This window comes from Paraburkholderia haematera (assembly GCF_905220975.1).
In the GTDB taxonomy this organism is placed as follows: domain Bacteria; phylum Pseudomonadota; class Gammaproteobacteria; order Burkholderiales; family Burkholderiaceae; genus Paraburkholderia; species Paraburkholderia haematera.
In genome coordinates this window covers 1-56,001 of the sequence record NZ_CAJNBK010000010.1, presented here as the reverse complement: position 1 = coordinate 56,001, position 56,001 = coordinate 1, and the positions used below count along the sequence as shown (strand labels likewise).

The window sequence follows — 56,001 nt, the reverse complement described above, 5'->3', positions numbered from 1 at the left end:
CGGCTTGCGAAGGCAAGGGCGTGCATCGGTTGATTCATATCAGTGCGCTCGGCGCCGATCTAAACGGGCCGAGCATGTACTCGCGGTCCAAGGGTGACGGCGAAAAGGCCGTGCACGCGGCGAATCTGGCGTGGACGATTTTCCGCCCGTCCGTGGTGTTCGGTCCCGAAGACCAGTTCCTCAACAAGTTCGCGTTCCTGCAGCGGATGTTCCCGGTGATTCCACTTGCCATGCCGGATGCAAAATTCCAGCCGGTGTACGTCGGCGACGTGGCGAAAGCGATCTGCAACGTGCTCGATCTCGACGCGGCTAGCGGCCATACTTACGAACTGGGCGGCCCGACTGTCTATGCGCTCGAAGACCTCGTCAAGTATTGCGGCGACGTGATTGGCCGGCATGCGCGGATCATTCGTCTGCCTGAAGCGTTGGCGCGTTTGCAGGCGTTGACGTTCGAAATGGCGCCGGGTGAACCGGTGATCTCGCGCGACAATCTCGATTCCATGAAAGTCGACAACGTGTTGAGCCGACCTCTTGCGCCCGAACTCGGGATTGAACCTGCCAGCATCGAAACGATCGCACCCGTGTATCTGACCGGCGCATCGACGCGTTCGCGCTTCGACACATTTCGCGCCAGCGCGGGGCGCTGAACCTTTTTATCCACTCCTTTAAACAAAGCATGAAACTGCTTATCGGCGACAAGAACTACTCGTCATGGTCGATGCGTCCGTGGCTGCTGTTCAAACATTTCGGCATCCCGGTCGAAGAGGTGTTGATCCATTTGAATGAACCCGGCACGAAGTCCGCGATTCTGGCTCATGCCCCGACAGGGCCGGGCAAGGTGCCGTGTTTGATCGGCGACGACGGATCGGCCACGTGGGATTCGCTGGCGATCGCCGAGACGCTGGCCGAGCGCTTCCCGCAGCATGCCCTATGGCCGCGCGACCCGGCGGCGCGCAGCCACGCGCGTAGCGTGAGCGCCGAGATGCATTCGGGCTTTGGCGACTTGCGCTCGAACATGTGGATGAACATTCGCGCGTCGTTTCCCGGGAAGAATGCTACGCCAGGTGTGCTCGCCGATATCGCGCGTATCGAGGCGATCTGGAGCCAGTGCCTCGCGACCCACGGCGGCCCGTTCCTGTTCGGCGAGTTCGGTATTGTCGACGCGATGTATGCGCCGGTCGTGATGCGCTTCAACACGTGGCAGCCCAGCTTGTCCGAAACCGCCGCGGCGTATGTTCGTCGCGTGACGGCGTTGCCGGCGGTGAAGGCCTGGATCGACAACGCGCTTCGCGAAACGCACACGGCGCCCTATCTAGACGAATGCCCATGAATATTTACGCGGTCGGCGGAGCGATTCGCGACGAGTTATTGGGCGTGCCGGTGCAGGATCGCGACTACGTGGTGGTTGGCGCGACGCCCGAGCAGATGGTGGCGCAAGGCTATCGTCCGGTGGGCAAGGATTTCCCGGTATTCCTGCACCCGCAGACGCACGAGGAATATGCGCTCGCGCGCACCGAGCGCAAGACGGCGGCGGGCTATCACGGTTTCCAGTTCTTCTATGCGCCCGACGTCACGCTCGAGGAGGATCTTGCGCGCCGCGACCTGACGATCAACGCAATGGCGCGTGAAGTGCGTCCGGACGGCGAACTGACCGGCCCGGTGATCGACCCGTTCAACGGCCATGGCGATTTGCAGGCGCGGCTGTTTCGTCATGTCAGCGATGCGTTTCTCGAAGACCCTGTGCGGATTTTGCGGATTGCGCGGTTTGCGGCGCGCTTCGTCGATTTCACGGTGGCGCCGGAGACGATGGCGCTGATGCGCAAGATGGTGGGCGACGGCGAGGTGGATGCGCTGGTGGCTGAGCGCGTGTGGCAGGAAGTGTCGCGCGGGCTGATGGAGAAGAAGCCGTCCCGGATGTTCGAGGTGCTGCGGGAATGTGGCGCGTTGGTGCGAATTCTGCCGGAGATCGACGCGTTGTTCGGCGTACCGCAGCGGGCCGACTATCACCCCGAGGTGGATACGGGCGTGCATGTGATGATGGTGCTCGACCATGCGGCCGCGCAGGGGTACGCACTGGCCGTGCGATTTGCTGCGTTGACGCACGATCTGGGCAAGGCGACTACGCCTGAGGATGTGCTGCCGCGGCATATCGGTCACGAGGGGCGCAGCGTCGATTTGCTGAAACCTTTATGCGAGCGGCTGCGGGTGCCGAATGAATGCCGCGATCTGGCGCTGCTCGTTGCGCGCGAGCACGGGAATATTCATCGCGTGATGGAGATGGGGGCTGCGGCGTTGGTGAGGCTGCTTGAGCGCAGCGATGCGATTCGGAAACCTGCGCGGTTTGCTGAAGCCTTGCAGGCTTGCGAGGCGGATGCGCGTGGGCGGCTTGGGTTTGAGATGCGGGAGTATCCGCAGGCTGAGCGTTTGCGGATTGCGCTTGTTGCTGCGCGGGGGGTGGATGCGGGTGCTGTGGCGGGGCGGCTTGCTGACTCGCCTGCAGGGATTAAGGATGCGGTGCATCAGGAGCGCGTTCGCGCTGTTGAAGTGGCGCTTTTGTGAGGGTTTTTTTTGCCTGTTCGGCGTTTGGTTGTCTGTGTTTTTATGGTTTTGGCCTTTCCTTGTTTTCTTAGTGGTTTATTAGCGTTGCCCCTGTGCGGGGCGGCACTCACTTCTCTTTGCCTGCCGCAAAGAGAAGTAAGCAAGAGAAAGCGGCTCACACCGCTAATTCTTAAGCGGGTCCCCCGCGCAGCCACGGTAGTGGTGCATCTGGAATCGGTGTTCTCGCGCATTCGGCGTGAGTGACAAGGGCGTCATACTTCCGGCGGCGCTGCGCGCGCCGACGCGTATTTCATAGAACCATCTGTTTGGTTTCGTGCGCGAGTTTCACCCGCCGCCGCGATTCACCGTTGCGTCACCAACGTTTCTTCCATGCACCAGCGTTTCATTCGAAGTGCGAATTTACACTTGCATGCGCTGCCGCGGCTTGTCGCCACTCGGAGCGGCGGGCGGCACGTTCGAAAACAGATGTATTTTTCGGCACCTCGCTGAGGCAAAGTCGGTGGCGCCATGGACCTCGATCGAAGTCTCGCGTTCGTCTTGCAGATCCGCCCGTGCCGAGGCGAAGCCGATGGCCCCGCTGCGCGTAACCGAAGCCCCAAGGTTTCCCATGAAGACCGGTCCGCGACGCACGCAGTGCGGAGTGGGAGCGAATGAGCCCTTAGTCACTAACGCCGAATGTGCGGGAACTCAGATTCCAGATGCACCACTACCGCAACTGCGCGGGGGACCCGCTTAAGAATTAGCGGTTTAAGCCGCTTTCTCTTGCTTACTTCTCTTTGCGGCAGGCAAAGAGAAGTGAGTGCCGCCCCGCACAGGGGCAACGCTAATAGACCAATAGCAAAGCAAGGAAAGGCCAACACCATAAAAACACAGACAACCAAAGCGCCGCTAAGCCAAAACCCTGGCAAGAATCGACAAAACCATAGAAAGCACCAACGTCGACATAAACGGAAACGGATACTCCCGCCCGAAGAGGCGCAATGTCACATCACCAGGCATCCGCCCAATCCCGATCTTCCTGAGCCACGGCCAGCAGGCCGACAACACCGCCACCGCCACAAACGTAGTCAACAGCCAGCGGATCATCACAAATCCCTAAGGCAAAAAATCAAAGCGTATGTGACCGGTCGCCGCCGGCAAACGCCTGCAACGTGTCATCCAGTCCGCGCGAAAACGCGATCACTTTGAACAGCTCGCCCATCTCGGCTTCAGACAACAATTTCTGCACCGCATTCGCCGCAGGCAAAAACCTCGCCGTGTCAGAAGGATCGAGCGCCGATAACGCCTCGGTAATCCCCGCATTCAACAAGAACCGCGCCTGCGAAGTGAACCCCAATAAGTCCGCCCCCGCCTCGACGCCAGCTTCGGCAATGCCGGTAAATTCCACGTGCGCCGTGATGTCCTGTAAGCCCGGATAAACAAACGGATCACCATGCGCCCGGTGCCGGTAATGGCACATCAACGTACCCTGCGCGCGCTGCTCATGGTAGTACTCGTGACACGGAAAACCATAATCGATAAAGAACGCCGCGCCACGCGTGAGCATGGTGCAAATCGTCCGCGTGAACGCACGGGCAGCGTCGTGCGTTTCAGTGACGTAGTCGTTGCCGGCAGTTTCGATTTCAGCCAGCAACGCAAAGTCCGCAGCTTCCGATGGCAGACGGTCGTCGAACGCAAAAACCTCATCGCGCCACACCACGCCGCGCTCGTGCCAGGCGCCGCCGGTAAGGGAAAAAAGCCGCACGGGCATTGCGTCCAACACCTCGTTGCCGATCACCACGCCTGCAAAACTTTCCGGCAATGCGTCCAGCCAGCGTACCTTCGCGGCCAGCGCAGGGGCCGCGGCCTCGATCGTCTCGCGTTGGCGCTCGCGCAACTCACCCGATAAATCCACGATCGCGTAGCTGTCGAACTCGACACCCAGCGCGTCGAGCGCGTTCAGCAAGCCGGCGGCGAGTTTGCCCGTACCGGCGCCGAATTCCATCACGTCGCGCGTGCCGCTTGCCTGCAATGCCTCGGCGAGCGGGCGCGCCAGCGTTTCGGCGAATAGCGGCGACATTTCCGGCGCCGTAACGAAGTCGCTGCCATCGTCGCCGCGCAGGCCGAATTTGCGGGCGCCGCCGCTGTAATAGCCGAGTCCCGGCGCGTAAAGCGCGCGCTCCATATAGCGGTCGAAGGGCAGCCAGCCGCCTGCTGCTTCGAGCTCCGCACGGATCTGCGCGACCAGCGCTTCGGACTGCGCAAGCGCGCTCGGGCCGGGAGCAGGTAAACTATCGGGTTGGTGAGCTTTCGGATTCATCCCCACATTGTAAATGACCGCCCCTCTGGACACCGCCGCCGCCCACGCGCCTGAAACGCCGCGCATCGTGCTGATTACCGGCGCCGCCCGCCGCATCGGGCGCTCGCTCGCGCTCGGTTTCGCCGCGCGCGGCTGGGACGTGGCGGTCCATTACGGCGCGTCGCGCAAGGAAGCCGACGAAGTGGTCGCGGAAATCGTCGCCTTGGGCCGCCGGGCGGTGGCGCTGCACGCGGAATTGGGCGACGAAGCCCAGGTCGAGCAGCTCATGCCAGCCTGTGTTGCCGCGCTGGGCCGCCCGCTCTGTATCGTCAACAATGCGTCGCGCTTCGAAGAAGACACGGCGAGCAACGTCGGTTACGACCTTTTGCTGAAGTTGACGGCGATGAATCTCGGCGCGCCGCTCGTGTTGGCGCGTATGCTGTTCGAGGCCACGCCGGAAGCCGCGCGCACCGATGAAAGCCAGCGCAGCGTGGTTATCAACGTGCTGGACCAGAAGCTCTACAACATGAATCCGGACTACCTGTCGTACACGCTGTCAAAAGCAGCGTTGCAGACGGCGACGGTTGCATTGGCGCAGGCGTTGGCGCCGAAAGTGCGTGTGGTTGGGCTAGCGCCCGGTCTGACGATGCAATCCGGCGATCAAACGCCGGCTGATTTTGAAGCTGCTCACCGAACTACGCCTTTGGGCCGCGCGTCGCGGCCGGAGGATATTGTCGCCGCCGCGCTGTATCTCGCCGATGCAGCGGGCGTCACCGGAACGACGCTGGTGGTCGACGGCGGGCAGCACCTTGTGCCGCTGCCGCGCGACGTTATGTTTTTGACGGGCGCCTGATTGGCGTGCGTGCTGGTTGCCGGCCAAAGCCGGCGGCCGTTCGCGCGTTGAAGCGTCCCTTTGCGTGCCCCGCACGCTTTTTTCGACTGGAACGAACATGTTTGCCGCTCTTTCGCATCCCCGGCTCGCCGATTGCCGCCGGCTCTTTCTGCGCAATTACGAAGTGCACATCAATATCGGCGTGCACGACTTCGAAAAGCGCGGCGAACAGCGCGTCGTGATCAACGTCGAACTGTTCGTGCCGCTCGCGATGTCCACGCCGGTTCAGGACAAATTGCATGAAGTCGTCGATTACGACTTCATGCGCTCGACCATCGCGCGCCGCGTCGAACAAGGTCATATTCACCTGCAGGAAACTCTCTGCGACGACCTCGTCACGGCCCTGCTCGATCATCCGCAGGTGCGCGCGGTGTGTGTGTCGACGGAAAAACCGGATGTCTATCCCGACTGCGACGCGGTGGGCGTCGAAGTCTTCCGAATCAAAGAGGATTGAGCCATGAATGCTCAGGAAATCCTGAACGGCACTGCGGCCCCTGAGGCAGGCGAGTCCGCGCACGCCCCCACCGGCAAGGCGCCGCTTACGCGCCGCGAGCAGAAAGAAGCCTACGAGAACAACAAGCTGTTCAAGCGGCTCGCGCGCCAGGTCGGTGAGGCGATCGGCGACTTCAATATGATCGAGGAAGGCGACAAGGTGATGGTGTGCCTGTCGGGCGGCAAGGACAGCTACGCGATGCTCGAGATCCTGATGCGGTTGCGCGAACGCGCGCCGATCAACTTCGACATTGTTGCGGTGAATCTCGACCAGAAGCAGCCGGGCTTTCCGGAGCACGTGCTGCCCGAGTACCTGAAGCAGCTCGACATCCCGTTTCACATCGAGAACCAGGATACGTACAGCATCGTCAAGCGGTTGGTGCCGGAAGGTAAGACCACCTGCTCGCTGTGCTCGCGGCTGCGGCGCGGCATTCTGTATCGCGTGGCGGGCGAGCTCGGCGCGACCAAGATCGCGCTCGGCCATCATCGCGACGACATTCTGCAAACGCTGCTGCTGAACATGTTCTACGGCGGCAAGCTGAAGGGCATGCCGCCCAAGCTGCAATCGGACGACGGCAAGAACATCGTGATCCGCCCGCTCGCCTACGTGAAGGAAACCGATCTGGAAAAGTACGCCGAGCTGCGCGAATTCCCGATCATTCCGTGCAACCTGTGCGGCAGCCAGCCGAACCTGAAACGCGCGGAAATGAAAGCGCTGATCCGCGATTGGGAGAAGCGCTTCCCGGGCCGCATCGAGAACATGTTCAATGCGTTGTCGAACATCGTGCCGTCGCACCTGATGGATCACAAGCTGTTCCCGTTCGCCGGCCTGCGCGCAAGCGGCGAGGCGGATCCGCAAGGCGATATCGCCTTCGACGAAGAGCCGTGTTCGACCGACACCGGTGACGGCGCGTTGCTCAACGGATCGAAACCGATCTCGATCGTCCAGTTCGACGATATGTGAGCGGCGCGGGGACAGGCAAAAAGCACGCGGGAAATGTGCGATTTCACGCATTTCCGCTCGTTGTAAGGCCGCGCCGGCGGCCTTTGCCGTCATAGGCTGCGTGATAGAATCGTCGGCTCCAAACTCGTCTGATTGCCGACGCCATGAACATCGTTATTTTGGCGGCAGGCACCGGTAAGCGCATGCGGTCCGCGCTTCCCAAGGTGCTCCATCCTCTGGCCGGCCGGCCGCTCCTCGCTCATGTCATCGACACTGCTCGTGCGCTCAAGCCCACGCGTCTGGTCGTGGTGGTCGGTCATGGCGCCGAAGCCGTGCGTCAAGCGGTAGCGGCGCCGGACGTCCAGTTCGCCGCGCAGGAGCAGCAACTCGGCACGGGCCACGCGGTGCAGCAGGCGCTGCCCTTGCTCGATCCGTCCGAACCCACGCTGGTGCTGTACGGCGATGTGCCGCTCACGCGCGCCAGCACGCTGCAGGCGCTGACCCATCGCGCGGGCCGCGACGGCTACGGCGTGCTCACCGTCACGCTCGACGACCCCAGCGGCTACGGCCGCATCGTGCGCGATCAGCACGGCAAGGTGTCGCGCATTGTCGAACAGAAAGACGCAACGCCCGAGCAGCTCAAGATCGCGGAGATCAACACCGGCATCATCGTCGCGCCGACCGGGCGCCTTGGCGGCTGGCTCGCGGCGTTGAAGAACGACAACGCGCAGGGCGAGTTTTACCTGACCGACGCGGTCGAAATGGCGATCGAGGCGGGACTCGAAGTCGTCACCACCCAGCCTGACGAAGAGTGGGAAACGCTCGGCGTGAATAGCAAGCAGCAGCTAGCCGAACTCGAACGGATTCATCAGCACAATGTCGCGGAAGCGCTGCTGGTCGCGGGCGTGACGCTTGCCGACCCGGCTCGCCTCGACGTGCGCGGCACGCTCGAATGCGGCCGCGACGTCTCGATTGACGTGAACTGCGTATTCGAAGGCCGCGTCACGCTGGCCGACAACGTGACGGTCGGGCCAAATTGCGTCATCCGCAATGCGAAGATCGGGGCCGGTACGCGCATCGACGCGTTCACGCACATCGAAGGCGCGGAAGTCGGGGCGAACGTCGTGCTCGGCCCCTATGCGCGGCTGCGTCCGGGCGCGTTGTTGCAGGACGAATCGCACGTCGGCAACTTCGTCGAAGTCAAGAACGCGGTGTTGGGCCATGGCTCGAAGGCAAACCACCTCACGTATATCGGCGATGCGGATATCGGGGCGCGCGTGAATATCGGCGCGGGTACCATCACCTGCAACTACGACGGCGCGAACAAATTTCGCACGATCATTGAGGACGATGTGTTTGTCGGCTCCGACACGCAACTCGTTGCGCCCGTGCGCGTGAAGCGCGGCGTGACGATCGCTGCGGGCACAACGGTCTGGAAGGACGTTGAAGAAGACATGCTGGTCCTGAACGACAAGACCCAAACAAGCAAGCCGGGCTATGTACGCCCGGCCAAGAAGAAAAGTTGATGGGCGTGACGCGCGCCCGAGGCGCGCTCCCTGAAACCCAGCACTGAAAAGGAATAAGCCATGTGTGGCATTGTCGGCGCGGTTGCGCAACGTAATATCGTTCCCGTCCTGATCGAAGGACTGCGTCGCCTCGAGTATCGCGGCTACGATTCCTGCGGCGTGGCCGTTCTCGGCGACAGCGGGCCGCGTCGTGCTCGCAGCGTAGCGCGCGTTGCCGATCTGGACGAGCAGGTGCATGAGAGCCACCTTGAAGGCATCACGGGTATCGCGCATACGCGCTGGGCGACGCACGGCGCGCCGGTGACCGATAACGCCCACCCGATCTTCTCGAAAGATGAGCTTGCGTTGGTACACAACGGCATCATCGAGAACTACGAATCGCTGCGGGAAATGTTGCGGGGCAAGGGTTACACGTTTGTCTCGCAGACCGACACAGAGGTTATTGCTCACCTGATTCACAGCCTGTATCGCGGCGACCTGTTCGCGGCGGTGCGTGAAGCCGTCACGCAGTTGCACGGCGCGTACGCGATCGCGGTGCTGCACAAAGTTCAGCCGCATACGGTGGTTGGCGCGCGGCAAGGTTCGCCGCTGGTGGTGGGACTCGGCAACGGCGAGAACTTCCTCGCTTCGGATGCGTTGGCGCTTGCCGGCAGCACCGAACGCTTCATCTTCCTGGAAGAAGGCGACGTCTGCGAACTGTCGCTCGAAGGCGTGCGTATCGCCGATCGCGACGGCAACGAAGCGCAGCGCGAAGTGCGTCAGGTCGCGGCGTATGGCGGCGCGGTCGAACTCGGCCCGTATCGTCACTTCATGCAGAAGGAAATTTTCGAGCAGCCGCGTGCGATTACCGACACGATCCCGCAAGCCGATTCGTTCGACGCGTCGCTATTCGGCGAGGGCGCCGACAAGGTGTTCGCGGACATCGACAACCTGCTGATTCTGGCGTGCGGCACGAGCTACTACTCGGGGCTGACCGCGAAGTACTGGCTCGAGTCGGTCGCGAAGATCCCGACCCAGGTGGAAATTGCCAGCGAGTATCGCTACCGCGAGTCGGTGCCGAATCCGAAGTCGCTGGTGGTGGTGATCTCGCAGTCGGGCGAAACGGCCGACACGCTGGCGGCGCTCAAGCACGCGCAGGCGCTCGGGCATAAACATACGCTCGCGGTGTGCAACGTCGGGACGAGCGCGATGGTGCGCCAGACGGAACTGTCGTTCCTGACCCACGCGGGTCGCGAGATCGGCGTGGCGTCGACGAAGGCGTTCACGACGCAACTGGTTGCGCTGTTCGTGCTGGCCGCGACGCTCGGTAAGCTACGCGGGCAGGTGACCCCGGAGCAGGAAGCCGGGTATCTGAAACTGCTGCGTCACTTGCCGGCTGCGTTGAATAGCGTGCTGGCGCTGGAGCCGCAGATCATCGCGTGGTCGGAAGAGTTCTCGCGCAAGGAACATGCGTTGTTCCTCGGGCGCGGCCTGCATTATCCGATCGCGCTCGAAGGCGCGTTGAAGCTCAAGGAGATTTCCTATATTCACGCGGAAGCGTATCCGGCTGGCGAGTTGAAGCACGGGCCGCTGGCGCTCGTGACTGAAGCGATGCCGGTCGTGACCGTGGCACCGAATGACGCGCTGCTGGAGAAGCTTAAGTCGAATATTCAGGAAGTGCGGGCGCGCGGCGGTGAGCTTTATGTGTTCGCGGACGCGGATACGAAGATCGTGAATGACGAAGGTCTGCACGTAATCCGGATGCCGGAACACTACGGCTTGCTGTCGCCGATTCTGCACGTGGTGCCGCTGCAGTTGCTGGCGTATCACACGGCGTGTGCGCGAGGCACGGATGTGGATAAGCCGCGCAACCTGGCGAAGTCGGTGACGGTGGAGTGAGGTTGATAGGCTCGCTATGGCGAGCTTCTGTCTGAAAAAACGGTCGCCTGTGGGCGGCCTTTTTTTTCATCGATGACAGACCTCACTGCCTCGCCGCCGCCATCGCGGCCGCCAAAACAAACGCTAATGCTCCGGCGCTTACAACTCCGGACGCGCCAGGTCGCTGGTCACAATGTGCTCGCCATAGACCTGCGCCGCCGCGACGGCTTCCAGCTTGGTCGCGTAAGGTCCAAGTTCCGGCGCGCCGTCGAAAGGGAACAGCACGCGGCCGTCGGTGGTTCGAACCACTTTCAACACGCCGAAAAAACGCCGGTAGCCGGTCAGTTTCGAGGTCGCCGACACTTCAAAGTCTTCCTCCGACGCCCCGGGGACGCTGGGAATGAATATGGTCTTGCTCATACCTGAAAACATCTCTTGTTCAATGGGCCGGCACCTGCTGGAAAGGCCAGTGCACGCCCGGTTGTCCCGGGAAGACATTCACGGGCGGCCCCCATTGTCTCAAATCCTGGCGCATTGAACCGGAGCACACCGGATCAGACCGGCCGCCGCCTACATTGCGCGGCCTAAATCGCCGCAGCAGTCCCAGAGCAGGCCCCGCAGTCAGTCCGCAGCATCAAGCGCCTTTGGCCGCCGCCTCATGCTCGGCCGCCAGCGCGACATCCCGCTCGCTCACCTTCACAAAGCTCGGCCGCGAACAGACGCGCTGAGCATATTCGAGCACAACTGGCGTTTCCGGCACCAGCTTGAACATCATCCCCCAATGCAGCGCGATACCCCACAAAATATCCGCAGCCGACATCTTGTCGCCGAGCAAATAGGGCGACGCCTCCAACTGGCTCGTCACTGTGCCGAGCATCGAATCGAAATCGCCGTACGGTGAGGTGGAGGGCGGCGCGGGTTCGCGCTTCATCGCCTTGTCGACCAACGCCGGTTCGTAACATGCGGCGTAGTACACCAGCCACCGCAGATACGGCCCGCGCGACGGATCGTCGAGCGCAGGCGCGAGGCCCGCTTCGGGAAACAGGTCGGCCAGATAGATGAAGATGGCGACCTGTTCGGTGATCAGCGCGTCACCGTGGAGGATCGCCGGCACCTTGCCGAGCGGATTGATCGCGAGATACGGCGCCTTGCGCTGCTCGCCGGCCTTCATGTTCAGCACCTTTAGCTGGTACGGGGCACCGAGCTCTTCGAGCAGCGTGAGTGCGCTGACAGAGCGGCATTGCGGCGAGTGAAAGAGCGTGATCGTGCGGTCGGTAGTCATGGCGTGGGCCTTCCAGGTGAGCGTCTCGTGGGGAAAAGCCAGCGTCCGTCAGGCGCCGGATGCCCTCATCCTAAGCGCCCATACCTGTCAGTTTGTGTCAGGTATGACTACACTTGTCCGTATGAGAGCCAGCCGCCTCCTTTCCATCCTGATGACCCTGCAAGCGCGCGGACGCGTGACCGCGCAGTCCCTTGCTCACGAATGCGCGGTCTCTCTGCGCACGATCTATCGCGACATCGACGCCTTGAGCGCCGCGGGCGTCCCTGTCCAGAGCGAACGTGGCGCGGAAGGCGGGTATCGCCTGCTCGATGGATACCGTACGCGTCTGAACGGCCTGTCGTCGCAGGAAGCGGAGTCGCTGTTCCTCGCGGGCCTGCCTGGACCGATGCAGGCACTCGGTCTCGGCGCCGTGATGGCCGGCGCGCAAACCAAGCTGCTTGCCGCGCTGCCAGTGGAAATGCGCTCGACCGCTGAGCGCATGCGTTCGCGTTTTCACCTCGACGCCCCGGCCTGGTTCGCCGATGCGGATCAACCCGCGAATCTGCCGTTGATTGCCAGCGCGGTGTGGGAGCAGCATCCGCTGCAGATTCGCTATCAGAGCTGGAAAGCCGAAAAATTTCGCCGGATCGAACCGCTCGGCATCGTGCTGAAAAGCGGGGCCTGGTATGTGGTTGGGCGCGTCGGCACGGATATCCGCATCTATCGCATTTCGCGCATTCTCGAATTGAGCACGCTGGACGAAATTTTCGAGCGGCCGCCCGCCTTCGATCTGGCGGCTTACTGGCAAGACAGCGCGCAACGGCTGTCCGAAGAAATGCATGCGAATGAAGCGACGCTGCGCCTGTCGCCGTGGGGCGTGCAGATGCTCGAAGTCTTTGTCACGCCGTTCGCACGCTCAGCCGCGAAAATCGGTGAGCCGGATCCGACCGACGGCTGGTGCACAGTCACACTGCCGGTTGGCTCGGTCAGGCAGGCGTGCGCGGAGTTGCTCCGCTTCGGAACCGAGGCTGACGTGCTGGCTCCCCCAGAATTGCGCGCCCGATTCGCGGAGGTGGCGGCAGCATTGCATCGCCGCTATGTGCAATGAAGGCGATGGTGCGCCGCCATCACCGTATCCGCACTCATATGTTGCGTTGAATGACCGATATATTGGAGTAATGTGGCGCGGTTCACGCTGACGTCATACATGCTGCATAGAGTTTGCCCGCGAATAAAACTCTAATCCCAAAGGGCAAAAAACATGTCTCAACGCAGCGGGTTGCGTGCTTTCATCATGGTCGTTTGCGCGGTCCTGGTCGGCGTTATCGTCGCCGCGTGCGGATCGTCGTCCTCGTCGCTCAATGTGACCGGGCAGCAGCAGATCCGGCACGTCTTCGTCATCACGCTCGAAAACGAAAACTACGCGACCACCTTCGGCGCGAACAGCAAGGCGCCGTATCTGTCGCAGACGCTGGCTTCCCAAGGTGCGATGGTGCAGCAGTATTACGGCACGGGCCACGTGAGCCTCGATAATTACATCTCGATGCTCAGCGGCCAGGCGCCGACGCCGGAAACGGACAACGACTGCATTACGTATCAGGACTACAAGCTCACCGGTACGACCTCGGACGGTCAGGCGATCGGCTCGGGCTGCGTGTATCCCGCCAGCATCAAGACGCTGCCGGACCAGTTGAAGGCCGCGGGCTACACCTGGAAGGGCTATGAAGGCGACATGGGCAACGACCCGACGCGCGAAGCGGCTACCTGCGGTCACCCGACGCTCAACACGACCGACCTGACCCAGTCGGCCGAAGCGCCGAGCGCGGCCGTGCCGTTGGGCGACCAGTACGCGACGCGTCACAACCCGTTCATGTACTTCCACTCGATCATCGATTCACCGGACTGCGGCCAGAACGTCGTGAACCTGAACAAGCTCACAACGGACCTGCAATCGATCTCGACCACTGCTAACTTCAACCTGATCACGCCGAGCCTGTGCGACGACGGCCACGACGCGCCGTGCGTGAACGGCCAGCCGGGTGGACTGACAAGCGCGAATACATTCCTGCAGAAGTGGGTGCCGATTATTACGGCCTCGCCGGCGTTCCAGAAGGATGGTCTGTTGATCATCAACTTCGACGAAAGCAGTTATGCCACGGTCACGCAATCGGCCTCCGGCGAGGATCTGATCTTCTCCGGCGCGACCTGTTGCAGTCAGCAGCCGGGCCCGAATCTGCCGGCGTTCCCGCAGACTTCGTCGCTGTCGTACAAGGGCTTGACGATCAACCTGACCAAGCAGAGCTTTGGCGGCGACCGGACCGGTGCGGTGATGATCTCGAAGTTCATCAAACCGGGGACGGTGTCGACGGTGCAGTACAACCACTACTCGATGCTCAAGAGCATTGAAGACATCTTCCAGTTAGACCATCTGGGCTACGCGGGGCAGGCCGGTCTCGTCGGGTTCGGCAACGACATCTTCACGAACCTGTAAGCGATCAGATGCCGTTTTTTGCAACGCGCTTCACCGAGCGAACCGCCGCGCGATGGGCAGCGCTCGCAGCGCTGGTCAGTGCCGCATGGTTGCCGTACGCGGCGTCGGCAGCGGCGGCAGCGCCGCCGGCCGATGCGAAGCCGGTCTACAGCGATGCGGCGGCGCTCGGCAAGCTGATGTTCTTCGATGCGTCGTTGTCAGCGTCGGGCAAGATGTCGTGCGCGAGCTGTCATAGCCCCTCGCACGCGTACGGGCCGCCCAACGGGTTGGCCGCGCAGTTGGGTGGGCCCGACATGCGCTCGCAAGGCACACGCGCCGTGCCGAGCCTACGCTACGTGCTGAACCGCACGCCGATGTGGAGTCATGCGCAGGCGGCCAGCATGTCCGAGCGCCTGAGCGAGACGGACAACGCGCCGGTGGGCGGCTTCGGTTGGGACGGCCGCTTCAACCGTCTTCGCGATCAGGCGAGTTTCCCGTTGCTGAATCCGAACGAGATGGCCAACAAGGACCCGGCGGCGGTGCTTGCGAAGCTGGAGCACGCGCCGTACGCGGCGCGTTTCAGAGAAGTGTTCGGCGAGAACATCTTCACCGATCCCAGCAAGGCGTTCACTCAGGCGATGTATGCCATCGAGCGTTTCGAGCTCGAAGACCCGAGTTTTCATCCCTACACCAGCAAGTTCGATGACTACCTCGATGGGAAATTGCAACTAACGGCACAGGAGTTGAGAGGCAAGAAACTGTTCGACAATCCGGCGGGCGGCAATTGCGCCTCCTGTCACATCGATCAGTCGGGTGTCGACGGCTCTCATCCGCTTTTCACCGACTTCAATTTCCAGGCGCTCGGCGTGCCGCGCAATCCGGAGTTGCGTGCGAACCTGGATCCGAAGTACTTCGATATGGGCCTGTGCGGGCCGTTGCGCACCGATCAGTCGAGCGACAGGAGCAACTGTGGACTCTTCAAGTCGGTATCGTTGCGTAACACTGCGACGCGGCAAGTGTTCTTCCACAACGGCCGCTTCCACACGCTGAAGGACGCACTGCGTTTCTACGCGCAGCGCGATACGAATCCGGCGAAGTGGTATCCCAAAGACGCGCATGGCAAGGTCGATAAATTCAACGATTTGCCGGTTGCGCTGCGTGTGAACGTCGACACGACCGACGAACCGCTTACGCGCAAAGCAGGCGAGCGACCCGTGTGGTCGGAGCGGGATATCGACGACGTGGCCACTTTTCTCGCCACGCTGAACGACGACTACGTCCTGAAACCAGAACAGCCGAAGTAGCAGACGCGCACGCACCAACCGGTTTCTTTTCCTCAGATGAATTTTGGCGGTTTGGTGCCTCTTTTGGGGGCAGAGCTATAATGCGCGAATTCCCTCTCTTTCCCGCCCTTCGTTATGAGCCGGTTACTTTGCCTGTTCGTGCTTTCGCTCGGCCTGATGCAAACCGCAACCGCCGACGAAAACAATGACCGTATGTCCGCGTATCTGACGCAGAAATTCGGTCTGGCAAAGGAAAAAGCTCAAAAGATTTCGGACGCGGTGCAGTCCGCCGCGTCGAAATACTCACTGCCGCCGGCTCTCCTGCTGGCGATCATCTCGATCGAATCCCGCTTCAAGGAAAAGGCCAAGGGCGCCAACGGCGCGACCGGGCTGATGCAGGTGGTGCCGGGCGCCCATCGCGGGCTGCTGCGGAACGTCAAGGACCTCACAGAGCCGACCACCAACATCGATGTCGGCTCGGCGATCCTCTATGGCTACATGCGCTCGGCAAACGGCGACATGAACGCGGCGCTCAAGAGCTACGGCGGCTCGCAGGCCTACGCGAAGAAGGTGAGCTTGCGCGTCGACGATTTCGCCGACGTCGCCGGACAGCAAGACGTCGCGTCGCATCCGGGCGCACAAGCCAATATGTGCGAGGCCGACCGTTGCGCAGCGCCGGGCAATTGGGCCGACGCTTTTACTATCCCGTCCGCCAATGCCACCAATGCCGCCGGCGTGAACGGCGCTGCGGTGCTGCAAAGCGCCTCACCTGCAACGCCGCACTGAGCGGCCGTTTCCCCTTATTTTTTTCTCCCTTGTTCTGCGTCCGCGCCAACGCCGCGGATTGCTTCGTCACGTCGTGTAAGGCGGCGCGGAGCACACGCTGCGCGCTTTTTACGCACACCTGGCAACCGCTCTACAATGCATTCCCATTCGAGCTCACGCCGCGCCTCTTCCGATCGACCATGTTCACCTCGTTTTCCAAAGCCACAGCCGCTTCACTTCTCGGCTTGCTGACACTTGCTGCTTGCACCAGCGCCCCGCAGCCGAAATTCCAGCAGGAATTGTTCGAAACGGGCGCGAGCCCTTACGCCCGAAACTTCAATTCGAGCACCACGGATACCTGCGAGGCCGCGCGCCGCGCGCTATTGAGTCAGGGCTATCTGACGACGATGACGCGCACCGATACGGTAGACGGAACGAAAAACTTCCAGCCAACCGGCGATACGCACGTCGTGGTCGAATTTCATGTGGTGTGTACGCCGGGGGAGGAGGCGAGCGATACGAGCATCGCTTACGTCAATGCAGTGCAAAACGGTTTTGCGCTGAAGAAAAGCGATACGTCGGCGAGCGTCGGCCTAAGCGTGCTGGGTTCGCTGTCGTTGCCGATCCGTTCGAACAGCGACGCGATGGTCAAGATTTCGAGCGAAACCATCCCCTCAGGCAAGTTCTACGATCGATTCTTCGGCCTCGTCGATCACTATTTGCAAACGGTGGTGCGCACCCAGCCGGTTGCGAACAGCCGTATCGAAACGCGCCTGTTGCCGGTGCCGGTGCCGGTTCAAGCGCCGATTCCAGCCTCTCATCCCGAGATACCTGACGCAATCGACAAGGCTGCTTCGGCGCAACCGGCAAGCGGAGCCAGCGTAGCGCCGTAAAGCATCTGCCGATGCCGGCGAGGCTCAGGCTGGTCAGGACCTGATCAGCCTTCGATCTCATCACGCAGCGGTACTTATCCTATGTCTTTTACTTCATGCGTATATATATGTAGTAATAGTTAACAAGGGTTAACCCCGGCTGTGGATAACTATCAAATTCCCCGTCACATCAAGGTCATGCGAAAACCATAACCCTGCGGAACACGTCTGTAGAAAAACTACAAAGCTGGGATAACTTTGACAGGGCTTGCCTCGCCTCGTGTCTTATCAAGATTTCGCACACAGGCTGTCCGGTGCGCTATCCCGAAGTTGTTCATAGGAAATTGTGGATAACTTGCGCCTCTCGAGCTATTCCGCCGGGTTGCAGAGCGAGTTTTTCGTCGATTCCATCCGCTCGCCACCGTACAGACCGAGTCCCCCTGGACGCGCACATTGAAGCTGGACGGTACAAAAATTGCGTCGAAGTTTTTGCAAGCGCAACTGTTGCTATTTAGTCAAAACCATTTCTGCAACGCCCGATCCAAGCATAGAGTTAAAGTGTTTTATGAAGTTATTGGTGCAGTGCGGGGGTGTGCAATGAAACGCAGAACAGCACGACAGCTAGTCCGTCTTCTCTCGGATATCAGACATGCCAGCCACTGCACGACGCTGCGGGCGGCGGCCACAAACCGGGCCATATCCCTTGCTTCCTCCGAGCATGATGACGATGGCCCCGATAGCGACGAAAGCACCGAAGCCGCACGCGATGCGGGTCACGACAAGCCGGCCCGGAGCGGATCATGAGAGCCGCCAGCGAACAATCCCTGCGTTTTCTGGTCGAGAAATGGCTGGCGCCGGGGCCTGCCGTTCCGGTTCACGTTACCGAATTCAGCCGCACCCGTCTGGGCGGCAGGCGTTATGTGCGGGTGGAGACTTCTCTCGAAGCCGGATCGCGCGGTCTCTTTTTCTTTCGTCACGACGATGGCTGCTGGTGTGTGTTTCCACCCACTGCAGATACACCCAAGTCGTTCGCGCAACCGCAGGCTGCTTAACGGCGGTGGGTGTGCGCGCGGCTGGCTAAGCCCTCACGCTTCGTGGGGCAAGCGATCACGTTCGCTCCTGCGTCGCGGGGCGGGCATCACCTGGCACACAATCAAACCGGCGAGCATGAGCGCGCATCCGAACAGCGCGCGCGCCGACAGTGTTTCGCCGAGCACGAGCCACCCGGCGAGCGCGGCGAAAACGCCTTCCATACTGAAGATCACCGCGGCATGCGAGGGCGCCGCGTACTTTTGCGCCACCACCTGGATCGTATAAGCGATGCCCACCGACAGCGCACCGCCGTAAAGAATCGTCGGTGCGGCACGCTCGATCACTGCAAGACTGATCGGTTCGATCGCGAGACCGACAGCCAGACATGCGAGCCCACAAGTCACGAACTGCACGAGCGCCAGCATGAGCGTGTCGTGCCGCAGCGCGAAGCGGCCGACCAGCATCATCTGCACGGAAATCACCAACGCGCCGGCGAGCTGATACCAGTCGCCATACAGGATCGAGAAGTGCTCGTTGACGCTCAGAAAGTACATGCCGAGCGCTGCGAGCGTCGCACCGAGCCACGTGCCGAATCCCGTTCGATGACGAAACAGCACGCCGAGCATCGGCACGAGTACCACATACAACGAACTGATGAAGCCGGCGTTGGCCACCTTCGTGTATTGCAGGCCGATCTGCTGCAACGAAATCGACGCGGCCAGCACCACGCCGAGCAACACACCGGCGCCGAGCAGTTCGCGTGCGCCGCCGGGCTCGCGTTTCGACAATTCCGCGAGTGCGGAGCGCCGCACACAGACGATCATGGTTAGCACGACCAGCGCGCCGAGCAGGAAACGCAATCCGGTAAACAGAAACGGTCCGATCGCATCGAGGCTCAAGCGTTGCGCGACGAACGCGGAGCCCCAGATCATGGCCGCGATGAGCATCAGCAGATTGGCGCGCAGGTGTTGGTGTGTGTCAGGTTTCAAAGGCAGTTCTTCGAATTTGGTTGTGCTCGATCAGCCGCATGCTGGTTTCGAGGGAGGCTCCTTCAGATCAGTCTCCACAATCAGGTGCAGATTCTATCCGCGCGCACGTGTGTCGGATATGTCGCGAACATTCGCGAACACTTGAACACAATTGCGCACATATTCCCCTAACTTCAGGACAGACGTGGCGAGGCGGCGTCCCTAGACTGCGGCTTCCGTCTCAAATAAAAAGTCCTGATCGTGCTCAAACGCCTCGCTTGTCTGTGTATTCCGTTGTTTGGCCTGACCTGCTCGTCGACGGCCTACGCCGAGAATTTCTATATGTTTTCGCTGGCCGGGGGCGTGGCGCCGCGGTATCAGGGCAGCCGCGATTACCGTCCGTTTGTCGCCCCGTTGATCGCCGCCGAGTTCAGCAACGGCATCTTTCTGAGTCCGACGAACGGTCTGGGTTACAAGCACACCTTCGCCAACGGCCTGTTCGCATCGGCGGCGCTCAGCTATGACTTCGGCCGCACCGATCGCAATCGTGCCGATTTGCCCGGTTCCGACTACCTCAAGGGCATGGGCCGGATTCCTGGTTCGGTGATGCTGTCCGTGCAGGTCGGTGCGCATCTGTTCGGTCCGTCGACCATCAGCATCACGCTGGACCAGCCGGTTACGAACACGAGCCGCGGCACGAGCGGGCATGTCGATCTGACCGTGCCGGTACTGCAATCCGTCGACAACGACATCAGCGTCACGGGCAGCGTGCATGCCGGCAGCGGCAGCTATACCCAGACCTTCTTCGGTGTCACCGATGCGCAAGCGGCCGCGAGCCGCTTCCAGCCGTATGCGGTGAAAGGCGGGTTCGACAGCGCGAAGGTGTCGGCCGCCTGGACGTACATGTTTTCGCCGCGCTGGTCCGTGCATACGGAAGGTGGTGTGACGCGATTGCTCGGCGCCTCGGCGAACAGCCCGATCGTGCAGTCGAAGAACAACTACTTCGCGATCACGGCGCTGACGTATCGCTATTGATGCGTGCGTCGATGTGCTTGTTGATCCGCCTGTCGACCGATTGTCCGATTGTCCGGTTGTCCGGATCAATGTTTCGACGATCTGACGTCCCTGCAAGGAGCTCGCGATGTTTGCATGGCAAACCCCTCTGTCCAACGCCTGGCAGGAGAGCCTGGTATCGTCGGCGCGTGCGCAGGCAATGGGCGTCGACAGTCTGCTGCTGACCGGCGCGACCGGATTTATCGGCGGCAATCTGCTGGTGACGCTGATCAACGTTGGCCTCGTGGAACGCATAGTGTGTCTCGTGCGCGGGGCCAGCGTGGCCGATGCGCTCGCGCGGCTGCGCGCGGCGGCGGTGCGCTGCGGGCTGCCGCATGCTCGCGCCCAGCGAATCACCGAGGCCAACGTGATGGTCGGCGAGCTCGGTAGCGCGTTCTCGGAAATCGATCTGGCGCGGCTCGCCAAGGCATCGCATGTGATCAATTGCGCGGCGCTTGCGTCGTTTTCCACGCATCCGCAAGTACTCGACACGAATGTGCACGACACCTTGCGTTTCGCGTCGCACTTTGACGGCAGCAAAGCGCTGCGGCGCTTTCTGCACGTGAGCACGGCCATGGCGTGCGGCACTCAATGCGGCGCGAATGTGCAGGAAGCGCCGTTCGGCTATGGCGAAACGCGTCACCTTGTGCAGTACACGCGCAGCAAACGCGAAGTCGAGCGATTGCTGCGCAGCACGTATCCGCGCTTGCCGCTGGCGGTGGTGCGGCCATCGATCGTGGTCGGCCATACGGTACTCGGCACGTTGCCATCGGCGAGCGTCTTCTGGGTGTTTCGCGTGGTGCATGGCGCGCGGCGCTTCACGGCACGGGCGATGAACCGCGTCGACGTTGTATCCGCCGACGACTGCGCGCGTGCGCTCGCACTCCTGGCGGTGAAGCCGTCGCTGGCTTTCGATACGTATCACGTGTCGGCGGGTTCAGACGCGCCGACTATCGGTCAGATCATCCGCGCAATGGATGAAGCCACCGGCACCTCGGGCCGCCGCTATTCGATGTGCCGCGCGCGCGACTTCGGCAGGATCGCACGCGAGGTGGTGGGCCGCGAACGTTGCGGCAGCGGCCGTCTGATCGAACATGCGCTGCGTTTGTACGCCGGTTTCGCGGAGCTGGACTACACGTTCGACAACCGCCGTCTGCGTGACGAAATCGGTTTCGAGCCGCTGCCTTTCACGGACTACGTGAGCGAATGCGTGCGGACCTCGCGAGGTGTGGGGATTGCCGAACAGATGCGCTGGGACTTCAAATAAGCCTTCAGCCGGTTGCACGGCGAGCGACTCGCGCGATAATCGCGCAACGGCCAGACGACTCGAGACGTCACCGATCCACCGGGCCGACTGACTTTCAGGCAGACGCAATGGACGAGAAAGACTGGATCGCGGGCGCCGCAAAGGCGCTCGCGATCATCGAAGCATTCGACGAAGAGCACGCGCGCATGACACCGACCATGGTGGCTGCCCGCGCCGGGCTCTCGCGCACGGCGGCGCGCCGCTATCTGCTGACGCTACGTGAACTCGGCTATGTGGATACCGACGGCAAGCTGTTCTGGCTCGCGCCGCGCGTATTGCGGCTCGGTCAGTCGTACCTGGATTCAGCGCGCTTACCGCGCACCGTGCAGCCGTTTCTTCAGCGCATCACCGCGACCTTGCAGGAAACCGCGCTGGTTGCGATTCTCGACGAACACGACGTGGTCTATGTCGCCCGCAACGGCGTGAACCGGGCGATGGCGGTTGGTTTCGTGCTGGGCTCGCGGGCGAGCGCGCCGTTGTCGTCGGCGGGTTTGATCCTGCTGGCCTTCCAGGGGCCGGAAAGCATCGACCAGTGGCTGGCGTCCTATCCGATCAAGGTATTCACGCCCTATACGTATTCGACCATCGAGCGCTTGCGCGAAGTGCTGGGCGAAATCCGCCGCGACGGTTATGTCGTCACCGATCAGCAGCTGGAATTGGGCATGCGCGGTGTGGCAGTGCCGTTGCGTGACCGGCATGGGTCGGTCGTGGCGGCGATCAGCGTGAGCATGCCGATCGGTCAGGAGTCGGCGAATGCTGCGCTGCACCGGGTGCTGCCGACCCTTCAGGAAACCGCCAGTTTGCTGCGAAACCTGATCTAAAAGCAGGACTAGGTAATCTCCCGAATATGGCCTGTTTAACGGGTGAAAGCATGACGAAAGCCAGCTGTCTCCCGGAAAATACACATCGAGTTTTGGGCATGACAAACCGCCTACACTGCGTAATACTCTCCCGCGGGGAGCGGTAAGGCGCCTCAAGCCCTGTCTGCTTCACCGTGCAGCTACTTCATTCACATTGACTCAGTCGTCCAGGTTTGGGGAACAACACATGAAAAAATTTATCGTCTCGCTCGCAGCCGCATCGATCGCGCTGGTCTCCGTTCAAGCTTTCGCACAGGCATCGGACGCAGCAGCGCCGGCCGCTGCAGCTAGCGCACCGATGAAGCACCACACCAAGAAGCTGAAGACGCACGGTAAGCGCGCTCCGGTTTCGGCAGCAGCTTCGGCAGCCGGCACGAACGACAAGGGCACGGCAAACTAAGCTCACGCTTGGTTTTGCCGGGCGAACCCTGCCGGTTCTCTTCCGCGCGCCGCTAGTCGGCGAGTGCAGCGCAGTACCGGTTAAACGTCGCCAGCAAAAAGGCCAGAGCAGAAGCTCTGGCCTTTTTGCACTGGGGCGGCGGTTTTTCGCGCTCTTTCGCGCCCTTTCGCAGCGTTTTAGCCTGCGAGGCCGCGTTTGACGACCTCGTTCAACAATCCGGTCATGCCTTCCGGATGCGTGGCGGCCCGTTCTTTCAGTTCCGCGACCAGTTCGCCATTCAGCTTGCAGGCGAACGCGACGAGGCCTTGCGCCTGGTCGAGCTTGCGCTGTTCGCGGCGATCGAGCTTCGGATCGGCGGCAGCGGCTTTGCCGAAGCGGTCGGCGGTCGAGAGTTTCATTGCGTTGTTCAGCTTGAGTGCCTTGTTCTTTTCAAGGTCGGTCTTTTTCATCGCCATACGGAAGGCCTCTGCCAGATAAGTAATCCCGCATTGTACGCATCGCGCCGGGCGCCAAGCGAGCGGCGTCGGCGCGAGGCCCAGCTACGTGGGGTCTGAACCGTCGAGCGGTGCTCAGGCGGGCCGCTCCGGCGCGCCGGCCACGCTGTCCATCAGCGCACGCATTCGCTTCCAGTGCGTGCCTTCCCAGAATACGCGCTGGCACACGTCGCAGGTGACGAACTGGTTATGCCGTTCCAGCACGCCATCGGGCGCCCGGTCGCCGACTTCATCTTTGGCAATACGCCGCAGCGGCGCATTGCACATCAGGCACAAACGGAACGGTTGAGCGCTGCCTGCCAGATCCAGCCGTTCAAACACTTCACGCAATTGCTCATGTGGCCGCAGCGTGCGCACGTAGCAGCCATGTGTGATGGCGCGGCGTTTCAATAGCTCCCGGTCGCGCGTCAATACGATGCGCTGTTGAGCGGCCGCGAGCGCTTCGATATCGGCGTCGGGAAAGTGGTTGTCGTAGAGCGTGTCGAAGCCGGCTAGCCGCAGCAGCGGGGCGAGACCGCCCAGGTGCGCATCGGCAATGAAACGCACCACGCGCAGCGGATGTTCGCGCACGCGCAAGAGCGGCTGGATGTCGAGTGCTTCAAACTTGGGATAAACGGCGATGCGATCGCCGTCGGACAGCGGATGATTGAAACCGACCGACTCACCGTTCACCAGAATCAGTTCGACTTCGGTATGCGGCACGCCGAGCACTTCGATCATATGTTTGGCGGTGGCGCCGCGCGCGCAGGCGTAACTGAACGAGCGCCGGCGCAGGGGCCGGGCGAGAAAGTCGTTCAGCTCCTCGTAGAAGCGGAATGTCGCGGTGACCATCGCATCAGTATCGCACCGAGTTTAATTGCGCGCTGTCCTGCACGTGTCGCATGGGTGTGCTTTACTGCCAGTTCTTTAGAAGACGGAGCGACAGATGGACATCGGTTTTATCGGTCTCGGCGAGATGGGCGCCGCGATGGTTGCAAACATTTTGAAAGCCGGGCACCGGGTGCGCGTGTGGAACCGCTCGCCGGAACGCGCACAGCCACTCGCCGAAGCAGGCGCACAGATCGTCGCGACGCCGGCTGAAGCGTTTGCTGGCGACGCTGTGCTCTCGATGCTCGCCGACGATACCGCGCTGCGCGAAGTCATCACCGCGTCGCTGCTGGAACACGCCCCGCGTGGTCTGATTCACGTGAACATGGCGACGATCTCGGTGGCGCTGGCCGAAGAACTGGCGACGGCGCACGCCTCGCGCGGCGTCCATTACGTCGCCGCACCGGTGCTGGGGCGGCCGGACGTCGCGGCGGCCGGCAAGCTGACGATCGTGGCGGGCGGCCCGGCCGAATCGATCGACCGCGTGCAGCCGATTTTCGACGTCATCGGCCAGAAAACCTGGCGCATCGGCTCGTTGCCGCAGCAGGCGAACGTGATGAAACTCGCGGCCAACTTCATGTTGGGCGCGGCCGTCGAGACGCTCGGCGAGGCCGCCACGCTCGTGACAGGCCACGGCCTCGCGATGCAGGATTTCCTCGACGTCATCACGAGCGGCATGTTCCCGGGACCGGTCTATTCGGGCTACGGCAAGATGATCGCGGAGCAGCGCTACGAACCGGCGCTGTTCAAGGCGCGCCTCGGATTGAAGGACCTGCGTCTTGCGCTGGCAGCCGCCGACGCGGTCACCACGCCGTTGCCGATCGCGAGCGTGGTGCGCGACAGCCTGATCGAAGCCGTGGCGCATGGCGACGGCGAGAAAGACTTCGCGGTGCTGGGGCAGGTGGCGGCGCGGCGGGCAGGGCGCTGAGCGGGAGCGGGAGCGGGGGCTAGCGGGCGCGCGCTTCAAGGTGCGCGCGGGCATAATAGCCACCCGAATCTCTTCTGCGCCGATCCCAATGAGTCTGCATACCTGGTGGCTGTTCGCCGCCACTGTTTTCGTTATTTCCGCGATTCCCGGTCCGAACATGCTGCTGGTGATGACGCACGGCGCCCAGCACGGCCTGCGCCGTTCCAGCGCAACCATGGCCGGCTGCCTGTCGGCGCTGGTGCTGATGCTGGCGGTGTCGGCGGCGGGCCTCGGCGTGTTTCTCGAGGCGTGGCCGGCAATGTTCAACGCGCTGCGGATGATCGGCGCCGCGTATCTCGTCTATCTGGGCATCAAATCCTGGCGAGCGCCAGCTGACGAAGGTGCTGCTGGTGCGGTCGACGAACTGTCGGCCAGGCCCGCACGCTCGCGCTTCGCGCTGTTTCGCAATGGTTTCCTGGTGGCGGGCAGCAACCCGAAAGCCATTCTGTTCGCCGCGGCGCTATTGCCGCAATTCATCGACGCGGCGCAGCCCAAGCTGCCGCAGTTTGGCGTGCTTGTTGCCACGTTCGCGGTTATCGAGGTGAGCTGGTACCTGGTGTATGCCGGTTTCGGCACGCGGATTGGCGCCAGATTGAAGAGCCGCAGCGTCGCGAGGATGTTCAATCGTCTGACCGGCGGTGTGTTCGTCGGCTTTGGCGCGATGATGGCGCTGGTGCGCCACTAGGCGAACGGCTGGCTCGCGCGTGGCAGTCGACGCCCCCGCAGAACGTCGCAAGGATTGTTGTGCTTATACAACGCCGAGGGTCAACCCTAATTTGCATGTTGCGACGCACCAAATCATTTGCTATAGTTCGTCTTGTCTCCTCCATGTCTCCTCTGATATGGATTCAGCCCGCCCACTTAGGCGGGCTTTTTTTTGCCCTGAATTTCCAGCTTCCTCCAGAAAAGACAAAGCCGGCTGGCCCTCTCCGCGGGGCCGCCGGCTTTGTCGCGTTTGCGCCGAACTCAGAACTTGTATGAGACGGCCAGGAAAGAAATGATCGGGTCGGCTTTCAGCTCCGCCTTCGAGACGCTCAGTTCGGTGCCGTCCGCCGCCTTGATGATGACCGACGAGGTGGTTTTCAACGGGATGTACGTGACCGATGCCACAAGGCCCCAGTGATCGGTGATGTTATAGGCGAGACCCGCATTGAACACCGGCTGCCAGGACGATGACGCCTTCGCCGACACCTGCGTCTGCCCCGGCTTGCCCGCCCCCGCCGCCAGCACTGCGCCGAGATTGTTCTGCGTCGAGGTCACGAAGTTCTGGCTCAGCTGAACGTCGGAGAACCAGTTGTACGACACGCCGATGCCCACAAACGGCCTGAACTTTGCAGTCGGCGCATTGAAGTAGTACTGGAACAGCAACGCCGGGCTCCACTGGCGCACGCTCTTCACGATCGGATTGGCCTGCGGATCGCCCAGATCCTGCTGACCGAGCGCGCCTGCCGGTCCCGGCGGCTTGATGGTGCCGTGCCCGTAGATCTTGAAGACCGGCGGTACGCCCGCCACCGTCGACACAGCGATGTGATCGGTGAGGTAGTGGCTGAATACGAGTCCGACGGTATTGGCCGTATTGGTCGACAACCCTGTGCCGCTGGACGTGAACGAACTCGGCAGACGCAGCGGTGTATTGATCGGGGTCGGAGCGACGTTGGTGGTCAGCGGCGTGCTCGAATCCTGCGGCATGACGTGGAACCAGCCGAGCACGGCGACGTTGTCGCCGGCGTGTTGTGCGTGCGCACTGGCTGACAGGCAGATGGCCAGTAGCGCGAAATAGATTTTTTTCATGTTGTTCCTCCCTCCTGAGGCGCGCGTTGCGTTCATCGCGCGCGACGAGCGACGGCGGGTCCGCTGCCCGGCCGGTGCGCTGGATATTCGGTGAACGCCGGTTGCCGCGCCGCGCTATTGCTGTGCGCGGCAACCGGGACGCGAACGCCGTGTTGCGTGTCGGCGCGTGCAGCGTCCATTACTGGACGAAGGCGCCAATCGTGAAGTACGGCGAGGCCGCGTTGGTCAGATCGAGGTAGCCGAACACGCCACCCGTGAAGATCATCTTTCCGGTCGGCGTGGTGCCGGTCGAGGCGCCCACGTGCGTCGTCGTCACCACACCCGGCACGGTCTGCGTGAAGTCCAGATTCAGCGCCGTCGCAAGCGATGCCTGCGATGCATTGAACGGATCCAGCAGCGTGGCCTGCGTACCTTCGAGCGCGGTGGTGCGATAGTCGAACTGGCTATCCACGCCGATGTACTCACCGTTTTGTGAGTTCACCGCGATCGAGGTTTGCGGCGCCAGGATCGAGATGCCCGACTCGTCGTCGGCATACGGGCCGAGTTCGCCGTTCACCGGTGTTGTCACTGACGAGTTCGCCGCGCCGGTTCGCACCAGGATCGGCACGACCTGGTTGCGCAGCTTGCCGACGATCATGTAGCCGCGCGCCTTGGGCGTCGTGGCGAGCGTCGGTTTGGCCTGGCCCAGGAACTTGTCGGTTTCGAATGCGCCGCTGCCGTCGGACGACTGTACGAAGTTCGTACCCGGCTGCTGGCACTTGCCCGCGTTGACACCCGAGTTGTCGCACTCGGTCCACGTGCCGTCCGCATTGATCGTGATCTTCGTATCGACCGCGACCGGCGCGAAGTTCTGCGACGGAACCTGGTGGTAGCCGAGCTGGTTGTACGTGCCGACCACGTTCGCGAGGTTCGTTTCAATCGACGAGAAACCGATGAACGGGTAGTACGGGAACGTGGTGTCGGGCACCGCGCCCACGCCGAGAATCCCGGCGAAGGAGATTTCCGCCCCCGGGATCGTGCCGCCCGCCACGCCTTCGCCGACGAAAATCCGCGCCGGGCGATTCGGGTCGAGGCTCGCGCCGTTCAGGCGGAAGGCGCACTGGTTGAGCTTGTTGGTCGGCAGCAGTGTTTCCTGGGTCAGCGTGCCGCTTGCGCTCTGGCCGGCGCGCGTCGGCGCGACGGTGCCGTTGGTCGCCGGGATCGGCGATTCGATGTAGCTGATTTGCCAGGTCATCTTGGTCGTGTCCATCTGCAGCTTGACCAGTTCGCCGTCACCGCCGCCGCCCGTGAACACCGTGTTGTAGTCGAGCGACGATGGGCACAGACGGACTTCGGTCACCGGTCCATCGCCGTTGCCGCCACCACCGCCGCACGCCCCCAGCAACGGTGCTGCAAGAGCGAGCACCGAAAGGATTCTCCATTTCATACCGCCTCCAGAATTTTCTCGTTGTGTGTGGCCGGCTCCCAGTCCAGCCACCTTTTGCTCTATTTATGTCTCGTACTGCGAACTGCCGGTGCTTCGGTCCTTATTTGCTGATCTGCGCGCCGATGCCGAAGTAGGGGGCATTGGGCGTGTCCGAATTGGCCGACGTCGGCGTGATGCCGCCGTTGACGGTGCCTTGTATTTCAATCGCGTACAGGCCACCTGAGGCGATCGCGAAACCGGTCTGGCCATTCGCTTGCTGGACACCGACCAGTCCGGGGCTCGGCAGACCGTAGCCCAGCCCGAAGCCGTCTTCCGCGGCAGAAGTCGACGGATTGATGAAGGTGCCGACACCGCCCTGGATTAACGTCGCGGTGGACTTGAAGTTCGAATCCGCGCCGACATAGCCGCCGTTGAAGCCGCCCGATGCCAGCGGCGTGGCTGCGGCGAGCATCGCGATGCCGGATTCGTCGTCGACCTTGGCCGTCAGCAGATTGCTCGTATCGACAAAGCCGGTGCGTACCACCAGCGGCACCGTGGCGCCGTTGACCTGACCGAGAATCATGTGAGCGACGCCCGACTTTCCGGTCGCGCCAAGAAGCGGGAGCTTGAACTGCGCAACGATCTGCGGTGCCTGTTGACTGTCGAAATACCCATTGCTGTTCAGCGTCAATGGGTTGCCGGTTGTCAGGCAGCCACCGGCGTTCGGCGAGTAGTTCGGATTGGCGGCGTTGCTGCTCGTACACGTGCCGCTGGCGTCGAACGTTTCAACCGTGTTGGTCGCGACCGTCGCGTAGTTGCCAGATGGCGCCAGGTGATAAAGCAGGCCGTTGTAAGTGCCTGGCAGCTTGGTGATATCGGTTGTCGTGCTGGCGAAACCCAGGAACGGATAGAAGTCGAAGTGCCGGTTCGGCACCGCGCCGATACCCGAGCCGACAAGCGGAATGCTCAGCCCGCTGAACTGGACCGTCGCACCCGGAATCCCGCCGCCCGCCACACCCTGGCCGACGAGGATCGTCGGCGGATTCGGGTTGTTGACGAAGTCGGGTGTCGTATAAGGCTGACCGTCGCCGACACCTGTACCTGTGCCCGCACCGAGAATGAAGGCGCAGCGTGTCTGTTCGGCAGTTGGCAGTGCGCCGGTCGGCGGGTGAATCACCGCGCCCGTGATCTGCGTGCCCGCGCGCGTCGGCGTGACCTGACCCGTGCGCAACGGAATCGGCGACTCGAGCCACTTCAGCGTGTACTTCATCGCGGTCGCGTCGATGTTCACCTGCACGATTTCGCCACTACCCGCGCCACCGAGATACGTCGTTTTAACGATGTCGGCGGTAGCAGGACAAAGCGCAGTCGCGCTCGCGCTCGAAGTCGGCGGACCTTGCACGCCGCAGCTCGAACCCGAGCATTGCGGTGCGCTGATCGCGCCGGGGCTGTCGGCCTTGCCGCCGCCGCAAGCGATGAGGAATGGGGCCGTGGCAATGGCCATCGCCAGGCCCCGAGTAATGCCGTGCGACATGCTGCTGTCTCCCTTCATGTAATTGTGCGAACTAATTTCGCTGCGCGATTAATGCCTGTCAATTGAATGAGCCGTCTAAAAAGGTCGATTCAAACAGTGCATTTTTTGTCGGACGCACCCTGCGTGGGGCTTGAGGGCCCTTTTAAACAAAAAAGGAATTTTGGCCTCGACGGCGTCACCGTTGCTTCGTCGCACTCCCTTTCCAGGTAAGCGTTACAGCAAAATGGCTCTATCATCTTCGAACGACCGTTCGAGAAAAAATCCGGAGTTTCCCTATGCGGAAAACTATGCTGTGTGGCTCAATTTGAGGGATGAATTACCGTCAGTTGATGAGCAGTCCGATTTTTCTTTTTAAAGTAATGCGGGCTACTACTGATTAACTGCGAAAGAGGGATTCTGAGGGCAGGTTTTTTAAAACAAAAAAGCCGGTCTTTGCAGACCGGCTTTTCAGCGGATTGACAGTGGATGCTGTCTGTATCCCGAACTTGCTCAGCGTTTCAAGCCGGATTCTTCGGCGGTGCCGATCGCGAGGTTCATGCATTGGATCGCGGCACCCGAGGCACCCTTGCCCAGGTTATCGAGGCGCGCGACGGTCACGAAGCGCTCTTCGTTGCCAAACACGAACAGGTCGACGCGGTTGGTGTCGTTGTTCGCTTGTACGTCGAAGAAGCCGCTGTCGAGGTTCGCGTCCGCATCGAACGGCGCGACGTGCACGAAGGCTTCGCCCGCGTAGTACTCGGCGAACAGCGCCTGCACGTCTTGCGGCGTAGCCTTCTTGGCCAACTGGTTCGGCGAGAAGAAGGTGGTGACCGCGAGACCTTTGTAGAAGTCGCCGACGATCGGCGTGAACACCGGCGCCGACTTCAGGCCCGTATGCGCCGCCATTTCCGGCAGATGCTTGTGCGTGAGAGCAAGTGCGTACGGGCGCGGGCTCTTGAGCTTCTCGTTGCCGCCGGCTTCGTAGTCGGCAATCATTTTCTTGCCGCCGCCGCTGTAACCGGTGATCGAGTAAGCATGCGCGGCGAAGTCCGGCGCCACGACGCCGGCTTCGACCAGCGGACGCATGGCGAGCACGAAGGCCGATGCGTGGCAGCCCGGCACGGCGATGCGTTTCGCGGTGCGCAGACGCTCGCGTTGCGAGCGGGCCAGTTCGGGCAGGCCGTAGGCCCAATCGGCCGACGTGCGGAAGGCGGTGCTGGCATCGATCAGCACCGTATGATCGTTTTCGACCAGCGAGGCCGACTCGCGCGAAGCGACGTCTGGCAGACACAGGAACGTGACGTCCGATGCGTTGATGAGACGACGGCGCTCTTCGAGGTCCTTGCGCTTCGCTTCTTCGATACGCAGGATCTCTACGTCGGCGCGTTGCGACAGGTATTCGAAAATCTTCAGGCCGGTCGTGCCTTCCTGTCCGTCGACAAAAACTTTCGTGCTCATCTCGATCTCACTGGCTTGCTGGAAACGGGGCGCGACACCGCGCCGGAACGCTATTTTAAGACCTGATAGCGGCGGACGTGCAAAACGGGGTGAAAAAACGACGATGCGCGCCGAAAGTGACATCGGCATGACGGGTTACGCGCCAGATGTAAGCCGATGCACGTGGGTTCCGGGCAGATTGGCGGCGCTTGCCTGGGGGCGCGCCGCGCCTGCTCTGACGGGCACCGCGCCTGCTGCGAACACGAGGCAGGGATGCGAATACCCGATGCGAACCTTCAGGCGATGCGCTATCGGGCCCCGGCGATCCATCGCTCCGTGACGGCGGCAACGCGCGTGCCGAACATCCGGGCCGTTTCCAGATCGCCCGCGGGCGGCGCTTCTTCGGGCGATGCATCCGCCGGCGACTGCGCTAGCAGGCCGGTAAAGCCGCCCACGTAGTTCAGGTCGTTGCGGGTCGCCGCCTTGGTGTTCGACGGCATCATGCCGGTCCCCACCCAGATCATGCTGTGCTGCATCGCCAGCGTGACGAAGTACTGAATCGTCGAGAACTTGTCGCCGTTCATGGTCGCCGAGTTGGTGAAGCCGGCCGCGATCTTGTCCTTCCATGTTTGGCCGAACCACGGTTTCGAACTCGCGTCGGCGAATTTCTTGAAGTCGGCGGACGGCCCGCCCATGTAGGTCGGCGCGCCGAAGACGATAGCGTCCGCGGCAGCCAGTTCTGTCCAGCACGCGTCGTCGATCTCCCCGACCGGCATGAGTTTCGCGTCCGCGCCGGCTTCGAGTGTGCCGGCCAGCACGGCCTCGGCGACTTTCTTCGTGTGGCCGTAGCCGCTGTGATAAACGATGACAATCTTCGACATGGGACTCTCCGGCAAGATGAAAAGGCAGGGTAAGCACAGCATAAGTGCGCGCAAGTAGCGACGCGACATCGACAAGCATCGCCTGCGCGGCTCTGTTGCACACTAGCGTGTGCGGATGACAGAAATTCCGCGGCGGCGGCAATGCGGTGCAACCTGCGCGCCAATTCGCCGGGACCCGGCGCGCGGCGCAGTGCTAGTCGCGCTTCAGGTCGCAGCCTATGCAGGTCGAGTCGGATTTGACTGGCGCCGCTACCGTCCGTAGTTGACTACCATCCGCGCGGTGCCGAGCGTGGCGGTGCCGATCTCGTGATCGAACATGAGCGCCGGGCGTCCTTGCGCGAGGCGCAGGTCCGCGGAGCTCAGCGCATAGACGGTGATGACGTAGCGATGCGGTTTGCCGGGCGGCGGGCAGGGACCACCGTAGCCGTCGATATCGAAGTCGTTGCGGGCTTCGACCGCGCCAAGTTTCTTCAGGAAGCCCGACGCGCTGGCGTTTTCCGGCAAGCTTTCGACGGTGCCGGGAATGCCGGAAACGGCCCAGTGCCACCAGCCGCGACCGGGCGCATCTGGATCGAACATTGTGACTGCGAAACTGCGCGTACCGGCCGGCGCGTCGCGCCACGTCAGTTGCGGCGAGCGATTGCCGCCTTTGCAGTCGTCCTGATTGAAGACCTGAGCTGCATCCACGGGACTGCCTGCATGGAAGCTGGCGCTGGTCAGCGTGAACACGCCCTCGGCGAGTGCGTGAGTGCCGTGACTCGCCAATAGCGCGAGACCCAGCATCACGCAGGCGAGGGAAGGTATGCGGCGGAACGGCGAAGCAAGCGAAACAACCAGGCAACGCAAGCGCATGTGCCGTTTCTCCTGTCAGGGCGCGAGGCGGTTGTCCTCGTGAGGATTATTGTCCCTATTTTGTGCCCCAAGGTCGAATCAAGTCTAACATTCGCTTTTGCGACCGATCATTGTTGCCGCGAGCGGGTTGGGCGGACGCGAAATCGGCTATAGTCGGAGGAATTGTCCACGCGAATACAGACCGCGTACCCGATCAGTTCAAGTACGAAGAATAGCAAGGCATGTCAGAAGTTTTGGAGAGTGGTTTATCTGTCGAGGGGAGGGCAATGCAAGATCCAGTCAGGGTCGTGGTCGCTGACGACCATCCGGTGATTCTGTTCGGCGCCGAACAGGCTTTGCTCAAGTTTCCAGGTCTGCAGGTCGTCGCGCGCGCACGACAGTCAACCGAGCTGGTCAAGGTGCTGCAAACCGTGGCGTGTGATGTGCTTGTCACGGATCTGGCGATGCCAGGCGGCCAGTACGGCGACGGGTTGCCGCTGATCGGCTATCTGCGTCGCAATTTTCCTGACCTTCCCATCGTCGTGCTGACGATGCTGGAAAACGCAGCGTTGCTGAAGCGGCTGAGCGAACTCGGCGTAACCTCGGTCGTCAACAAATCGGACGATCTGAGCCACATCGGGCTCGCGGTGCAGCACGTCAGTCGTAATCTGGAATACATGAGCCCATCGGTCAAGGCGTCGCTCGATACGCTGCGCATGAATGCCGGTGGCAAGAACGAAGAGGTGATGCTGTCCCGGCGTGAACTCGAGGTTGTGCGCCTGTTTGTGTCAGGCATGACGATCAAGGAGATCGCGGAGCAACTCAATCGCAGCATCAAGACGATCAGCACGCAGAAGAATACGGCGATGCGCAAGCTCGGTATCGATCGCGATTCCGAGTTGTTCCAGTACGCGCAGAGCAACGGCTTGCTGAATCTGTCATCGCATTCGGTCGACGGTACCGGTAGCGCATCCTAACTACGGTCGTCCTTTCGTCCGGCTTGGCGAGCGCAATGAAAAAAGGCCGCCTGTCTCATCGACAGGCGGCCTTTTTTATTCCAACCGTGCTTATTACTGCGCCGCGTTGGCGCCGCCGTGTGCCGCGGACCATTCGGCCGGTGCGTGCAGGAATTTTTCCACTTCGTCGAGCGTCTTGGTGTCGAAGTAGTTGTTCGCCTTGGCGACGCGCAACACGTCCCACCACGTGGCAAGCGCGTGCAGATCGACGTCGATGTCTTTCAGCACCGACACGCTTTCCTTGAAGATGTTGTAGTGGAACAGCACGAAGCAGTGGTTCACCGTCGCGCCGGCGGTGCGCAGCGCGTTGATGAAGTTGATCTTGCTGCGGCTGTCCGTGGTCAGATCTTCGACCAGCAGGACGCGTTGCCCTTCGGTCAGCAGACCTTCGATCTGCGCGTTACGGCCGAAACCCTTCGGCTTCTTGCGCACGTATTGCATCGGCACCATCAGGCGGTCGGAGAGCCATGCCGCGAACGGGATGCCGGCGGTCTCGCCACCGGCCACCGCGTCGATCTGTTCATAGCCGACGTCGCGCAGAATGGTGGCTTCGGCCATTTCCATCAGGCCACGGCGCACGCGCGGATACGAGATCAGCTTGCGGCAGTCGATATAAACCGGGCTCGCCCAGCCGGACGTGAAAATGTACGGTTTCTCCGCGTTGAAGTGCACTGCTTGCACTTCCAGCAGCATCTTGGCGGTGGTGTCGGAGATCGTCTGGCGATCGAAGCCTGTCATGGGCGGATCCTTGGGTGTGAGCGAGGAGAAGCGGGCGCGGGGCCCGGTGGCGCAGCAATCGGGGTATGCCGCGCCATGATGGGCGGCGCCTTGATAGGCAAATACGCAACCGGTCAGTGGAGTGCAGGCCGGTTTTTGCTGCGCGCGTAGCCCGACATTTTACCCGAAATGGGCCATCGCGAGGTGGCCGTCGTGCGTGCCTGCCGCGAATGACGGCCATAACGGCCGCACTGGACGGGACTTGCACGGTTCTCGTCCGGGGCGCCTTGTTGCTGCCTTCCGGGCTGCTTTTTGGTTTGCTTGTGAGTGGCTTTGGGCGCCTTTACACTCACGCGACTTTCCTGGGCGGCCTTGTAGGTGGGTCGCCTCCCTGTCCTACGGAATGCTTTCAATGACTGCCGCTTCTTCTGCCACCGAGACTCGCGAACCTGCCGAGGGCCGCCCCGCCAAAAGCGGCTATGCCGGCCGGGCGCTGCTCGCCTCAGTGCTCGGGTACGCGATGGACGGCTTCGATCTGTTGATCCTCGGCTTCATGTTGCCGGCAATTGCCGCGGACCTGCATCTGAGCTCCGCGCAGTCAGGCTCGCTCGTCACGTGGACGCTGATCGGCGCGGTGGCGGGCGGTCTGATTTTCGGCGTGCTGAGCGACTATTTCGGCCGTGTCCGGATGCTGACGTGGACGATTCTGATCTTCGCCGTCTTTACTGGGCTGTGTGCGCTGGCGCAGGGTTATCCGGACCTCCTCGCCTATCGGACCATTGCAGGCATTGGTCTCGGCGGCGAATTCGGTATCGGTATGACGCTGGTGGCGGAAGCCTGGCCGGCGTCGCAGCGGGCGCGCGTGTCGTCCTACGTCGGACTGGGATGGCAACTCGGCGTGTTAGCGGCCGCGTTGCTGACGCCGCTGCTGCTGCCGGTGATCGGCTGGCGCGGCATGTTCGCGATTGGATTGCTCCCTGCCGTGGTGTCGTTTTTCGTGCGGCGCCGCGTTGAGGAGCCGGCGCTATTCACTGAGCGCGTCGCTCGTGGCATGCGCAAGCTGCCGCTCAAATTGCTGGTGGCCGACGGACGCACCACGCGCGCCAGCATCGGCGTCGCGATTCTTTGTTCAGTACAGAACTTCGGCTATTACGGTCTGATGATCTGGCTTCCGAGCTATTTGTCGAAGACATTCGGCTATTCGCTGACGAAATCCGGTGTGTGGACAGCCGTCACGGTTCTCGGCATGGCGGCTGGCATCTGGCTGTTCGGCATGGCCGCCGACCGTTTCGGCCGCAAGCCGACGTTCCTGTTCTACCAGGTGGGCGCGGTGGTGATGGTATTTGTCTACGCCCATCTGACAACGCCGATGTCGCTTCTGATTGGCGGCGCGGCCATGGGCGTGTTTGTCAACGGGATGATCGGCGGCTACGGCGCGCTGATCTCCGAGCTCTATCCGACCGATGCACGCGCCACTGCGCAGAACGTGCTGTTCAATGTCGGCCGGGCGGTCGGCGGTTTTGGGCCGGTGGCCGTGGGTGCATTGGCCGCACGCTATTCGTTCGGCGCCGCGCTCGCTTTGCTCGCATCGATCTATCTGCTCGACGTCTTCGCGACGCTCTTTCTGATCCCCGAACGCCGCGGCGCCGCGCTCGAATGACACGCGTGTGACGCACGCACGGCCGTCAGCAAAATGACTGCCGGATGCGGCGCTGCAGCATTGCCAGCCAGTGTTTCGCCGGTGGCGAGCCGTGTTAACCACTCAGTGCACCGACGCATTGGGGGTGTACACTAACCGACCCGCGTAGCACTCCGCACCGTCTTGCCCTCCGCCGAGGTTCGACGCCGCGCCTAACCGGTGCAAGCGAAAACCGCCGCAGTCGATTATCCATTCGATAGACGCAAGCGACGCCAACGGTGCAGTGTGTCCGGCCCAATTACTTACGTCTCGCAGGCTAAAAAATGGACGAACAACTTAAGCAAAGCGCTCTCGCATACCACCAGTTTCCGAAACCCGGCAAGATTTCGGTCACGCCCACCAAGCCGCTCTCGAACCAGCTCGATCTGTCGCTCGCCTACTCGCCGGGCGTCGCCGCGGCCTGCACGGCGATCTACGAAGACCCGCTCGACGCGCAGAAGTACACCTCGCGTGGCAACCTCGTCGGTGTGATCACGAATGGTACGGCCGTGCTTGGTCTCGGCAATATCGGCCCGCTCGCCGCGAAGCCGGTGATGGAAGGCAAGGGTTGTCTGTTCAAGAAGTTCGCCGGCATCGACGTGTTCGACATCGAGCTCGCCGAGTCCGACCCGGACAAGCTGGTTGAAGCGATCGCGATGCTTGAGCCGACCTTGGGCGGCATCAACCTTGAAGACATCAAGGCGCCTGAGTGCTTCTACATCGAGAAGAAGCTGCGCGAGCGCATGAAGATTCCCGTCTTCCACGACGATCAGCACGGTACCGCGATCATCGCTTCGGCGGCGATCCTGAACGGCCTGAAAGTGGTCGGCAAGAAGCTCGACGAAGTGAAGCTGGTGTGTTCGGGCGCGGGCGCTGCGGCCATCGCGTGTCTGGATCTGCTGGTGAACCTGGGCCTGTCGAAGAAAAACGTGCTGGTCGCGGACTCGAAGGGCGTGATCTACGAAGGTCGCGGCAATCTGGATCCGTCGAAGGAACGTTACGCGGCGAACACCGAAGCACGTACCCTGGCAGACGCGATTCGCGGCGCCGACGTGTTCCTCGGCTGCTCGAGCGCAGGTGTGCTCAAGCCGGAAATGGTGGTCGAAATGGGTACGCGGCCGCTGATTCTGGCGCTGGCAAACCCGGAACCGGAAATTCGTCCGGAAGACGCCAAGAAGGTGCGCCCGGATTGCATCGTCGCGACGGGCCGTTCGGACTACCCGAACCAGGTCAATAACGTGCTGTGTTTTCCGTTCATCTTCCGCGGTGCGCTGGATGTCGGCGCCACCACGATCACGGAAGAAATGAAGCTCGCGTGCGTGCGGGCGATTGCGGAACTGGCGGAAGAAACCGACCAGGGCGATGAAGTCGCCAAGGCGTACGAGGGCCACTCACTCGAATTCGGCCCGGATTATCTGATCCCGAAGCCGTTCGATCCGCGCCTGATTATCAAGATCGCGCCGGCTGTCGCGCAAGCCGCGATGGATTCGGGCGTCGCGACCCGTCCGATCAAGGACATGGACGCGTACCGCGAAGAACTCGGCGCAACGGTGTACCGTACCGGCATGGTGATGCGTCCCGTGTTCGCCGCGGCGAAGTCAGAGGTGGCGCGCATTGTGTTCGCCGAAGGTGAAGACGAGCGCGTGCTGCGCGCCGCGCAATTCGTGCTGCTGGAAAAAATCGCCAAGCCGATTCTGGTCGGCCGTCCGTCGGTGATCGAGATGCGTCTGAAGAAGATGGGCTCGAAGCTGAAGTGCGGTGAAGACTTCGAAGTCGTCGATCCGGAAGACGATCCGCGCTATCAACAGTGCTGGCAGGCATACCACGAACTCGGCGCGCGCGAAGGCGTGACGCCGGACGTCGCGAAGGCCGCAATGCGCAAGTTCAACACGCTGATCGGCGCGATCCTCGTGAGTCTCGGCGAAGCGGACGGCATGATTTGCGGCATGATCGGCCAATATCACACGCACCTGAAGTTCATCGAACAGGTGCTGGGCAAAGCGGATAACGTGCAGAACTTTGCTGCAATGAATCTGCTGATGCTGCCGGGCCGTAACCTGTTCATCTGCGATACATACGTGAACGAAACGCCGACCGCCGAGCAACTCGCCGACATGACGATGCTGGCTGCCACTGAAATCGAGAAGTTCGGTATCACGCCGAAGGTCGCGCTGCTCTCGAACTCGAACTTCGGCAGCGCGCCGTCTTCGTCGTCGCAACGTATGGCGGCAGCCCGCAAGCTGATCGTCGAACGTGCGCCTTCGCTTGAGATCGACGGTGAGATGCATGGTGACGCAGCATTGTCGGAAGCCGTTCGCAAGGCCGCGTTCCCGGGCACGACGCTGACCGGCGAAGCGAATTTGCTGATCATGCCGAACGTGGAAGCGGCGAACATCACGTACAACCTGCTGAAGATGATCGGCGGCGAAGGCGTGACGGTGGGGCCGTTCCTGCTGGGCGCGGAAAAGCCGGTGCACATTCTGACGCCGGCTGCGACGGTGCGCCGGATCATCAACATGACGGCGGTGGCTTCGGCGAACGCACGCAAGCGGGTGAGCGCGCAGTAATGCGAATAGGTTGAGGCTTGAAGCGGTGGCGCTGCATTGCAGCGTTCGCTGGACAGCTAGGAGAACGCCACGGAAGTTGCTTCCGTGGCGTTTTTTTATGTGCTCGTTCTTATTCTGGTGGTTGTTGGTCTGAAGAATTCTTAGGCGACTACGTGAGCTTTAAGAATGCTCCTATTCGAATCGCTGTGACACTTTTGTAAAGTTACTTCTGAAGCGCGGCACAACGCGATAGCAACGGAACAGTCGGCTGGTCAATCCGTGCATTGAGTCTGGCGTTGCGCTTCTTCTGGTGTTGGATGGTGGTGTTGTTGCAGTAGCAGTTGAAGTTGAAGTTGAAGTTGAAGTTGAAGTTGAAGTTGAAGTTGAAGTTGAAGTTGAAGTTGAAGTTCTGATGGTGAAGACAAGCAGTATCAATGGGTCGCAGTACTTGCAGTAAATGTGTGTTGTGAAGTTGGTAGTTGAGTTTGAAGTTTGCAATCGAAGTGGAAGTTCGCGGTAGAAGTAACAGTAGTACTTGAAGTAGCGGTAGTTGAAATTGCAGTAGAAGTTCGTAGTTGCCGTTTGGTAGTTGTTTGTTTTTGGTTGGTTGTTGTTGTGTTGTTGGAAGGAGCTGTACCGCTTGTTCTTGTACACACGCATCACGTGTCGAAACGGGCAAAAAAGGCGACTGTCCGTGAGGACAGCCGCCTTTTCCATTGCAGGCCGGCGTCAGCCGGTCATGCCGGCAAGATCATGCCGCGTGCTGGGCCTTTCCCGCTTCCGTCGAGCGCCAACGCGTCAGCAAGTCGTTCCACTTGACACGCACGCCCTTCAGGTTATTTTCCTTCACGTGCCCGTAGCCGCGGATGCCGTCCGGCAGATTCGCCAGTTCGACCGCCAGTTCACGTTTCTGCGCGGTCAGGCCGCCGATCAGTTCACGCACCAGTGCTTCATATTCCACGATCAGCGCACGCTCCGTGCGACGCTCCTCAGTCTTGCCGAACACGTCGAGCGCGGTCCCGCGCAGGAACTTGAGTTTTGCGAGCACGTGCATGGCGCTGAACACCCAAGGTCCGTACTTCTTCTTCACGAGATGACCTTGTGCGTCTTTCTTCGAGAACGTCGGCGGCGCGAGGTGAATGTGCAACTTCCAGTCGCCCTCGAAATTCGCCTTCAGTTTTTCGATGAACGCGGGGTCGCTGTAAAGCCGTGCGACTTCGTACTCGTCCTTGTAAGCCATCAGCTTGTGCAGGTTCTTCGCGACCGCGTCGGTCAACGGCAACTGGCCGTCGATCGAGTCGAGCGCCGATTCCGCCACACGCACTTGCGACACCAGCGCGCGATAGCGATCGGCGTACGCGGCGTTTTGCCATGCTGCAAGATAGTCGGCGCGCTTATCTATCATCGTGTCGAGCGCCTTCGGCGTGTGCAGCGAGATGATCTTGCTGCTCGCCATTTCCGCTGCGGCACCGCGTCCTTGCGACTGAGCGAGCTTGCGCACCGCCGCCACATCATGCGCAGCCCGGCGGCCCCATTCGAATGCCGCACGGTTCTTCTCGATCTGCACGTTGTTCAGCTCGATCGCGCGCATCAGCGACTGATAGGTCAGCGGCACCCAGCCCTTTTGCCATGCGTAGCCGAGCACGAACGGATTCGTGTAGATCGCGTCGCCGAGCAACGCAACGGCGAAGTGATTCGCATCGACCATATCGACACCGTCGTCGCCCGCACCGGCCCGTACGTCCGCTTCAGTGCTGCTGCCCGGGAAGCGCCAGTTCGGATTCTTGATGAGCTCGGCGGTCGGCGTGTGCGCGCTATTGAGCACGACACGGGTACGGCCGGCCTGCATCCGCGAGACGCATTCGTCGCTGGCGGTGACGATCGCATCGCACCCGATCACGAGACTGGCTTCGCCCATTGCGATACGGGTCGCGTGGATGTCCGCCGGATGGTTAGCGATCTGCACGTGGCTCATCACGGCGCCGCCCTTTTGCGCGAGGCCGGTGACGTCGAGTACCGTGACGCCCTTGTTTTCCAGATGCGCGGCCATCCCGAGCAATGCGCCGATCGTTACGACGCCCGTTCCGCCGACGCCCGTCACCAGCACCCCATAAGGGCGCGCGATCGACGGTAGTTCGGGTTCCGGCACCGGCGGCATTGCGTCACCGACAATGCCTGACGCCGCCTTCGGCTTGCGCAACTGACCGCCTTCGACGGATACGAAGCTCGGGCAGAACCCGTTCACGCACGAGAAGTCCTTGTTGCAAGTCGATTGATTGATCTGGCGCTTGGTGCCGTACTCCGTATCGAGCGGCTCCACGGAGAGACAATTCGACTTCACCGAGCAATCGCCGCAACCTTCGCACACCGCTTCGTTGATCACGACACGGCGCGCCGGATCCGGATACGTGCCGCGTTTCCTGCGGCGGCGCTTTTCGGTCGCGCAGGTCTGGTCGTAAATCAGGATCGTGGTGCCGGAAATCTCGCGAAGCTGGCGCTGCACCTCATCGAGCTTGTCGCGATGATGAATGTCGATGCCAGGTGCGAGACCGACGTTCGCGGCGTACTTCTCCGGTTCATCGGTGACGATCGCGATTTTCGTCGCGCCTTCGGCGGCGAGCTGTTGCGTGATCTGCGGCACGGTCAGCACGCCGTCGACGGGCTGGCCGCCCGTCATCGCGACCGCGTCGTTGTAGAGAATCTTGTAGGTGATATTGACCTTCGACGCGATCGCCGCGCGAATCGCGAGCAGGCCCGAGTGGAAGTAGGTGCCGTCGCCGAGGTTGGCGAACACGTGCTTGTCGTTGCTGAACGGAGCCTGACCGACCCACGCGACGCCTTCGCCGCCCATCTGACTGAAGGTGCTGGTGCTGCGGTCCATCCACACAGTCATGTAGTGGCAGCCGATACCGGCCATCGCACGCGAGCCTTCCGGCACGTTTGTCGACGTGTTGTGCGGACAGCCCGAGCAGAACCACGGCTTGCGCTCGGCTTCGACGCGCGGACGCGCCAAGGCTTTTTCCTTCGCTTCGATCACCGCGATGCGCGTCGCGATGCGTGCACGCACGTCGGACGGCAGGTCGAACTTGTCGAGCCGCGTGGCGATCGCCTTGGCGATGATCGCCGGCGAGAGTTCGTAGTGCGCCGGCAGCAGCCAGTTGCCCATCGGCACCGACCATTCGCCGCCCGCGCCGTCCTTCTCGTCGAACTTCCCGAACACGCGCGGACGCTGCGCATCGGGCCAGTTGTACAGTTCTTCCTTGATCGCGTATTCGAGAATCTGGCGTTTTTCTTCAACCACCAGAATTTCTTCGAGACCGCGCGCGAACGCGTGCGCACCTTGTGCCTCGAGCGGCCATACACAGCCGACCTTGTACAGACGGATGCCGATGCGCGAACAGGTTTCGTCATCCAGGCCGAGGTCGGTCAGCGCCTGACGCACGTCGAGGTACGCCTTGCCGCCGGTCATGATGCCGAAGCGCGCATTCGGCGAATCGATTTCGATGCGGTCCAGTTTGTTCGCGCGCACATAGGCGAGCGCCGCGTACCACTTGTAGTCGAGCAGACGCGCTTCCTGCACCAGCGGCGGATCCGGCCAGCGGATGTTCAGGCCGCCTGCCGGCATAGCGAAGTCGTCCGGCAGAATGATTTTGGTGCGGTGCGGATCGATATCGACCGAAGCCGACGATTCGACCACGTCGGTCACGCACTTCATCGCGACCCACAGGCCGGAGTAGCGGCTCATCGCCCAGCCGTGCAGGCCGAAGTCCAGATATTCCTGCACGTTCGACGGAAACAGCACCGGCAGGCCACACGCCTTGAAGATGTGTTCCGATTGGTGCGCGAGTGTCGAGGATTTGGCGGCGTGGTCGTCGCCGGCCAGCACGAGAACGCCGCCGTGTTGCGCCGAACCTGCCGAATTGCCATGTTTGAAGACGTCGCCGGAGCGGTCGACGCCCGGGCCCTTGCCGTACCACATCGAGAACACGCCATCGTATTTGGCACTCGGGTACAGATTGACCTGCTGTGAACCCCACACGGCGGTCGCCGCAAGGTCTTCGTTGACGCCGGGTTGGAAGACAACCTGGTGTGCGGCGAGATGCTGCTTCGCCTTCCACAGAGATTGGTCGAGTCCGCCGAGGGGAGACCCGCGATAACCGGAGATAAAGCCGGCGGTATTCAGCCCGGCGGCCTGGTCGCGTTCCTGCTGCAGCATCGGCAGACGCACTAGCGCCTGGATGCCGCTCATATATGCGCGGCCGCGTTCGAGGGTGTATTTGTCGTCGAGCGTGACGGAAGATAGCGCGGCTTCGAGCGAGGCTCGCTGATCTGCGTCTAGCGGGGCATTCATTATGTGTACTCCTCCACCCAGTTTGGGATCGCCAAAACTTTTTGGGCCGCTGCATCTTGTGAATGCTTGGGGCCGGGGTCGCCATATTGACGTGTTTTAAGCGATGGTAGCACTGGTGAAAACCCGCCGCAGCGCGGAAGAAATGCGGCGATGCAGCGTGATTTCCACGGCGCGCATTGGGCGGCTTCTGGCGCCGGTCGCCGCTGTAACAAGCTGTAAAAACTACAAATTTGCGGAACCGCAGTTGAAATGTCTGTCTAATCCCCCACCTGCGAGCAATGTCTGCGCAACGCTCTGCATTCGGTGGAGCTTCAGGACAGCAGGGCAGTTAGAAAAGGAGTACGCATGAACACGAGAAACATCCAGACTTTCCTGATGGTTTCGGCCGCATTCTTCGCCATGAGCGCGCCGGTGCGTTCGAGCTCAAGCGCGAGTAGCGCAGGGGCGTTGTCGAACGCGATCACGAGCACGGCGCAAGTCGCGCCCGCACGCATTGCGATGGAGCGCATTGCACGATCCACGAAGGCCGACGAGGAAGACCAGAATTCGTGATGCGTCGCCGAGGCGGCGCGTCGGTTGAAAATCTGCAGTTGTCCGGGCTTCGGGCGATGGCATAAACGACGAAGGGCGAGAATCGCAAGATCCTCGCCCTTTTTTACATCTCTCAGATTCCGCGCCGGCTTTCAGCCGTTACGTCAAGCCTTGTCCTGAACCACGCCACGGCGAATCTGGTCCAGTTCGATCGATTCGAACAGCGCCTTGAAATTGCCTTCACCGAAGCCTTGATTGCCTTTTCGCTGAATGATCTCGAAGAAGATCGGCCCGATCTGGTTTTCGGTGAAGATCTGCAGCAGCAAGTCGTCGGGCGCGCCGTCTATCAGGATCTTGCGCTTACGCAATTCGTCGAGCGGCTCGCCGTGATTCGGCACGCGGCGATCGACCAGTTCATAGTACGTGTCGATCGTATCGAGTAGCGAGATTTTCGCCGCGCGCAATCCGTCCACGGTGCGGTAAATGTCGTTGCTGCCCAGCGCGATGTGCTGAATGCCCTCGCCGTGGTATTGGTCCAGATATTCCTGAATCTGGCCCGCCACGTCTGAACCTTCCTCATTGATCGGAATGCGGATCTTGCCGCACGGCGAGGTCATCGCCTTCGATTTCACACCCGTCACCTTGCCTTCGATGTCGAAGTAACGCACTTCGCGGAAATTGAACAGGCGCTCATAGAACTCCGCCCATTCCTGCATGCGTCCGCGATGGACGTTGTGCGTCAGGTGATCGATGTAGGTCAGGCCGTGGCCGACCGGGTTCGGATTCGCGCCGGGAATCGGCTCGAAGTCGACGTCATAAATATCGATGTTGCCAACGCTGCCCGGCTCGGCACCGTTCTTGCCGCGCCAGCGGTCGACGAAATAGATCAGCGAGTCGCCGATACCCTTGATCGCCGGGATGTTCAGTTCCATCGGGCCGGTCTTGTTGTCGAAGCCCCAGGCGCCTTTTTCCAGAGCCTGCTCGTAAGCCTTCGCCGCGTCTTGCACGCGGAAAGCGATCGCGCAGATAGACGGGCCATGCAGGCGCGTGAAACGTTGCGCGAACGAATGCGGTTCCCCGTTGACGATGAAGTTGATGTCACCCTGGCGATACAGCGTCACGTCTTTGTGACGATGCCGGGCGACGGCGGTGAAGCCCATCTGTTCGAACAGTTTGCCGAGCGCCTTCGGATCCGGTGCGGTGTATTCGATGAATTCGAAGCCGTCGGTGCCGACCGGGTTTTCCCAAGTTGAAACCTGCATTGTCTGTCTCCTGTGTCGACCAGAGTTAGCGCTTTAGCGCTTACTCTGGTCCCATACAAAGTTGTCGACCAGAGTTAGCGCTTTAGCGCTTACTCTGGTCCCATGCAAAGTTGTCGACCCGAGTTAGCGCTTCAGCACTCACCCGGGTCCCAAGCAAAGCTAAGGGGGGCGCGCATTGCGCGACTGAATGAGGCCAGTGTAAAGGCGTGCTGGCGACGGAAACTTGCGAACTTAATCACGTGTCGATACGCTTGCGCTATTTTCTAGCTCACTTTTTCACATGGATGGCAGAAAATGGCAAAAATAGAGATAGACGCCATCGACAGACGCATTCTGGCAATCCTTCAGGAGAATGGCCGGTTGTCGAACCAGGAGATTGCCGAGCGCATCAATTTGTCGCCGAGTCCGTGTTTACGGCGTATCCGTCGGCTGGAAGAAAGCGGGGTGATTCGCGGCTATGTCGCGCTGCTCGATGCGCAAAAGCTTGGGCTCGATCTGTTGGCTTACGTCAACGTGCGGCTAGAAAAGCGCAGCGGTCCGGCGCTCAGTCCGCGCGGCGGCGCAACGCATGCCGATCTGTTCCGGGCAGCGGTGCAGACGTGGCCGGAAGTGGTCGCCTGTCACGCGATGACGGGCGATATGGATTACCTGCTGCGCGTGCAGGTCGAGGATATGGCGCACTTTTCACGTTTCGTGCAGGAGCAGTTGCTGCACCATCCATCGGTAATCGATGTGAAGACAAGCTTTTCGCTCGAGAGATTCAAGGAGACGACGGCGCTGCCGATTTTGTGAGCGCCGGACTGCGCTCAGGCGACGGACAAACAAAAAGGGCAGCCGCGAGGCCGCCCTTTTTTCGCCGAAGCGCAGACCGGTTAAGCGGCTTCCGCCGTCGGCAAGAACGATTCGAACAACTTCGACGCCTGACGCGCCTGGCGCTTGAGCGCGTAGTCGAAGACCGCGGCTTGCTCCTGCAGCATCTCAGCGATGATGCTCGTTTGATCTGCCGGCGGCAGCGTCAGATAGGCGTCGGCTTCGCCGTACGCGTATTCGATCTTCATGCCGGCCTTCTTCGCGATGTGCATCATGGTCGAATTGCGCGATAGGCAGTGCATGTACAGCGTGGTGACATGCGTATTGCGGCTGCGGATGGCGGCGCGCTCGAAGAGCTTCGAGCCAATACCTCGCCCGCGGGCGCTTTCCAGCACCGACACGCCGAACTCAGCGGTGCGCTTGTCGCCTTCGACCGGCAGATACGCCAGATGGCCAACACCGATGAGTTGCAACTGACTGTTGAACACACCAAAGACCGTATCGCGCGTGAAATCGATCGCGCGGACATAGTTTTCGATAACGTGGTCCGGCACGATCTGGCCAAAGCGCAGAAGGCGGTCGTCTTCGCCGAGCGAGAGGAAGTGGGTCAGCAGGCGATCGCGATCGATAGCGGTGAGCTCACGGACCAGAGCAGGCGCACGACCGCCTGCCTGCAACAGACGGTCGTGCGCGACGATCGGCTCAGCGGCGTGGGGTGTAATCAAGTTCATGGTCGGGTTCTCCTTTTGATCGAGCGGTATGGTGCACCGCAAAAACGATTTTAGCGGAAACCCTGGTCTCGTACTAGGGAAAACCCGTATCGATATTTGAAGGGATTGCCTAAAAAGTTAGCGCCCTATTTTTAGGGTATTGATTATTAAGGAAAAATAAATTGAACGAGCGTTCGTGACTAGTTGTCGCATCTAGGCAACCGGCGCCAGCTATTTCGTCTGAATCGTCTGAATAATGCTGCTGTGCGCAATCAGCTCTCGGCAGCGCTCAATCCGTGATCCACCATATTGACCACCTGCTCGGCAAATTCCCGATAGCCCATCCGGCCGTCCGGCTTGAGCCAGGTGAACGTCCAGTTGATCATGCCGAAGACCATCATCGTGAGGGCGGTCTGGTTTTCGCGCGTAGCCCGTTCCGGATAGGCGCGCGCCAACTGCCGCGCAAAAGCGGCGACCACGTCGCGCTGGCGGTTCAGGACGATCTCTCGCTGGGTGTCGACCAGATACTTCACGTCATTCAGGAGCGCCACGTGGCGGCTGTGCGACGTCTCGTACTCGGACAGAAACGCGCGGATCAGTTCCGCAAAGGTTTCCCGCTCGGACAGTCCGCGACGCTGGCTCGCACCTTCCACCTCGGCGATGATCAGCATTAGCCGTTTCGTGTAGCGGTCGAGCAGATCGAACAGGATCGCTTCCTTGCTTGCGTAGTAGTGGTACAGGCGCGCTTTCGAGGTGCCGCTCGCGGCGGCGAGGTCGGCCATCGAGGTGCTCGGGTAGCTGGTCTGCGCGAATTTCGCCGCGGCTAGTTCGAGAATCTGGTCGCGCTGGGTTTCGTGGTCGGGGGCTCGGGTGCGGGCCATAGTCGTCGGTTTTATTAGTGTGGACAGGGGGCGAGCGCCGCGCACAGTTCCAGGGTGCGCCATGCGTTCGCGTCGCCACGCAGCTTGATGCGGCGTGTCGCGGCCAGTTCGCGGAAGCGCCACAGCACGATGCTGTCGCTCACCAGATACCCGAGTTCGGCGGCCATCAGTTCGGCGGCCACGCGCGAGGCGGGTTGCCAGTCGCCGGTGGCCTGCTCGAGAATCAGCGCGTCCAGATCGGCGAAGCTGCCGCTCGTGAATGTGTTGTCGCGCCAGCGCCGTGTCTCGCCGTTCGTATGCTTGGCTTCCTGCCATTCGAGTGCGAGCCGGCTGATGCGCAGAACCGAAATCGGCGCTGCGTCCGGCAGGCGCCCCTGCAGTACAGCCGGCGCGAACATGCCTACGGATGTCGCGCGATCTTTGCGGCTGTGTGCCCATGCGCCCGGATCGGTGAGGTCGCGAATCGACAGACGCACTTCATTCAGCCGCTGCGGATTGTTGCGCAGGTGGTAGCAAACCCGGCGCAGCGTAAGCTGATCGGCTGCGCTTTCGCCGTGCCAGATGACCAGGTTCGCGTCACCGCGGGCGATGTTCTCCAGCGCGGCCGCCTGCTCGCGGAATTCCCGCAGGAAATCGCGCCGGGTGTCCGTGCTGACTCGGTCCCAGAATTCTGCCCGCACGTCAGGTCCGTCATCGATACCGCGCAATGGACCGACCGCCAGATCGTCCCGCAGTGCGTGCACGCGGTCGTCGCGGCCCGCCTCGGCTAGCGCCGCGCGCAGTGACTCGGCGGCGACATCGCCGTTGGTGAGGTGGATGGTGCTCATCGGCAGTGGCTTGGGCTGGCAAAAAACGCAAATGACAAAAGGGACCGCTCATCGACCGGGACAGCTGCCCGATCGCGAGGGGCCCCTAGTGTAAGCGGATCGCGGACCTGCTGAAAGCATTGCGGGTGCCGCATGGCCACCCGCCACGTTCGGTTCAACGCTCGTCGTAACTCACCACCACGCGATCGCTGATCGGATGGCATTGGCAGGTCAGCACGAAACCGTCGCGGATTTCGTGTTCTTCCAGGGTGTAGTTCTTTTCCATCTTCACCTCACCTTCGAGCACCTTCGCGCGGCAGGTGCAGCAGACGCCGCCCTTGCACGCATACGGCAGCGCGAGGCCGGCACGCAAGCCGACATCGAGCACGCTCACGCCCTGATACGGCAGGCGCAGCTTGCGCCGTTTCCCGTCGAGGACGATTTCAAGGTCGGCGGCCGGGGTGTCGTCGGTGATTTCGACCGGCGGCACGCCCGCCTGCGGCAGCGGCGAGCCGAAGCGCTCCACATGCACTTTTGCCGAAGGCACGCCCGCGGCTTTCAACGCGGCCTCGGCGGCATCCATCATCGGGGCCGGGCCGCAGATGAAGGCTTCGTCGATGGCGTCGGCCGGCAGCAGGTTTTCGATGAAAGCCGCGCACTTCTGCTGGTCGAGTACACCGTTGAACAGCTCGACGTCCTGCAGGTCGTCCGACAGCACGTGATAGAGCACGAAGCGGTTCATGAAGCGGTTCTTCAGATCTTCGAGTTCTTCCGCGAACATGATCTGGTCGACGCTGCGGTTGCCGTACACCAGCGTGAAGGTGCTGCGCGGCTCGACTTCGAGCGTGGTCTTGATGATGGCGAGCACCGGCGTGATGCCCGACCCACCGGAAAACGCGATGTACTGCTGACCCTGATCGGCGTTCAGATGGGTGAAGAAGCGCCCGTCCGGCGTCATCACGTCGATGGTGTGGCCGGGCTGCAGCGTGTCGAACGCGAAGTTCGAGAAGCGCCCGCCGCGCACGCGCTTGATGCCGATGCGCAGTTCGCCGTCGCGATCGTAATCAGTGACGCCGACGCAGATCGAATATGAACGGCGCGTTTCCTCACCGTCGATGTGCGTTTTCAGCGTGACGAACTGGCCCTGGGTGAAGCGATAGTGATCGCGCAGTTCGGCAGGGACTTCGAAGGCGACCGAGACCGCATCGGCGGTTTCGGGCCGCACTTCGCGGATACGCAGCGGATGAAATTGCGGGGTGGCCATATCAGTACGGTTTGAAGTAGTCGAAGGGTTCGCGGCAGTCGAGGCAGCGGTACAGCGCCTTGCAGGCCGTCGAGCCGAATTGCGCAAGACGCTCGGTATGCGCCGAGCCGCAACGGGGACACGACGGCGCAGGCAGCGCACGCGGCATGAAACGGAGTACTTTTTCCCGCGACGGCACGGCGGAGCCGCAATTGCCCGTGGGCGGCGCGATTCCGTAGGCGCGCAGCTTCTCGCGCGCGTCGGCGGTCATCCAGTCGGTGGTCCAGGCCGGCGCGAGAACCGTGGCGATCCGATACGGTTTCAGCTCAGCCACATCGAGCGCATGGGCGACGTCTTCGGCGATCTGCGACATCGCCGGACAACCGGAATAGGTCGGCGTAATCACGACTTCGAGCGCGCCGTCGGCGGCGCGCCGCACGTCGCGCAGAATGCCGAGTTCCCGAATCGACACCACCGGGATCTCCGGATCAGGCACCGTTTCGAGTACGGCCCATGCGCGTTCGAGCGTGGCGTCGGCAGTGGGCAGGGCAGTCGAGGTCGTCATCGTGAAGTTCCGTCGGGTTCCGGTTTTGCGTGTGGTTGAGTGCTTACCAGGTGGCGCCGGGATGCTGGCGCGCGAGGCTTTGCATTTCGGCCAGTACGAAGCCCATGTGCTCCGAGTGCTCACCATGTTTGCCAGTCGTGATGTGCTTGACCGCTTCGGGCAGCTTGAGCGTGGCTTGCTCGAGTGTGGCCTGCACGTCTTCAAGCCATGCGGCTTCGAGCTCCGACGTTAGCGGCCCGATGCCGGCGGCGGCGATGGTCTCTTCCACTGCGTCGGCACTGAAAAACTCGCGCGTGTACGGCAGCAGATAGTCGAGTGCGGCTTGCGCGCGGCGATGCGACTCGTCGGTGCCGTCGCCGAAGCGGATCAGCCATTCGCTCGCGTGGTGCACGTGATAGCTGGTTTCCTTGATCGACTTCGAGGCGATCGCAGCAAGCTGTTCGTCTTTCGACGTAGTGAGCGCGGACCACAGATGCGCCATCAGCGCCGAGTACAGGAAATTACGCACGATCGTGACCGCGTAGTCCTTCTCGACTTGCGCGGTACCGGCGAGCGGGCCGTAATGCGGCAACTCGGCCAGCGTGTAGTTGGCGAATTCGCGTTCGGCGCGGAAGTAGGCGTAGTCGTCTTCCGTGCGGCTTTTGCCGGTGAGCTGCTGTTCCAGCGAGGCGGCGTGCGTGTACAGCAGGCGGGCCTGGCCGATCAGATCGAGACTCATGTTCGACAGCGCGATGTCCTCTTCGAGGATCGGGCCGTGACCGCACCACTCGGTATTGCGCTGTCCGAGGATCAGCGCGGTGTCCGCGAGGCGCAGCACATACTGCAGATGTTGAGGCGTAATGTTCATGTCCGCGCTTACATATGGTTGACTTCGTCGGGGAGCGTGTAGAACGTCGGATGGCGGTAAATCTTGTCGCCAGCCGGGTCGAACAACTCCGCCTTGTCTTCCGGCGCGGAGGCCGTGATCGCCGACGACGGCACCACCCAGATGCTCACGCCTTCCTGGCGGCGCGTGTAGACGTCGCGCGCCATGCGCAGCGCCATCGGCGCGTCGGCGGCATGCAGGCTGCCGCAGTGTTTATGGTCGAGTCCCTGCTTGCTGCGCACGAAGACTTCCCAAATCGGCCATTCCTTGTTCATCGCTGATCTCCTGATACTTTGTCCGGGTTGCCGCGTGAGTTAGGCGGCGTGCTGTTGTGCGCGCTGGCGTTGCTTTTCGGCGTGGGCGAGGGCGGCTTCACGTACCCAGGCACCGTCGTCGTGCGCTTTCACGCGGGTCGCGAGACGCTCGCGGTTGCATGGGCCGTCGCCATTCACGACGCGCCAGAATTCTTCCCAGTCGATGTCGCCGTAGTCGTGGTGGCCACGGGCTTCGTTCCACTTCAGGTCCGGGTCCGGCAGCGTGACGCCGAGCACCTTGGCCTGGTCCACGGTGGCGTCGACGAATTTCTGGCGCAAGTCGTCGTTCGAGATGCGCTTGATGCCCCATTTCGACGACTGGTTGCTGTGGATCGAGTCTTTGTCGCTCGGGCCGAACATCATCAGCACCGGCCACCACCAGCGATTCACGGCTTGCTGGACCAGTTCGCGTTGCGCTTCGGTGCCGCTCATCATCGACATGAGCGCATCGAAGCCTTGGCGCTGATGGAACGACTCTTCCTTGCAGATACGGATCATTGCGCGTGCATACGGGCCGTAAGTGCAACGGCACAGCGGAATCTGGTTCATGATCGCCGCGCCGTCCACCAGCCAGCCGATCACGCCGACGTCCGCCCACGTGGGCGTCGGGTAATTGAAGATGCTCGAATACTTGGCTTTGCCCGAGTGCAGCGCGGCGATCAACTGGTCGCGCGACACGCCGAGCGTTTCGGCCGAGCTATATAGATAGAGGCCGTGGCCGGCTTCGTCCTGCACTTTGGCGAGCAGGATCGCCTTGCGCTTCAGGCTGGGTGCGCGCGAGATCCAGTTGCCTTCCGGCAGCATGCCGACGATTTCAGAATGCGCGTGCTGCGAGATTTGCCGCACCAACGTCTTGCGGTACGCGTCAGGCATCCAGTCCTGGGGCTCGATCTTGCCGTCGGCGGCCATGACCGCGTCGAATTGCGCCTGCTCGGGTGAATTCGCTGCCGCGTCGAGCGGGGCGACATTGCCGGGGATATCCAGGGATTGCGTGTACATGAGGACGCTCTCTGCGGAAGTTGTCTGTGTCTGCGCAGTATAAGCCAACCGACCGGTCGGTTAATAAATTTTTTGAGACAGATCGAGATTGTCGATAGGGGAAGGAAGGAGCGCCGCCGAAGGCGTTTCAATTGCGCTGCCGCCCCGCGCCGACACTTAACCTATAAAATTGCGAATTGGCTGCGATTTGCGGCCTTCCTGCATCCCCCGGTACTCATGTTACGTCTAAGCGAAATCAAACTCCCGCTCGATCATCCCGAGAGCGTTCTCGAAGCCGCCGTCCGCGCGCGCCTCGCTGAACTCGGCGTGGGCGACGACGGGCTCATCCGATACACCGTGTTCCGCCGCGCGCACGACGCGCGCAAGCGCGCCGACATCAAGCTCACTTACATCGTCGACGTCGAGGTGAAGGACGAAGCGGCCGTGCTCAAGCGGCTCACCGACGTGCCGCACTGCGGCGTGACGCCCGACATGACGTACCGTTTTGTCACCAAAGCCCCGGCGCAGATGACGTCTCCGCGCCCGGTCGTGATCGGCATGGGGCCGTGCGGCCTGTTTGCGGGGCTGATCCTGGCCCAAATGGGCTTTCGTCCGATCATTCTCGAGCGCGGCAAGGCCGTGCGCGAGCGCACCAAGGACACGTTCGGCTTGTGGCGCAAGTCGGTGCTCAATCCAGAATCGAACGTGCAGTTTGGCGAAGGCGGTGCGGGTACCTTCTCGGACGGCAAGCTTTACAGTCAGATCAAGGATCCGAAGCACTACGGTCGCAAGGTGCTTGAGGAATTTGTCCGCGCGGGTGCGCCCGAGGACATTCTTTATCTGAGCCGGCCCCATATCGGCACGTTCCGTCTCGTCAGCATGGTCGAAAAGATGCGCGCGACGATTCATGAGTTGGGTGGCGAGGTGCGTTTCGAGACACGGGTCGACGATATCGAGATTGATCAGGGCAAGGTGCGTGGGCTCAAACTGTCGACGGGCGAGCATCTGCGCTGTGACCATGTGGTGCTCGCGGTTGGCCATAGCGCGCGCGATACCTTCCAGATGCTGGACGACCGTGGCGTTTATCTCGAAGCGAAGCCGTTTTCGCTCGGTTTCCGGATCGAACATCCGCAAGGGTTGATCGATCGCAGCCGGTTCGGCAAGTTCGCCGGCCACAAGCAACTGGGCGCCGCCGACTATAAGGTGGTGCACCACTGCAGCAACGGGCGCGCCGTGTATAGCTTCTGTATGTGTCCTGGCGGCACGGTGGTCGCGGCGACTTCCGAGCCGGGCCGCGTAGTGACCAACGGCATGAGCCAGTACTCTCGGGCCGAGCGCAATGCCAACGCCGGGATTGTCGTCGGCATCACGCCGGACGACTATCCGGGCGGACCGCTCGCCGGCATCGCCTTCCAGCGCAAATGGGAAGAGCGGGCGTTCGAACTGGGCGGCGGCAACTATATGGCGCCGGGCCAGCTGGTCGGCGACTTTATCGCAGGGCGGCCGTCTACGTCGTTGGGGTCGGTGGTGCCGTCCTACAAACCGGGTGTGCATCCGACCGATCTCAGTACGGCGCTGCCCGACTACGTGATCGAAGCGATCCGCGAGGCGTTGCCGCAGATGGACAAGAAGATCGCCGGTTTTGCCATGCATGACGCCGTGCTGACCGGCGTCGAGACGAGAACGTCGTCGCCGATTCGCGTGCGACGACGAGACGACTATCAGAGCATGAATGTCGAAGGCTTGTATCCGGCCGGCGAGGGTGCGGGGTATGCAGGCGGAATCTACTCGGCAGCCATCGACGGGATCGAAGTGGCTGAGGCGCTTGCGCTGAAGATGACCGGGGCGTCACCGGCGGTCTGATTTGTAGTCCGTCTACAACTTGCACGCCTGGACCCACCTCGCGACGCGTTCGGCGCGGCAGCCTTGATGCGAGGGGCGGGTGATTGCACGGTAGCGGTTGCCCGATCTCCCGGTTGCCCGATCGCCCGATCGCCCGATCGCCCGATCGCCCGATCGCCCGATCGCCCGATCGGTCGGCCGCGATGGCCATGGCGATCGGGCACAATGCACGTTTCGCATCGAACTGACCACCCGAATGACCATTCGCCCCCTGGCTGCCGCATGTGGCGCGGCGCTGCTCTGCCAATTTACCGCTTCCTCGACTGTTTTTGCCGCCGACGCCTCGACGCATTGGGTCACCGCGTGGGCGACGGCGTTGCAACCCATCCCGCAACGGTCGGATTTGCCGCCGCTATACCGCGCCCCGGAAGTCGCTGGGCGCACGGTTCGTCAGATCGTCTATCCCACGCTGTCAGGTAAATCCGCACGAGTCCATCTCAGCAACGAGTACGGCAAGACGGCGCTTGTCATCGAGGATTTGCGCATCGCGCGCTCGACCGGTGGGGCGGCGGCGCTGGGTAATGGCGAGGCGCGCGTGACGTTTGGCGGCAAGAGTTCGGTGAGCGTGCCGGCGGGCGCGGAGTTGGACAGCGACCCGATTGCTATCGACATCGCCGAGGGGGCGCCCTATGCGATTAGCGCGTTTATGGGGCCGGAGCAGCGAATCGTGGCATGGCATCGCGTCTCAAACCAGTTGAACTTCGTTTCCACACCGGGTAATCACACCGCCGACGCTTCCGCTGAGTCTTTTCGCGGCCGGTTCACGCAATATGTTTGGGTGTCGGGTTTGTCGGTGGACGCGCCTTCGTCAGCCGCCGTCGCCGCAATCGGCGACTCGATCACCGACGGCATGCGCTCCAGCCTGAATCAGAATCGTCGCTGGCCGGACGCGCTGGCTCGTCGGTTCGCCAGCACCGGCGACCATTCGACGGCAATCGTCAATCTTGGTATCAGCGGCAATCGCTTATTGAGTGACTCGCTTTGCTACGGTGACGCGCTCGTCCGGCGTTTCGACCGGGACGTGCTGGAACGCCCGGGCGTCAAGACGGCGATTTTGCTGATCGGGATCAACGACATCAACTTTGCCGAGATGCCGGCTCGTAGCGGCCTTGACTGCGACTCTCCGCATACCTCGGTGACGGCAGCCGATCTGATTGCCGGTTACCAGCGGGTGGTGGCGGATGCACGGCGCCGCGGCGTGAAGGTGTTCGGCGCAACGTTGACGCCGGCATCGCTGCCGGCGCCGCGGGAAGCGATCCGGCTTGCGGTCAACCAGTGGATTCGAACCAGCCACGCTTTCGACGGCGTTGTGGATTTCGACACAACACTACGCGACCCGGCGCAACCGAATCGCCTGCAGCGTGCGTTCGATAGCGGCGACCATATCCATCCCAGCGACGCCGGGTATGCCGCAATGGCCGAAGCGGTTCCAGTGGCTGCTGTCGTGAACTCAACCCGGAAGTGAGCCGCCAAGAAAAGATTTCCGTCAAACCCTTGTCACACGGCCGATGTTCGCCTATAGTTCGCCTCCTCGTTTGCGAACGAGGGCCGCGGCAGAAACCAGCGGCCGTAGCGTCAACAAGGTTTTAAGCGAAAGCGAAAAAATGTTGTTGACGAAACGAAAAAGAGCCTTCATAATCTCGTTTCTCTGCTGCTGATGCAGCGACGCAGAACGAAGCGGTACCGGGTAGCTGGAAGTCTGGTGCGGTTTTGGTAGTGAATGCGTAATCGATCTTTAAAAATTAACAGCCGATAAGTGTGGGCGCTTGATGCGCGACGCGAGCCAGGTTCTTCGGGATCTGGCATAAGCGAAAGTATCAAGT

The 56,001-nt window shown here is 61.7% G+C and carries 52 protein-coding genes (1 of these 52 only partly in view); 28 read left to right on the top strand and 24 right to left on the bottom strand.

Features of this window, described 5'->3' with window-relative positions:
• The 3 genes in view from KHO23_RS18770 to KHO23_RS18760 are tightly spaced (at most 29 nt apart) and all read left to right on the top strand, a layout consistent with a single transcriptional unit that may run on beyond the window.
• Positions 1–647, top strand: partial view of a complex I NDUFA9 subunit family protein gene (locus KHO23_RS18770; RefSeq protein ID WP_211612725.1) — the 3' portion only. Its footprint begins 307 nt before the window's first position; the window shows 647 of its 954 coding nt (coding positions 308–954); the start codon falls outside the window, past its left edge; it ends in the stop codon at positions 645–647.
• 29 nt (positions 648–676) lie between these two features.
• Positions 677–1,330 carry a glutathione S-transferase family protein gene (locus KHO23_RS18765; RefSeq protein WP_211612724.1) on the top strand — a complete coding sequence of 218 codons (654 nt, stop codon included), beginning with the start codon at positions 677–679 and terminating at the stop codon, positions 1,328–1,330.
• Positions 1,327–2,559 (top strand): multifunctional CCA addition/repair protein, encoded by a 1,233-nt coding sequence (locus tag KHO23_RS18760; RefSeq protein ID WP_211612723.1) that lies wholly within the window; start codon positions 1,327–1,329, stop codon positions 2,557–2,559. Before KHO23_RS18765 ends, KHO23_RS18760 begins: the two co-directional genes overlap by 4 nt.
• Positions 2,560–3,447: 888 nt before the next feature.
• On the opposite strand, the gene KHO23_RS18755 is transcribed toward KHO23_RS18760, so the two are convergent.
• Together KHO23_RS18755 and KHO23_RS18750 are read right to left on the bottom strand one after the other, a co-directional pair.
• Positions 3,448–3,645, bottom strand: coding sequence for a DUF2905 domain-containing protein (locus KHO23_RS18755; protein ID WP_120297084.1), 198 nt, complete (start codon positions 3,643–3,645; stop codon positions 3,448–3,450).
• A 22-nt stretch (positions 3,646–3,667) separates the two neighbouring features.
• Positions 3,668–4,858, bottom strand: coding sequence for a class I SAM-dependent methyltransferase (locus KHO23_RS18750; RefSeq protein ID WP_211612722.1), 1,191 nt, complete (start codon positions 4,856–4,858; stop codon positions 3,668–3,670).
• Between the two features lie 13 nt (positions 4,859–4,871).
• Between KHO23_RS18750 and KHO23_RS18745 the strand changes: the two genes are divergently transcribed.
• From KHO23_RS18745 to glmS, 5 genes are all read left to right on the top strand, one after another.
• Positions 4,872–5,690: an SDR family oxidoreductase gene (locus tag KHO23_RS18745; RefSeq protein ID WP_211612721.1), complete on the top strand. Its 819-nt coding sequence runs from the start codon at positions 4,872–4,874 to the stop codon at positions 5,688–5,690.
• A 97-nt stretch (positions 5,691–5,787) separates the two neighbouring features.
• Positions 5,788–6,183 carry a dihydroneopterin aldolase gene (locus tag KHO23_RS18740; protein ID WP_211612720.1) on the top strand — a complete coding sequence of 132 codons (396 nt, stop codon included), beginning with the start codon at positions 5,788–5,790 and terminating at the stop codon, positions 6,181–6,183.
• A 3-nt stretch (positions 6,184–6,186) separates the two neighbouring features.
• On the top strand, positions 6,187–7,185 hold the full coding sequence (gene ttcA / locus KHO23_RS18735; RefSeq protein ID WP_211612719.1) for a tRNA 2-thiocytidine(32) synthetase TtcA: 999 nt from the start codon (positions 6,187–6,189) through the stop codon (positions 7,183–7,185).
• A 143-nt stretch (positions 7,186–7,328) separates the two neighbouring features.
• Positions 7,329–8,690: a bifunctional UDP-N-acetylglucosamine diphosphorylase/glucosamine-1-phosphate N-acetyltransferase GlmU gene (gene glmU / locus KHO23_RS18730; protein WP_211612718.1), complete on the top strand. Its 1,362-nt coding sequence runs from the start codon at positions 7,329–7,331 to the stop codon at positions 8,688–8,690.
• Positions 8,691–8,750: 60 nt separating this feature from the next.
• The gene (gene glmS, locus KHO23_RS18725) at positions 8,751–10,568 is read left to right on the top strand and encodes a glutamine--fructose-6-phosphate transaminase (isomerizing) (RefSeq protein WP_211612717.1); all 1,818 of its coding nucleotides are present in this window, start codon (positions 8,751–8,753) and stop codon (positions 10,566–10,568) included.
• A gap of 138 nt (positions 10,569–10,706) precedes the next feature.
• Here the strand turns inward: glmS and KHO23_RS18720 are convergent, their stop codons facing one another.
• Both KHO23_RS18720 and KHO23_RS18715 read right to left on the bottom strand, forming a co-directional pair.
• Complete coding sequence (locus tag KHO23_RS18720; RefSeq protein WP_211612716.1) at positions 10,707–10,967, bottom strand: DUF6723 family protein; 261 nt, start codon at positions 10,965–10,967, stop codon at positions 10,707–10,709.
• A gap of 214 nt (positions 10,968–11,181) precedes the next feature.
• Positions 11,182–11,829: a glutathione S-transferase family protein gene (locus KHO23_RS18715; protein WP_211612715.1), complete on the bottom strand. Its 648-nt coding sequence runs from the start codon at positions 11,827–11,829 to the stop codon at positions 11,182–11,184.
• A gap of 103 nt (positions 11,830–11,932) precedes the next feature.
• On the opposite strand from KHO23_RS18715, the gene KHO23_RS18710 reads away from it, so the two are divergent.
• The 6 genes from KHO23_RS18710 to KHO23_RS18685 all read left to right on the top strand — a co-directional run bounded on the left by KHO23_RS18710 (position 11,933) and on the right by KHO23_RS18685 (position 18,250).
• A complete protein-coding gene (locus tag KHO23_RS18710) occupies positions 11,933–12,916 on the top strand; it encodes a helix-turn-helix transcriptional regulator (protein ID WP_236066914.1) in 984 nt (327 codons plus the stop codon).
• Between the two features lie 153 nt (positions 12,917–13,069).
• Entirely contained in the window at positions 13,070–14,299 is a 1,230-nt protein-coding gene (locus KHO23_RS18705; RefSeq protein WP_236066913.1) for an alkaline phosphatase family protein, read from the top strand.
• Positions 14,300–14,307: 8 nt separating this feature from the next.
• Positions 14,308–15,582, top strand: coding sequence for a cytochrome-c peroxidase (locus tag KHO23_RS18700; RefSeq protein WP_211612714.1), 1,275 nt, complete (start codon positions 14,308–14,310; stop codon positions 15,580–15,582).
• 114 nt (positions 15,583–15,696) lie between these two features.
• Positions 15,697–16,347: a lytic transglycosylase domain-containing protein gene (locus KHO23_RS18695; RefSeq protein WP_211612713.1), complete on the top strand. Its 651-nt coding sequence runs from the start codon at positions 15,697–15,699 to the stop codon at positions 16,345–16,347.
• A gap of 179 nt (positions 16,348–16,526) precedes the next feature.
• Complete coding sequence (locus KHO23_RS18690) at positions 16,527–17,219, top strand: DUF2242 domain-containing protein (RefSeq protein ID WP_211612712.1); 693 nt, start codon at positions 16,527–16,529, stop codon at positions 17,217–17,219.
• 779 nt (positions 17,220–17,998) lie between these two features.
• Positions 17,999–18,250, top strand: a complete 252-nt coding sequence (locus tag KHO23_RS18685) for a hypothetical protein (protein WP_211612711.1) — start codon at positions 17,999–18,001, stop codon at positions 18,248–18,250.
• 33 nt (positions 18,251–18,283) lie between these two features.
• Here the strand turns inward: KHO23_RS18685 and KHO23_RS18680 are convergent, their stop codons facing one another.
• Entirely contained in the window at positions 18,284–19,219 is a 936-nt protein-coding gene (locus tag KHO23_RS18680) for a DMT family transporter (RefSeq protein WP_211612710.1), read from the bottom strand.
• A 267-nt stretch (positions 19,220–19,486) separates the two neighbouring features.
• Here KHO23_RS18680 and KHO23_RS18675 point away from each other — a divergent pair, with 267 nt between their 5' ends.
• The 4 genes from KHO23_RS18675 to KHO23_RS18660 all read left to right on the top strand — a co-directional run bounded on the left by KHO23_RS18675 (position 19,487) and on the right by KHO23_RS18660 (position 22,817).
• Positions 19,487–20,233 (top strand): MipA/OmpV family protein, encoded by a 747-nt coding sequence (locus tag KHO23_RS18675; RefSeq protein WP_211612920.1) that lies wholly within the window; start codon positions 19,487–19,489, stop codon positions 20,231–20,233.
• Positions 20,234–20,339: 106 nt separating this feature from the next.
• Positions 20,340–21,518 (top strand): SDR family oxidoreductase, encoded by a 1,179-nt coding sequence (locus KHO23_RS18670; RefSeq protein WP_211612709.1) that lies wholly within the window; start codon positions 20,340–20,342, stop codon positions 21,516–21,518.
• Between the two features lie 107 nt (positions 21,519–21,625).
• A complete protein-coding gene (locus KHO23_RS18665) occupies positions 21,626–22,378 on the top strand; it encodes an IclR family transcriptional regulator domain-containing protein (protein ID WP_211612708.1) in 753 nt (250 codons plus the stop codon).
• Positions 22,379–22,604: 226 nt separating this feature from the next.
• On the top strand, positions 22,605–22,817 hold the full coding sequence (locus KHO23_RS18660) for a hypothetical protein (RefSeq protein ID WP_211612707.1): 213 nt from the start codon (positions 22,605–22,607) through the stop codon (positions 22,815–22,817).
• A 176-nt stretch (positions 22,818–22,993) separates the two neighbouring features.
• Here KHO23_RS18660 and KHO23_RS18655 read toward each other — a convergent pair whose 3' ends face one another.
• Together KHO23_RS18655 and KHO23_RS18650 are read right to left on the bottom strand one after the other, a co-directional pair.
• Positions 22,994–23,272, bottom strand: a complete 279-nt coding sequence (locus KHO23_RS18655) for a hypothetical protein (RefSeq protein WP_211612706.1) — start codon at positions 23,270–23,272, stop codon at positions 22,994–22,996.
• A 114-nt stretch (positions 23,273–23,386) separates the two neighbouring features.
• Positions 23,387–24,142 (bottom strand): Mut7-C RNAse domain-containing protein, encoded by a 756-nt coding sequence (locus KHO23_RS18650; RefSeq protein ID WP_211612705.1) that lies wholly within the window; start codon positions 24,140–24,142, stop codon positions 23,387–23,389.
• A 94-nt stretch (positions 24,143–24,236) separates the two neighbouring features.
• Here KHO23_RS18650 and KHO23_RS18645 point away from each other — a divergent pair, with 94 nt between their 5' ends.
• Both KHO23_RS18645 and KHO23_RS18640 read left to right on the top strand, forming a co-directional pair.
• Positions 24,237–25,106, top strand: coding sequence for an NAD(P)-dependent oxidoreductase (locus KHO23_RS18645; protein WP_211612704.1), 870 nt, complete (start codon positions 24,237–24,239; stop codon positions 25,104–25,106).
• 88 nt (positions 25,107–25,194) lie between these two features.
• Positions 25,195–25,830 (top strand): LysE family translocator, encoded by a 636-nt coding sequence (locus KHO23_RS18640; protein WP_211612703.1) that lies wholly within the window; start codon positions 25,195–25,197, stop codon positions 25,828–25,830.
• Positions 25,831–26,111: 281 nt separating this feature from the next.
• Here KHO23_RS18640 and KHO23_RS18635 read toward each other — a convergent pair whose 3' ends face one another.
• The 6 genes from KHO23_RS18635 to KHO23_RS18610 form a co-directional block, all read right to left on the bottom strand.
• Positions 26,112–26,936, bottom strand: a complete 825-nt coding sequence (locus KHO23_RS18635; protein ID WP_211612702.1) for an OmpW/AlkL family protein — start codon at positions 26,934–26,936, stop codon at positions 26,112–26,114.
• Positions 26,937–27,114: 178 nt separating this feature from the next.
• Positions 27,115–28,362, bottom strand: a complete 1,248-nt coding sequence (locus tag KHO23_RS18630) for a DUF2957 domain-containing protein (RefSeq protein ID WP_211612701.1) — start codon at positions 28,360–28,362, stop codon at positions 27,115–27,117.
• Between the two features lie 100 nt (positions 28,363–28,462).
• Positions 28,463–29,875 carry a DUF2957 domain-containing protein gene (locus tag KHO23_RS18625; protein ID WP_211612700.1) on the bottom strand — a complete coding sequence of 471 codons (1,413 nt, stop codon included), beginning with the start codon at positions 29,873–29,875 and terminating at the stop codon, positions 28,463–28,465.
• 489 nt (positions 29,876–30,364) lie between these two features.
• Entirely contained in the window at positions 30,365–31,312 is a 948-nt protein-coding gene (argC, locus tag KHO23_RS18620) for an N-acetyl-gamma-glutamyl-phosphate reductase (protein WP_211612699.1), read from the bottom strand.
• A 287-nt stretch (positions 31,313–31,599) separates the two neighbouring features.
• On the bottom strand, positions 31,600–32,172 hold the full coding sequence (locus tag KHO23_RS18615) for a flavodoxin family protein (protein ID WP_211612698.1): 573 nt from the start codon (positions 32,170–32,172) through the stop codon (positions 31,600–31,602).
• A gap of 249 nt (positions 32,173–32,421) precedes the next feature.
• Positions 32,422–33,024: a YbhB/YbcL family Raf kinase inhibitor-like protein gene (locus KHO23_RS18610; RefSeq protein WP_211612697.1), complete on the bottom strand. Its 603-nt coding sequence runs from the start codon at positions 33,022–33,024 to the stop codon at positions 32,422–32,424.
• Between the two features lie 266 nt (positions 33,025–33,290).
• Here KHO23_RS18610 and KHO23_RS18605 point away from each other — a divergent pair, with 266 nt between their 5' ends.
• The gene (locus KHO23_RS18605; protein WP_211612696.1) at positions 33,291–33,980 is read left to right on the top strand and encodes a response regulator; all 690 of its coding nucleotides are present in this window, start codon (positions 33,291–33,293) and stop codon (positions 33,978–33,980) included.
• Positions 33,981–34,073: 93 nt separating this feature from the next.
• Here the strand turns inward: KHO23_RS18605 and KHO23_RS18600 are convergent, their stop codons facing one another.
• A complete protein-coding gene (locus KHO23_RS18600; RefSeq protein WP_211612695.1) occupies positions 34,074–34,757 on the bottom strand; it encodes an orotate phosphoribosyltransferase in 684 nt (227 codons plus the stop codon).
• A gap of 391 nt (positions 34,758–35,148) precedes the next feature.
• Here KHO23_RS18600 and KHO23_RS18595 point away from each other — a divergent pair, with 391 nt between their 5' ends.
• The 3 genes from KHO23_RS18595 (at position 35,149) to KHO23_RS18585 (ending at position 39,417) form a co-directional block, all read left to right on the top strand.
• The gene (locus tag KHO23_RS18595; protein WP_211612694.1) at positions 35,149–36,396 is read left to right on the top strand and encodes an MFS transporter; all 1,248 of its coding nucleotides are present in this window, start codon (positions 35,149–35,151) and stop codon (positions 36,394–36,396) included.
• Between the two features lie 302 nt (positions 36,397–36,698).
• Positions 36,699–38,981 carry an NADP-dependent malic enzyme gene (locus KHO23_RS18590; protein WP_211612693.1) on the top strand — a complete coding sequence of 761 codons (2,283 nt, stop codon included), beginning with the start codon at positions 36,699–36,701 and terminating at the stop codon, positions 38,979–38,981.
• Positions 38,982–39,270: 289 nt separating this feature from the next.
• Positions 39,271–39,417, top strand: coding sequence for a hypothetical protein (locus tag KHO23_RS18585; RefSeq protein WP_211612692.1), 147 nt, complete (start codon positions 39,271–39,273; stop codon positions 39,415–39,417).
• Positions 39,418–39,711: 294 nt separating this feature from the next.
• Here KHO23_RS18585 and KHO23_RS18580 read toward each other — a convergent pair whose 3' ends face one another.
• Positions 39,712–43,311, bottom strand: coding sequence for an indolepyruvate ferredoxin oxidoreductase family protein (locus KHO23_RS18580; protein ID WP_211612691.1), 3,600 nt, complete (start codon positions 43,309–43,311; stop codon positions 39,712–39,714).
• Positions 43,312–43,656: 345 nt separating this feature from the next.
• Here KHO23_RS18580 and KHO23_RS18575 point away from each other — a divergent pair, with 345 nt between their 5' ends.
• Complete coding sequence (locus KHO23_RS18575; RefSeq protein ID WP_211612690.1) at positions 43,657–43,863, top strand: hypothetical protein; 207 nt, start codon at positions 43,657–43,659, stop codon at positions 43,861–43,863.
• A gap of 143 nt (positions 43,864–44,006) precedes the next feature.
• Here the strand turns inward: KHO23_RS18575 and hppD are convergent, their stop codons facing one another.
• Positions 44,007–45,104 (bottom strand): 4-hydroxyphenylpyruvate dioxygenase, encoded by a 1,098-nt coding sequence (gene hppD / locus KHO23_RS18570; RefSeq protein ID WP_211612689.1) that lies wholly within the window; start codon positions 45,102–45,104, stop codon positions 44,007–44,009.
• A gap of 294 nt (positions 45,105–45,398) precedes the next feature.
• On the opposite strand from hppD, the gene KHO23_RS18565 reads away from it, so the two are divergent.
• Complete coding sequence (locus tag KHO23_RS18565) at positions 45,399–45,896, top strand: Lrp/AsnC family transcriptional regulator (RefSeq protein WP_211612688.1); 498 nt, start codon at positions 45,399–45,401, stop codon at positions 45,894–45,896.
• A gap of 80 nt (positions 45,897–45,976) precedes the next feature.
• On the opposite strand, the gene KHO23_RS18560 is transcribed toward KHO23_RS18565, so the two are convergent.
• The 8 genes from KHO23_RS18560 to paaA form a co-directional block, all read right to left on the bottom strand.
• Positions 45,977–46,645: a GNAT family N-acetyltransferase gene (locus KHO23_RS18560; protein ID WP_211612687.1), complete on the bottom strand. Its 669-nt coding sequence runs from the start codon at positions 46,643–46,645 to the stop codon at positions 45,977–45,979.
• A 251-nt stretch (positions 46,646–46,896) separates the two neighbouring features.
• Entirely contained in the window at positions 46,897–47,505 is a 609-nt protein-coding gene (locus tag KHO23_RS18555) for a TetR/AcrR family transcriptional regulator (RefSeq protein WP_211612686.1), read from the bottom strand.
• Between the two features lie 14 nt (positions 47,506–47,519).
• A complete protein-coding gene (locus KHO23_RS18550) occupies positions 47,520–48,332 on the bottom strand; it encodes a DUF1835 domain-containing protein (RefSeq protein WP_211612685.1) in 813 nt (270 codons plus the stop codon).
• Positions 48,333–48,486: 154 nt separating this feature from the next.
• A complete protein-coding gene (gene paaE, locus KHO23_RS18545; protein WP_211612684.1) occupies positions 48,487–49,575 on the bottom strand; it encodes a 1,2-phenylacetyl-CoA epoxidase subunit PaaE in 1,089 nt (362 codons plus the stop codon).
• A gap of 1 nt (position 49,576) precedes the next feature.
• On the bottom strand, positions 49,577–50,119 hold the full coding sequence (paaD, locus tag KHO23_RS18540) for a 1,2-phenylacetyl-CoA epoxidase subunit PaaD (protein WP_211612683.1): 543 nt from the start codon (positions 50,117–50,119) through the stop codon (positions 49,577–49,579).
• Positions 50,120–50,162: 43 nt separating this feature from the next.
• A complete protein-coding gene (gene paaC, locus KHO23_RS18535) occupies positions 50,163–50,966 on the bottom strand; it encodes a 1,2-phenylacetyl-CoA epoxidase subunit PaaC (protein ID WP_211612682.1) in 804 nt (267 codons plus the stop codon).
• A gap of 8 nt (positions 50,967–50,974) precedes the next feature.
• A complete protein-coding gene (gene paaB / locus KHO23_RS18530; RefSeq protein WP_211612681.1) occupies positions 50,975–51,259 on the bottom strand; it encodes a 1,2-phenylacetyl-CoA epoxidase subunit PaaB in 285 nt (94 codons plus the stop codon).
• 39 nt (positions 51,260–51,298) lie between these two features.
• Positions 51,299–52,297: a 1,2-phenylacetyl-CoA epoxidase subunit PaaA gene (gene paaA / locus KHO23_RS18525; RefSeq protein WP_211612680.1), complete on the bottom strand. Its 999-nt coding sequence runs from the start codon at positions 52,295–52,297 to the stop codon at positions 51,299–51,301.
• A gap of 216 nt (positions 52,298–52,513) precedes the next feature.
• On the opposite strand from paaA, the gene KHO23_RS18520 reads away from it, so the two are divergent.
• Together KHO23_RS18520 and KHO23_RS18515 are read left to right on the top strand one after the other, a co-directional pair.
• Positions 52,514–54,139: an NAD(P)/FAD-dependent oxidoreductase gene (locus tag KHO23_RS18520; RefSeq protein WP_211612679.1), complete on the top strand. Its 1,626-nt coding sequence runs from the start codon at positions 52,514–52,516 to the stop codon at positions 54,137–54,139.
• 235 nt (positions 54,140–54,374) lie between these two features.
• Positions 54,375–55,643 carry an SGNH/GDSL hydrolase family protein gene (locus tag KHO23_RS18515; RefSeq protein WP_211612678.1) on the top strand — a complete coding sequence of 423 codons (1,269 nt, stop codon included), beginning with the start codon at positions 54,375–54,377 and terminating at the stop codon, positions 55,641–55,643.
• Positions 55,644–56,001: the final 358 nt, after the last annotated feature.

What these genes read in the sequence shown, in the direction of transcription:
- KHO23_RS18765 (WP_211612724.1), top strand. Translation starts at nt 677, where the DNA reads ATGAAACTGCTTATCGGCGACAAGAACTACTCGTCATGGTCGATGCGT.
- KHO23_RS18760 (WP_211612723.1), top strand. Translation starts at nt 1,327, where the DNA reads ATGAATATTTACGCGGTCGGCGGAGCGATTCGCGACGAGTTATTGGGC.
- KHO23_RS18755 (WP_120297084.1), bottom strand. Translation starts at nt 3,645, where the DNA reads ATGATCCGCTGGCTGTTGACTACGTTTGTGGCGGTGGCGGTGTTGTCG.
- KHO23_RS18750 (WP_211612722.1), bottom strand. Translation starts at nt 4,858, where the DNA reads ATGAATCCGAAAGCTCACCAACCCGATAGTTTACCTGCTCCCGGCCCG.
- KHO23_RS18745 (WP_211612721.1), top strand. Translation starts at nt 4,872, where the DNA reads ATGACCGCCCCTCTGGACACCGCCGCCGCCCACGCGCCTGAAACGCCG.
- KHO23_RS18740 (WP_211612720.1), top strand. Translation starts at nt 5,788, where the DNA reads ATGTTTGCCGCTCTTTCGCATCCCCGGCTCGCCGATTGCCGCCGGCTC.
- ttcA (WP_211612719.1), top strand. Translation starts at nt 6,187, where the DNA reads ATGAATGCTCAGGAAATCCTGAACGGCACTGCGGCCCCTGAGGCAGGC.
- glmU (WP_211612718.1), top strand. Translation starts at nt 7,329, where the DNA reads ATGAACATCGTTATTTTGGCGGCAGGCACCGGTAAGCGCATGCGGTCC.
- glmS (WP_211612717.1), top strand. Translation starts at nt 8,751, where the DNA reads ATGTGTGGCATTGTCGGCGCGGTTGCGCAACGTAATATCGTTCCCGTC.
- KHO23_RS18720 (WP_211612716.1), bottom strand. Translation starts at nt 10,967, where the DNA reads ATGAGCAAGACCATATTCATTCCCAGCGTCCCCGGGGCGTCGGAGGAA.
- KHO23_RS18715 (WP_211612715.1), bottom strand. Translation starts at nt 11,829, where the DNA reads ATGACTACCGACCGCACGATCACGCTCTTTCACTCGCCGCAATGCCGC.
- KHO23_RS18710 (WP_236066914.1), top strand. Translation starts at nt 11,933, where the DNA reads ATGACTACACTTGTCCGTATGAGAGCCAGCCGCCTCCTTTCCATCCTG.
- KHO23_RS18705 (WP_236066913.1), top strand. Translation starts at nt 13,070, where the DNA reads ATGTCTCAACGCAGCGGGTTGCGTGCTTTCATCATGGTCGTTTGCGCG.
- KHO23_RS18700 (WP_211612714.1), top strand. Translation starts at nt 14,308, where the DNA reads ATGCCGTTTTTTGCAACGCGCTTCACCGAGCGAACCGCCGCGCGATGG.
- KHO23_RS18695 (WP_211612713.1), top strand. Translation starts at nt 15,697, where the DNA reads ATGAGCCGGTTACTTTGCCTGTTCGTGCTTTCGCTCGGCCTGATGCAA.
- KHO23_RS18690 (WP_211612712.1), top strand. Translation starts at nt 16,527, where the DNA reads ATGTTCACCTCGTTTTCCAAAGCCACAGCCGCTTCACTTCTCGGCTTG.
- KHO23_RS18685 (WP_211612711.1), top strand. Translation starts at nt 17,999, where the DNA reads ATGAGAGCCGCCAGCGAACAATCCCTGCGTTTTCTGGTCGAGAAATGG.
- KHO23_RS18670 (WP_211612709.1), top strand. Translation starts at nt 20,340, where the DNA reads ATGTTTGCATGGCAAACCCCTCTGTCCAACGCCTGGCAGGAGAGCCTG.
- KHO23_RS18665 (WP_211612708.1), top strand. Translation starts at nt 21,626, where the DNA reads ATGGACGAGAAAGACTGGATCGCGGGCGCCGCAAAGGCGCTCGCGATC.
- KHO23_RS18660 (WP_211612707.1), top strand. Translation starts at nt 22,605, where the DNA reads ATGAAAAAATTTATCGTCTCGCTCGCAGCCGCATCGATCGCGCTGGTC.
- KHO23_RS18655 (WP_211612706.1), bottom strand. Translation starts at nt 23,272, where the DNA reads ATGGCGATGAAAAAGACCGACCTTGAAAAGAACAAGGCACTCAAGCTG.
- KHO23_RS18650 (WP_211612705.1), bottom strand. Translation starts at nt 24,142, where the DNA reads ATGGTCACCGCGACATTCCGCTTCTACGAGGAGCTGAACGACTTTCTC.
- KHO23_RS18645 (WP_211612704.1), top strand. Translation starts at nt 24,237, where the DNA reads ATGGACATCGGTTTTATCGGTCTCGGCGAGATGGGCGCCGCGATGGTT.
- KHO23_RS18640 (WP_211612703.1), top strand. Translation starts at nt 25,195, where the DNA reads ATGAGTCTGCATACCTGGTGGCTGTTCGCCGCCACTGTTTTCGTTATT.
- KHO23_RS18635 (WP_211612702.1), bottom strand. Translation starts at nt 26,936, where the DNA reads ATGAAAAAAATCTATTTCGCGCTACTGGCCATCTGCCTGTCAGCCAGT.
- KHO23_RS18630 (WP_211612701.1), bottom strand. Translation starts at nt 28,362, where the DNA reads ATGAAATGGAGAATCCTTTCGGTGCTCGCTCTTGCAGCACCGTTGCTG.
- KHO23_RS18625 (WP_211612700.1), bottom strand. Translation starts at nt 29,875, where the DNA reads ATGTCGCACGGCATTACTCGGGGCCTGGCGATGGCCATTGCCACGGCC.
- argC (WP_211612699.1), bottom strand. Translation starts at nt 31,312, where the DNA reads ATGAGCACGAAAGTTTTTGTCGACGGACAGGAAGGCACGACCGGCCTG.
- KHO23_RS18615 (WP_211612698.1), bottom strand. Translation starts at nt 32,172, where the DNA reads ATGTCGAAGATTGTCATCGTTTATCACAGCGGCTACGGCCACACGAAG.
- KHO23_RS18610 (WP_211612697.1), bottom strand. Translation starts at nt 33,024, where the DNA reads ATGCGCTTGCGTTGCCTGGTTGTTTCGCTTGCTTCGCCGTTCCGCCGC.
- KHO23_RS18605 (WP_211612696.1), top strand. Translation starts at nt 33,291, where the DNA reads ATGCAAGATCCAGTCAGGGTCGTGGTCGCTGACGACCATCCGGTGATT.
- KHO23_RS18600 (WP_211612695.1), bottom strand. Translation starts at nt 34,757, where the DNA reads ATGACAGGCTTCGATCGCCAGACGATCTCCGACACCACCGCCAAGATG.
- KHO23_RS18595 (WP_211612694.1), top strand. Translation starts at nt 35,149, where the DNA reads ATGACTGCCGCTTCTTCTGCCACCGAGACTCGCGAACCTGCCGAGGGC.
- KHO23_RS18590 (WP_211612693.1), top strand. Translation starts at nt 36,699, where the DNA reads ATGGACGAACAACTTAAGCAAAGCGCTCTCGCATACCACCAGTTTCCG.
- KHO23_RS18580 (WP_211612691.1), bottom strand. Translation starts at nt 43,311, where the DNA reads ATGAATGCCCCGCTAGACGCAGATCAGCGAGCCTCGCTCGAAGCCGCG.
- KHO23_RS18575 (WP_211612690.1), top strand. Translation starts at nt 43,657, where the DNA reads ATGAACACGAGAAACATCCAGACTTTCCTGATGGTTTCGGCCGCATTC.
- hppD (WP_211612689.1), bottom strand. Translation starts at nt 45,104, where the DNA reads ATGCAGGTTTCAACTTGGGAAAACCCGGTCGGCACCGACGGCTTCGAA.
- KHO23_RS18565 (WP_211612688.1), top strand. Translation starts at nt 45,399, where the DNA reads ATGGCAAAAATAGAGATAGACGCCATCGACAGACGCATTCTGGCAATC.
- KHO23_RS18560 (WP_211612687.1), bottom strand. Translation starts at nt 46,645, where the DNA reads ATGAACTTGATTACACCCCACGCCGCTGAGCCGATCGTCGCGCACGAC.
- KHO23_RS18555 (WP_211612686.1), bottom strand. Translation starts at nt 47,505, where the DNA reads ATGGCCCGCACCCGAGCCCCCGACCACGAAACCCAGCGCGACCAGATT.
- KHO23_RS18550 (WP_211612685.1), bottom strand. Translation starts at nt 48,332, where the DNA reads ATGAGCACCATCCACCTCACCAACGGCGATGTCGCCGCCGAGTCACTG.
- paaE (WP_211612684.1), bottom strand. Translation starts at nt 49,575, where the DNA reads ATGGCCACCCCGCAATTTCATCCGCTGCGTATCCGCGAAGTGCGGCCC.
- paaD (WP_211612683.1), bottom strand. Translation starts at nt 50,119, where the DNA reads ATGACGACCTCGACTGCCCTGCCCACTGCCGACGCCACGCTCGAACGC.
- paaC (WP_211612682.1), bottom strand. Translation starts at nt 50,966, where the DNA reads ATGAACATTACGCCTCAACATCTGCAGTATGTGCTGCGCCTCGCGGAC.
- paaB (WP_211612681.1), bottom strand. Translation starts at nt 51,259, where the DNA reads ATGAACAAGGAATGGCCGATTTGGGAAGTCTTCGTGCGCAGCAAGCAG.
- paaA (WP_211612680.1), bottom strand. Translation starts at nt 52,297, where the DNA reads ATGTACACGCAATCCCTGGATATCCCCGGCAATGTCGCCCCGCTCGAC.
- KHO23_RS18520 (WP_211612679.1), top strand. Translation starts at nt 52,514, where the DNA reads ATGTTACGTCTAAGCGAAATCAAACTCCCGCTCGATCATCCCGAGAGC.
- KHO23_RS18515 (WP_211612678.1), top strand. Translation starts at nt 54,375, where the DNA reads ATGACCATTCGCCCCCTGGCTGCCGCATGTGGCGCGGCGCTGCTCTGC.